Here is a 57671-nt window from a genome sequence, read left to right as displayed (position 1 = left end):
ATTTTTAGAATAAGGTTGAACACTATCACCCTTACCTTCAATAACTTTAATACGATCTGAAGATATACTATATTTATTGACCAATTCATTAGCAACAGCTTTTGCACGCTTTTCAGAGATCTTCTGATTAATTGCCTTTGAACCAGTGCCCGCATCAGCATAACCTGTTATAGTAATCTTTGCTTTAGGATTCTCTTTCAAGTATTGAGCAACAGTATACACATAAACTTCCTGATTAACACCTACGGCAGATTTTCCAATAGTGAAAAGAACTGGCGTATTAAAATATGATACAGTATCTGTTACAAATACTTTTTCTGTTTTAACAATAGTCTTTGGATTAGCTTTTAAAGATTCAATAGTTGCTCTCTGCTGATTAATCTCATCATTCAAAGAATTAACTAATGCTTCATCATAAGGTCTGATTAATTCAAATCCTCTATTTTTAAATTTGTATGTAAAGCCAACCATGAGGTTGAAATAGAAGTCATTTTCAGATCCAAATTTGGAATTATAAGCATCGCTTACAGCATTACCATTTAGCTCCACATTAAAATCCCATGCTTCATTTATGCGGAAACTTGGCTGCAATCCAATCCTGGCAACACAGTTATCAGATGCTAATGCATTAGGAGAGTTCTTAAAACCATGATTATATCCTACTCCCACAATTCCATAAAGGTTAAAACCTCGGTTTTCTTTATAAGAACAGAAAATATTGGTCATATTAAAAAGACCATCCAAATAAACTGCTGCATAATTCCAGCTATAATTCTCATTTTTCCAATCCCATCCTGCTCTACCTTGCCATCCTCCAACTTGCAAACGCATACCAGCGTATGGAGTGAAATACTTCCCTATAGAAAGGGCTGCAGTTGGGGAAATCAATTTATCAAAGTCGGGTTCACCAATTGTATAACCAATTCCTGCCTGACCTTGGATAAACCAATTATCCCAGAAGCCATATTGCTTTAAGGATTTCTCTTGTGATTGTGCAAATCCTGCTATACAAAAGAAGGACATTGCTAGAAGAATAAGTTTCTTTTTCATATTAATCTAAGTTTAAGTACATAAATACAAGAAAGATATATAACAAAGAAATAAAAAAAACAACAAATAACAAAATAAAATTGTTCAAATTTACAGATAGTATATTGTTATAAAACAATATTTTAAGTTCTAGTAATTGCAATAATAGAGTGAAAGATAAAACAAATTATATATAACAATACATCTTAATATCAAAGTAAATCGTTAACAGCTGCATCTTTTTCTATTTTCCATCTAAGAAAAGTGAAAATTTCAATTAACAATATTGAAACCAAAATCCATGCAAGATGAAACTGATCAAAAAAAACAAACATGCCCAAAACAGCATTAAATATCAATAATAAAGGGACAGCTATACCAATTGCATCCAGCAATTTAATGCGTCGAATTATTTTTTTATTAAATATTGGAACAAACAAAAATGAATAAAGCAAATACATTATAGAGGAAAATAATAATATTATCCAATCTCTATAAGGAAAAATCAAACCAAAAAAAGAAAGAAAAAAAACAAACGAAATAGAAAGAATCCTTTTTTTTAATATCAAAAAGTTATTTAACTGATTTACTTTATCTTTAATATCTTTATCATTGCATAGAAGGTCACATCCCAAACTGCGCACAAGCATTCTCATGTATTGAACAGAAATCAGATCCTGGTTATAACTCACCTGTAATAAGCGCTTATCAAAATCAACAACAGCAGAGTTAACTCCTATTTGTGATTTTATAAGATGCTCAATCCAGCGAGATCTGCTTTTCGTTCTTACTTTTAAAAGAAAGAATGTCTTTACTTCCATTGCTTGTACATTATATCATAAAAGATATAAAGAGAGAGAGAAACATTGAATCCCTCTCTCTTATATTCTTAATTAAAAGGTTGACTTTAGTTTATTACTTTGTCTTTGTGCCTACATAGTTGCACGTTTATTAACATGAACATTCAATGTAGCAGAAAGAGTTCCCCACTTATGGGTAATTGTAACAGGTATATAAAGCTCATAATCCATTGTTAATGGAGTTCCATTATTTACATATTTCAAATTAGTAACTCCCATAAAATTGTTTTGAGAGAGCAATACATCAGTAGGAAGTGATCCTGCCATATAACCTGCAGTTGGAGTTAGATTTCCATCTTGTCCTTCAAACAAATTAGTCTTAGCGTTTGCAGTATTGAAAATCACGCCATACAAACCATAGAAGCCCCACAATGGAGAAGTAGGAACTAAAGAATCACCTCTCCAATCTGTAACAAGTACATCAATAGAGCCACTATTATGGAAGTAAGAATAATTAAGTATAGAACCTCCAGTTACTGCATCAGTGAAATGACCATCTGTAACAACACTTAAACTTAACGGTTTAATAAACTGAACATTAAATGTCATTAAGTCAATAATATTTCCATTGAACTCATAATAAGCCTTAACTTTTGCTGACAAAGTACCTGCCTCCAAAGCATTTATTGCAGTAGAATTTGCTGATGAACGGTCAAATGTAATAATATCATCACTAATGCTAATGCCTTGTGCTGTAGTAGGAGTAGTACTAACAAGAGCAAACTTCAACTCACCGCATGCATTTCCATTGTTAAGTTTTACATTGCCATTAGCATCCTTATTAAATGCATTTGTTAAATCTGCACTATAATTGCATCCATTACTATAATTTGCGTTAGGAACAGCAACATTTACTTTAACAGCAGATTGATCAGCTGTCCAATATGTCAATTCTTTACCTACTATTGAAGTGGCAGGCTTAACAACCTTAATATTAAATACAAATTCTACATCAGGATAGTCTGTATCTGCAAATGTAGGTTCAACTGTAAATACTGCTGTAAAATCCTTTCCTCCATCAGGAATAACACCAAATTGACTATCTGGAACATTCCAACGAATTTCTGTTGATAACTGACTTCCTTCACCAACATTTGCTATATAAGGTTTAGCTGTTATAGCACTTGTTGAAGATTTGATTTCATAATTACCCCAGAACTGAGCATGACTCATAGGAAGGGCATTATAAACTTCCTTATTAATTTGCTCAACACCAATAGTAAAGAGATGACTTCCACAACCAAGAACTGCTATAGTTTCAGGGCAAGTTACAATTTTTTTAGGAGCTTTATTCGCAGTTATTTTAATTTTAATGAAAGCACGGTCTAATACACGATTTTGTGCATCAACTAATTCTACTTGTACAATAGGAGTACGTCCTGCAGCTGCAGACAAAGGAGCTTGATCGTATACTTTTGCAGAGATAAATCCATCAGCTGAAACATTTATAAAATCTTGTTGATTAGTAGTTGCACCTGCTACTGTAATGTTGTAAGGATTAGATGCTTTAGCAAAACGATAATGTAAGCCATAAGCTGCATTATTAAAAGGAGAATGTGTTCCATTAATTCCGTAACAAGAAGCTACATAATCTTTTAAGTCTTTCTGATCATTATAAACAAACGATACTTCAGGAGTAGCATCTTGTGCAGCAGCCTGGTTGTCACTGAAATGATTATTTAAAGCGCCTTTTTTTGCAATATTTAAGTTATCACTACTAAGAGCAACTTCTGTAGCTCTAACATAGTCTGAATATACAGAAACTTCTGTTCCAGCTTGTTTTTCAGCAGAAGTAAGAGCTTTATCAGCTAATGTAGCCTTAAGTGAAACAATATCAAATTTAGGTGCTGTAGCAAATGAAGCAGTCTTTGTAACATTAAGAGTTAACAATCCATTTTGATAATTATCGGTAACTACTGATATAGGAGCCGGATTATCAGTTCCTAAACCTTTTGTTTCAATTGTTTCAGCTTTTTCACCTGTATAAACAAAATCTTTGATATCAGAACGCGTAACTCCATTAGGATTCAAACGATATTTTGCCTGAGATTGCATAGTACTACTATACAATGTCTGTGGTGCCAGCTGATCGATATCTTTATAATACAATGTACTGAAAATAATAGTAGGGATTCCTGCTACATAAGTTTCAGGTACAAATGCCATACTTGTCAAACGGTGAGAGAAGATAGCATTCATTGTATTCAAATTAGCATTGATTGCATTAATTTGAGCTGACAAATCTTCAAGTTGATCTTTGATTTCAGTCACTTTTGCTTCATAAGTAGACTTATCAACATAGTTGTCCAACTGTTGAGCAATATATGCTTTCCACATTGTTTCAAGACTTATAGCTTGTGCTGCATCAGCTGCTAAAGCTTGATTAACAGCTTCAGTTATAGCTTGAGTCTTTGCAGTAGCAATTGCAGATGTTAATTGAGCTGTCAATTCTGTAATTTTAGTCTCCAAAGTAGTAATTTTGGTAGTATTTGCATCTACCTTACCATTAATTACATCTATTTGAGTCTGAAGATCAGCAAACTGAGTAGTTACAATAGTCTTGTAATCATTAAATGTAGCTTGTTGCAAATAAAGAGCAGCAAGTTCTGTTTTTAATGATGCAAGAGAAGCTTCAACTTCACTCTTAGTTGCTAAAGTTTCAACTTTTTCAACAAGAGTATTATACTTGCTGTCTACAGCGCTAATCTGAGCACTGATAGTTGTAAGATCAGCTTCAATAGATGATTTAGCATTAGCTATTTCTTTTAAAAGACCAGCATTTAAAGCAGTAAGTTCATCTTTTGTTGCTCCTTTAGAAACTGATTCCTGAAGAGCAGCAAATTTGCCGTCAAGAGTAGAAATTCTGGTTTCCAAAGCTGTTTTTACTGTAGCCAAAGCAGAAGCTGCAGTATTAATAGCATCTAATTTAGCTTGTGCAGCAGCAAGTTGAGCAGCAGCAGCGGCAGCAGCAGCAGCATCAGCACTTGTTTTAGCAGCATTAGCAGCAGTTTGAGCTGTAGCAACAGTAGCCTGCAGAGCAGTCTGAGTACCCTGAAGAGTAGTAATCTGTGTGTTTACAGCAGCAAGTTTCTCAGTTAAGACTGAAGTGTAATCAGCCTTATTGTCATCAATCTGAGTTTGAAGATCAGTGATGTCACCGTCGTAATCTTTACAACCTACAAATGTAGTAGCTGCGCCTAAAGTCAGGAATCCATAGATAGCCAACTTCGCAAGAAAATACTTTTTTCTCATAATTAAAACAATTTTTATATTTATAAAACCATTAATAAAATACATTTTTTTGTATTTTTTCTATATAACCAGTATTCAATAACTCAAATATAGTCGGCATCCTAACCTGATGCGCACAACTAAAAACGTCATAATGCTCTTTCATAATAATTTATAAATTAGTTAATACAATATCAAATTTCATTATCTAACTCTTTATTTGTTTCATTTCTGTAGATTATCAACATTCTATATTGTACAGGAGAGATGCCGGTTATTTTTTTAAATGATGCATAAAACGCACTGACAGATGAAAATCCACATTTCTTTGCAATCTCTTTAATAGGAACAGACATTGGATTATTACCAAGGAGCTTCTTGCAATACTCTATTCTATATCTGTTTATTAGTGTTTTGAAATTGCATCCAAAATATTTATTAATCGAATTAGATAAGTAGGTAGTATTAGTCCCTACAACAGAACTAAGCTTTATTAGCGATAAAGAAGGATCTAAATAGATTTGTTTGGAATCCAAATTATAAAGCACTTCTTTATAAATATGCACTTCTTGATTTAAATTAATTATCGAAGGATCTAGACCATCAATAATATCGGTTTCCAAAGTTCCCTTTTCTTTTAACAAACCGAGTTGGGTTACAAACTGCTTAAATAGACTCTGCATATGTTTTTCTGTTTAATATGTTTAAAGTATAAAAGATCTAAATCCGTGGCTAATATATTAATCATTATAATATGATGTTACTCTAAAATAAATGAATATAAGTTTCAGGAATACAAATTTATGATTTAGGAATAATTCATTATAAAAAAGCATGCTTTTTACATTTTATTGATAATAAATCAAACTATTAAGTCAACAATCATATATATAATTAAGTTCTAAGAAAATTGATTTTTTTTAGTACTACGTTTTATAAACATCAAAAAATGTCAGTTAATGAATTATTAAAATAGCTTTTATAAGATTAAATACAATAGTCGTTAAATAAACATCTTAATTTTTGAAACAGGAAGAATGAAATTAAATATGAAAATTCCATTTTCATCAAATAACAAGCTATTTCAAATAACAATTTTATTGATTCATAAAATAAAAGAGCTATAAATACAAATTCAAAACGCATATATATATCTTATTATTAGATATTTAAATAACTCACAATGCATTTCAAAACAAACTAAAGACATGACCTTTACAAATAAAGAATTAAAGATTATGATTTTAATCAATACTTATTTCCACTAAATAAGTTCTATGATATTTTTATAAGTGTAAAGATACAATCCTTAATTAAATAAAAAAAAACAAAATAATTAGCTAAACATACTATACGGTAAAATAGACGTTTATACGGTATATTTTTATGTTTATTTAGCAAATCTTTCTTTGATAAAATGAATATTAATCTTGTTTTTTCATTTCATCTATAATATAATTGAAGATTTATTTTTCACGACATACAAAACACCGATATTAAAAAAAATAAAGATTAAAACAGATAATTATAAAGAAGGAATAGCGACCATATAGATAAAGGTTTTGCATGATCATAATGCATCATAGGATGTAATTATTGATTAAAAAACACACCTTATTAAATTTATTTAATAAGGTGAATTAAAAAATTAAACATATATAAAGTTAGCATACTAATGAAAATTTATCATCACTATCATTTTGTCTATTAATTAATATACAATCAAGGTTTGCACCTAGAAATATCAATATAGAACAATTACATATTATACTATCATAAATTTCCTGATTTCAAATCCGATAAAAAGCAATAATTACAGCAATAACTGAAAACATATTCTTATTTTTGCAAAATTCTATTAAAACAGACTTTTATGGTATTGAATTACATTTGGATTGCTTTCTTTGTCATTGCCTTTGTTGTTGCTTTGATAAGGTTAATATTTTGGGGAGATACTCAGGTGTTTAGTGAAATAATGAACTCCACTTTTAGTTCATCTAAAACCGCTTTCGAGATATCTTTAGGTTTAACCGGGATACTCTCACTCTGGTTAGGCATAATGAAGATTGGCGAAAATGGAGGATTAATCTCAGCATTTTCACGTTGGCTTAGCCCGGTACTCAGCAAGCTGTTTCCAGAGATTCCCAAAGGGCATCCGGTTATGGGGGCTATTTTTATGAATATTTCGGCCAATATGCTGGGACTTGACAATGCAGCAACCCCTCTAGGACTAAAAGCAATGAAAGAGCTGCAAGAATTAAACAAAGACAAGAAAGTTGCAAGCAATCCAATGATAATGTTCCTTGTTATCAATACCTCAGGACTAACATTGATCCCCATTAGCATAATGGTCTACAGAGCCCAATTAGGAGCTGCACAGCCAACAGATATTTTTGTCCCCATAATGATTTCTACATTTTGTGCCGCTATTGCAGGCATCATTGCGACCAGTCTTTTTCAAAAGATTAATTTATTCAATAAAGCAATATTCTTTTTCGTTGGAATAATCAGTGTACTCATTGGAGGGGTAATATGCCTGTTCAGCATGCTATCAAAAGAAGAAATTGGAACCTATTCTACTTTATTTGCTAATGTATTTCTATTCTCTATAATCTTGTGTTTTATAGCGTCAGGAATAAGAAAAAAAATAAATGTCTACGAAACATTTGTCGAAGGGGCAAAGGAAGGATTTTCCACAGCAGTAAGGATCATCCCGTATTTAGTAGCAATATTAGTTGGTGTAGCAGTATTCAGGGCATCAGGAACAATGGATTTAATCACAAAAGGGATTGAGTATATCGTTAAACTTAGCGGGTTAGATTCTAGCTTTGTTGGAGGGCTACCCACAGCTTTAATGAAGCCTTTAAGCGGAAGTGGTGCCAGAGGGTTAATGGTGGATGCGATGAAAACTTACGGTGCTGATTCATTCGTTGGTCGACTATCATGTATATTCCAGGGTTCAACAGATACTACATTCTACGTCCTGGCAGTCTATTTCGGCAGCGTGGGAATCAGAAAAACCCGCCATGCAGTTGCATGTGGCCTAATTGCCGATTTGGCAGGTGTAATTACAGCAATTTCAGTTTGTTATTTATTCTTTTATTAATATTATGGCTATAAGTTATCAGACAGACGGGATAAAAATGCCCGCTATAAAAAAGAGAGAAACTACTGCATGGATTAAAGCAGTGGCAAGTTCATACGAAAAAAAGGTTGGGGAAATAGCTTATATTTTTTGTTCTGACGAGAAAATCCTTGAAGTAAACAAAGAGTATCTGCAACACGATTATTATACTGATATAATCACATTCGACTATTGTGAAGACAATGTTATTTCTGGAGATATCTTTATCAGCCTTGATACAGTTAAAAGCAATTCAGAACAATTTAATACGTCTTATAATGATGAATTGCACCGAACTATAATACATGGCATTCTCCACCTATGCGGAATAAACGATAAGGGTGAAGGAGAACGTGAAATAATGGAGGCTGAAGAGAATAAAGCTTTAGCACTATTAAAATAGTTGTCAATGCTATTTTAATGAGTTTTTGTTCATTTCTTCCTCTCAGAAAAAATAAAATTACTAATAGATCTAGCAATCTTGCAGTAAGCACATAACTATCTTGTAATAAACATTAAAGAGCCGCTAGATCTCTAAAAAATGATCTAGCGGCGATCTAGCAATCTAGCACCTTGCCTCGTCCTGATTTTGGTAGACTGTGTTTATTAATCATCTGTGTATTGGTTGCCTATAATTATTTATACCAATCCTAATCCTGCCTTGCCTCGTCTTTATTTTAGTGGCTATTCATCACTTTTGCTGAAAGATATTATAACCTCTTATTCATGATGCTTTTTAGACTTGTTATCAGATTCAATAAATGGATTATCAAAAAGCAAGTAGAATCTTGATTGGGGAAGAATTTAAGGCGGTTTACTTTCACAAAAAAGCGACGAAGAACCATTTTGGTTGACTACGTTTATTAATAATCTTGGTATTGGTTGTCTGTAGTTATGCACATCAGCCCTTATTCTTTCTATCTCATCCTGATTTTTACTGTGTTCATTAATACACCTGGCATAGGTTATCTATCAATCCTAATCCTATTAAAGGACGAAACATGTATATTTTAGCAGTACAATTACAGATAATGTTACTCTAGATCCAGAATACAGTTATTTATTAATCTAAACCAACTTTTTATAAACCTGAGTTCACAGTAACATATAAGTGAGAACTATCTATTAATATCTATAATACTTAGTTCTAGATTAGCTACAAGAGAAATAGATCTTATTAATATTAGAAGTAGTAGATAAAACCGGTAACTATAAACTAACTACTATAGGAAGAAATGGCAAAAGAAAAGATGAAAATATAAGTTGTAGAAACAATGTACAGATATACAACGAAATCACAAATACAATACAAACAATAACCTCTTAAAGATTGATTCCAATTCTTTTCCATTCATTCACTAAACTTACTAACTATTTTTCGTAAATTTGCGGCGTAAAATAGAATAAATCAATGGATTTTAAGTACGATGTAATTGTTATCGGAGCAGGACATGCCGGTTGCGAAGCTGCAGCTGCGGCCGCAAATCTGGGATCAAAAACATGTCTTATTACGATGGACATGAATAAAATTGGCCAGATGAGCTGCAATCCTGCCGTTGGGGGTATTGCTAAAGGACAGATTGTTCGGGAAATCGATGCATTGGGTGGTTATATGGGATTAGTTACCGACAAGACTGCTATCCAGTTCCGCATGCTTAACCGATCAAAAGGGCCTGCAATGTGGAGCCCGCGTGCACAATGTGATAGAAACAAGTTTATATGGACATGGAGAGAGATTCTAGAAAATATACCGAATCTCAATATATGGCAGGATACTGTAAAGGAAATTATCGTTGAAAACGGAGAAATTGTAGGTTTAAGAACATATCTTGATGTTGAATTCCGTGCTAAATGCGTCGTTCTCACCGCAGGGACTTTCCTCAACGGATTAATGCATATTGGAAAAACAAAACTTCCGGGAGGAAGAATGGCTGAACCGGCATCTTATCTTTTGACCGAATCCATCGCAAGACATGGAGTTAAGTTCGGCAGAATGAAAACAGGTACTCCTGTACGTATTGACGGCCGGAGCGTAAACTATGATTTGATGGGAACTCAGGATGGAGAAAATGACTTCCACAAGTTTTCATATATGGATACTCCGACAAAACATCTCAAGCAACTACAATGCTGGACATGTTATACAAACGAGGAAGTACACCAGATACTTAGAAATGGATTAACAGATTCTCCCCTATTCAACGGACAAATTCAAAGTATTGGTCCACGATATTGCCCTAGCATAGAGACGAAGATTGTTACATTCCCAGATAAGGAACAACATCAACTATTTCTTGAACCGGAAGGAGAAACTACGAAGGAATTATATCTAAATGGGTTCTCTTCATCGCTTCCTTTGGATATTCAGATCAATGCCCTTAAAAAGATTCCTGCTTTCAAGGATTTGGTTATCTATCGCCCGGGATATGCAATTGAATACGATTACTTCGATCCAACTCAACTAAAGCATACGTTGGAATCGAAGATTATCGGAAATCTATTCTTTGCCGGACAAGTAAACGGAACCACTGGTTATGAAGAAGCTGGCGGACAAGGTATCATTGCCGGAATAAATGCCCATCAGAATTGCCATAATGGAGAAGAATTCATTTTGGGAAGAGATGAAGCATATATTGGCGTATTAATCGACGATTTGGTAACCAAAGGAGTTGATGAGCCTTATAGAATGTTTACTTCGCGCGCTGAATACAGAATATTACTTCGCCAGGATGATGCTGATATGCGATTGACTGAGAAATCTTATAATCTAGGATTGGCAAAAAGCGATCGAGACACTCTTTTAACCAAAAAAAGAGAAGAAGTGAAACGTATTACAGAGTTTGCACGCAATTATTCTGTAAAACCAGCTTATATAAATGATGCTCTCGAGAATCTTGGTACAACACCATTGAGACAAGGATGCAAACTGATAGATTTGATCAATCGCCCTCAAATTACTCTTGAGAATATTTCAGAATCTATTCCTGCATTTAAAGAGGAGCTTGATAAAGTTGAAGAGAGAACAGAAGAAATAAAAGAAGCTGCTGAGATTTTGATCAAGTATGAGGGATACATTAATCGTGAAAGATTAATTGCCGACAAGATCGAGCGATTGGAGACAATCAAGATAAAAGGAAAGTTTGATTATGATTCCATAAATTCTCTTTCCACCGAAGCTAGACAAAAGCTTATCAAAATAGACCCCGAAACGATTGCTCAGGCAAGCAGAATTCCAGGAATTTCCCCGAGCGATATCAACGTGCTGCTGGTGCTTTTAAGGAAGTAATAGAGGCCCGTTTCACGTGAAACAATTAAATTAACAAGAAACAACTAAAATACTGGCTATGAACAGAGAAAAGCTTATTAAGAGCATTAGAAATGTACCCGATTTCCCAATACCTGGGATTCAGTTTAAAGACGAAACGACTTTGTTTAAAGACCCTGATTGTTTGAAAGAACTTTCAGACGAATTGTACGAGATGTACAAAGACAAAGGAATCACAAAAGTTGCCGGCATAGAATCAAGAGGTTTTATTATGGGACCTATTTTAGCGGCCAGACTTGGAGCTGGATTTGTACCAATCCGCAAACCTGGAAAATTACCAGCTGCTACTGTAGAAGAGAGTTACAATAAAGAATACGGAACTGATACTATCCAAGTGCACAAAGATGCAATTTGCGAAGATGATGTAGTTTTATTGCACGACGACCTTTTGGCTACAGGAGGAACGATGAAAGCTGCCATAAAATTAATGAAGAGATTTAATCCAAAGGACGTATACGTTAATTTCATTATTGAATTAAAGGACCTCAATGGAAGAGCTATTTTCTCAGAAGAAGATAAAATAGAAGCTGTACTTGAACTCTGATAAAACCAAAGTATAACATAATGGAGCCTCAGGAATTAAATACATCAGATTATTTAAAAGGAATTGTATCCAATCTCCCTGAAAAGCCTGGAATTTACCAATATTTAAATTCTGAAGGCACCATTATTTATGTTGGAAAGGCCAAAAACCTAAAAAGAAGGGTTTATTCTTACTTTAGTAAAGAGCATGAACCTGGAAAAACCCGAATACTTGTCAGCAAAATAGTTGATATCCGCTACATCGTAGTAAATACAGAAGAAGATGCATTGCTGCTGGAGAATAATCTTATCAAGAAATACAAGCCCAGATACAATGTTCTTCTGAAAGACGATAAAACATATCCGTCTATTTGCGTAAGCAATGAATATTTCCCCAGAGTATACAAAACAAGAAGAGTCGTCCGTGATGGTTCTACTTATTATGGTCCTTACAGCCATTTACCTTCAATGTATGCGCTTTTAGACCTCGTAAAGCACTTATATCCCATCAGAACTTGCCATTTAAACCTCACGCCTGAAAACATTCGTGCAGGTAAATTCAAAGTTTGCCTGGAATATCACATTAAAAACTGTGCAGGACCTTGCGTTGGTTTAATGGCTCACGACGAATATCTGAAGAATATTGCAGAGGTTAAAGAGATTCTAAAAGGAAATACTCAGGAGATAAGCAAGGCTTTATTCAATAAAATGCAGGAATTAGCTTCTGAACTTAAGTTTGAAGAGGCGCATAAAATAAAAGAGAAGTATGAATTAATAGAGAATTACCGCGCTAAATCGGAAGTTGTTAGTTCTATTCTTCATAATATCGACGTATTCTCTATTGCAGACGACGATAAATCGGCCTTTATTAATTACCTGCACATTACAAACGGAAGCATTAATCAGGCATTTACTTTCGAGTATAAAAAGCGCTTGAATGAAACAACTGAAGAACTTTTATCTCTTGGCATTATTGAAATGCGTGAAAGATACAAAAGTCTCTCGAAAGAAATTATCGTTCCTTTTGAAATGGATATAGAACTTAACGGTGTAACATTTACCGTTCCACAACGAGGAGACAAGAAGAAGCTGCTGGAGCTGTCACAGATGAACGTTAAGCAATACAAAGTAGACCGATTAAAACAGGCTGAAAAACTTAATCCGGAGCAGCGAAGCATCAGGATTATGAAAAAAATGCAGAGCGATTTCCACATGAAAGAGCTTCCAATGCACATAGAATGCTTCGATAACTCTAATATTCAGGGCGCATATCCGGTTGCATCGTGCGTTGTTTTCAAAAAAGCCAAGCCTTCAAAGAAAGATTATCGCCATTTCAACATAAAAACCGTAGAAGGACCTAACGACTTCGCTTCAATGGAGGAGATTGTTTACAGGCGATATAAGCGATTATTGGACGAAGAGCAGCCATTGCCTCAGTTAGTCATCGTAGACGGTGGTAAAGGGCAGCTAAGCTCGGCACAGAAGATATTCACCGAACTTAATCTAACCGGACGTGTTACGCTGATTGGTATAGCCAAGAAACTGGAAGAAATATTCTTTCCGGGCGATCCCTACCCTCTTTATCTCGATAAGAACTCAGAAAGCCTGAAAGTAATTCAGCATTTACGTGATGAAGCTCACCGTTTTGGTATTACTTTCCACCGAAATAAACGCAGTAAAGGGCAAACTAAATCGGCTTTGGACGAATTAAAAGGCATTGGAGAAAAGACCAAAACTGCACTTCTAAAGGAATTCAAGAGCGTAAAACGCATCCAGGAGGCATCACTTGAAGAAGTTTCTGCCATCGTTGGCGAAGCTAAAGCCAAAATTATACACGATAACCTACGCAAATAAAGTTAGAATTACTAACTTTGTCTTTTGCGACAAACAAGAAATTTTATAAAATGAGAGCTGTAATACAACGCGTAAGTCATGCGTCTGTTACAATCAACGGCAACTGCAAATCTGCCATAAAGGAAGGATTGCTTGTATTGGTTGGTATTGAGGAAGCAGACGGGCGGGAAGACATAGAATGGCTATGTAAAAAGATAGTAAATCTGAGGATTTTTGACGATGAAAATGGAGTGATGAACAAGTCTGTGCTAGATGCTGATGGAGAAATTCTTGTAATAAGCCAATTTACGCTTCATGCATCGACTAAAAAAGGGAATCGCCCTTCATACATTAAGGCGGCAAAACACGAGGTTTCTGTGCCTCTTTACGAGACTTTCTGCAATGAATTAAGCATCTCTCTGGGAAAGCAGGTAGGAACCGGCGAGTTTGGCGCAGATATGAAAGTTGAATTGCTTAACAACGGTCCGGTAACCATTTGCATGGACACTAAAAACAAGGAATAATGACACTCGAAGAAGCACAAAAAGAGGTTGATAACTGGATCAAAACATACGGAGTGCGTTACTTCAGCGAGCTCACAAATATGGCCGTTCTTACCGAAGAAGTGGGCGAATTGGCTAGAGTAATGGCTCGAAAATACGGAGATCAGTCATTCAAAGAGGGCGAAGAATGCAATCTTGCCGATGAAATGACGGACGTACTTTGGGTACTTATCTGTCTGGCAAACCAGACCGGAGTAGACCTTACTGAGGCATTTAAAAGAAACCTCGAAAAGAAGACAAAAAGAGATAACGAAAGACATATAAACAATCCTAAACTGACAAGTAATGGAATATAAAGAAGAAGAAAAAAGTAAGTATGAAGTTGTGCTAAACAAGTATAACACTGATCTTAGCGATAAGGATATCCAGGCTAAAGTAGCAGCAATTATAGAAAAAAAAGTGCCCGAAAACGACACTGTTGAAGTTAAAAAACTCCTTTTCCATTGCCTGGATTTGACAACACTCAGCACTAATGATAGTGAAGAAAGCGTGATGAAATTCACAGAAAAAGTGAATCAGTTTGATGAAGAATTCGGAGAAATGGACAATGTTGCCGCCATCTGTGTTTACCCCAATATGGCAGAAGTTGTACACGATACATTAGAAACAGACAAGGTTCAGATTGCTGCCGTAAGCGGAGGATTCCCATCATCTCAAACCTTTATCGAGGTTAAGATTGCAGAGACTGCAATGGCCATTATGGGTGGTGCTAACGAGATTGATATTGTAATATCAGTTGGCAAATTCCTAAGTGGTGATTATGAAACCATGTGCGATGAAATACAGGAAATTAAAGATACTTGCAAGGATAATAAGCTCAAAGTAATCCTCGAAACCGGGGCTCTTGAAAGCGCTTCGAACATCAAAAAAGCCTCTATCCTATCCATGTATTCAGGTGCCGATTTTATTAAGACATCAACCGGCAAACAACAACCGGCAGCAACACCAGAAGCAGCTTATGTAATGTGTGAAGCTATAAAGGAATACTACGAAGAAACAGGAAATAAAGTCGGTTTTAAGCCCGCTGGAGGTCTTAACACCGTAAAAGACGCACTTATTTATTACTCGATAGTAAAAGAAGTTCTAGGCCATGAATGGCTAAATAACAAGCTATTCCGTTTAGGTACCAGTCGTCTTGCAAATCTGTTATTATCTGATATCAAAGGAAAAGAAATCAAATTCTTCTAGATTTTTATAGAAGCTATTATATAGCCGAAGATTAATAAACAGCAAAAAAGAAATCCCCTGTATCTCCTCAAATAAAGGAGGAATGCAGGGGATTTTATATATATGATTAAATAAATTCTTCTAGGATATTAAGGCAATTATTGGTTATATTTCAGAGAAAAGATCTACACCTTTTAGCAAAAGTATCTACACTATTAGAAAATAAACTCTACACTATTTTCGAAATTAATAAGAAAACAAAGTGTTATCAGAAAGAGAGTTTAGCACTATTTTGTTCGATCAACCACATAATCCAAATAAGAAGTAAGCGAAGACTTGACCTCACTTTCAGGAAAAGATTCAATCAACCGAAGAGCCTTAGCATGATAATCCATCATAACTTTAGTAGCATATTCAATTCCACCGTTATTCTTTACATAATCAATCATTTCTTTTATGTCAGAATCAGAAGCTGATCCTGATTTAATCTTAACAGCCAATGCCTTTATCTCAGCATGGTTACTATTATTAATCGCATAAATAGCAGGAAGAGTTAATTTGCCTTCTCGCATATCGTTACCGGTTGGCTTTCCTACCTCCCTGTCATCGTAATAATCGAATATATCATCCTTTATTTGAAAGCAAATGCCGATGTATTCGCCAAATAACCTTGCATTTTCTACCTCTTTGGCATCTATACTCGAAGATAAAGCAGCTGTTTTGGTGCAGGCAGAAAACAAAGCAGCGGTTTTTTTACGGATAATATCAAAGTAAACTGTTTCGGAAATTTCAATATTGCTGACATTTGAAAGCTGAAGAAGCTCGCCCTCAGACAGATCCTGACCGAGTTGAGAAACGACTTTAATTATCTCAATATTAGAAGAAAAAGCAGCCTGATAAAGACAAGTTGCCAACAAATAATCGCCAACTAAAATAGATATCTTGTTATTATATACCGCATTTACAGAAGCCTGCCCCCTACGCTCAGAACTTTCATCAACAACATCATCATGCACCAAACTGGCTGTGTGAAGTAATTCCAAAGATACTGCAGCATGAAGTGTAGACAAAGTTACTTTTCCCAATAACCGGGCAATAAGAAGAACCAAAATAGGACGCATCATCTTTCCTCCCCTTTGTTTAATATGAGAAAGAACCTCTTGCAACAAAGGGTTTGAGTTATCCAATGAACTATTAAAGAGCTCTTTAAACTGCTCCAGATCTGATATAATAGGAGACTTAATCTGAGATAATCTGTCCATAAAACATACGATTTAGCTACAAAAGTAATAATAAAACAATTAATATGGTATTTTTTAGTACTTTTACCAAAGAAAAATTCGAAAAGATTATGAATCAAACAGATAAATTGTTCCTTTTAGATGCTTATGCACTCATTTACAGAGCATACTATGCATTTATTAAGAGCCCAAGAATTAACTCAAAAGGATTTAACACATCAGCAATTCTAGGTTTTGTAAATACACTACAGGAACTTATAAATAAAGAAAATCCTACACATATTGGGGTTGCATTCGACCCTTCCGGACCAACTTTCAGACATGAAGCTTTTGAACAATATAAAGCTCATCGTGAAGAAACACCCGAGGCTATCCGTTTGGCAGTTCCAATAATCAAAGACATTATAAGAGCATATAGAATTCCAATTCTTGAAGTTTCAGGTTTTGAAGCCGACGATGTAATCGGGACTCTTGCTACCGAAGCCGGGAAAAAAGGAATCACAACTTACATGATGACTCCCGACAAAGATTATGGTCAGTTGGTAAGTGAGAATGTTTTTATGTATCGCCCCAAATATGGAGATAAAGAATTTGAAGTTCTTGGAGTGGAAGAGGTAAAATCAAAATATGAAATCTCCTCTCCTACTCAAGTCATAGACTTACTTGGTTTGATGGGTGACTCTTCGGACAACATTCCGGGATGTCCGGGAGTTGGAGAAAAAACTGCTCAAAAGTTAATCGCCCAATTTGGGAGCATCGAAAATATGCTTGAAAATACTGATCAGTTAAAAGGCGCATTGAAAACAAAAGTTGAGACCAACAAAGAGATGATCACCTTCTCTAAATTTTTGGCAACTATCAAAATCGATGTTCCTATTGAATTGAAAATGGACGAACTTGTTCGTGAAGAACCAAACGAAGATGAACTGAGAAAAATTTTCGAGGAACTGGAATTCCGAACACTGATTGACAGAATTTTCAAAAAAGAGAAAAAACAAGTAAATGAGGCTCCTCAGCAAGGCGATCTCTTTGGATTTTTCACGCCCGTTGGGCAAGTTGAAGAAAAATATTCAAATCTCACGAGCTTAGAAGAGTTGAATTACGACTATCAACTTATTGATAATGAAGAGAAAAGAGCTAATTTTATACAAAACATACTTACATTTGATATCGTTAGTCTAGATACAGAAACAACCGGAACCGATCCAATCTCGGCAGAATTGGTGGGAATGAGCTTTAGCGTTGCCGAAAATCAGGCTTACTATATACCAGTGCCTCCAAAAAGAGAAGAAGCGCAAAAAATTGTTAATGAGCTTCGCCCGGTCTTCGAAAATGAAAATTCTGTCAAAGTTGGTCAGAACATGAAGTACGATATGCTTGTTCTCCAAAATTATGGAGTTGAAGTAAAAGGGAAACTTTTCGATACAATGGTAGCACATTACGTTCTTCAACCAGAACTTAGACATGGAATGGATTACCTTGCCGAAATTTATCTCAATTACAAAACAATTCACATTGATGAGCTAATCGGACCAAAAGGGAAAAATCAAAAAAACATGAGAGACCTCCCTCCCGAACAAGTTTACAAGTATGCTTGCGAAGATGCAGATGTGACTTTGAAATTAAAAAATAAACTTGAGAAAGAATTAAAGGAAAACGACATTGAAGATTTGTTCTATAATATCGAAATGCCGCTCGTTCCGGTTTTGGCATACATTGAAAGAAATGGAATGAAGTTAGATTTGGATGCTCTCAAGCAAACATCCGAAGATTTTACTACCAGGATGGGCAATATAGAAAATGAAATATACTCATTAGCCGGCATGGAGTTTAATATTAGTTCGCCCAAACAAGTTGGAGAAGTACTTTTCGAAAAACTGAAAGTTGTAGAAAAAGCTAAGAAAACTAAAACGGGACAATATTCTACCTCGGAAGATGTACTTGAAAGCCTACGAAGCAAACACCCGGTTGTTGAAAAAATTCTAGACTATCGCGGATTAAAAAAACTATTAAGTACCTATGTTGATTCGCTTCCTCAGTTGATTGATCCTACAACAGGAAAAATACATACATCTTTCAACCAGACTGTAACTGCAACAGGCCGATTAAGTTCCAGTAACCCAAACCTTCAAAACATCCCGGTTCGTGATGAAGATGGTAAAGAGATTCGAAGAGCATTTATTCCGGATGATAATTGCCTCTTCTTTTCTGCCGACTATTCTCAGATTGAATTGAGAATTATGGCACATCTCAGTGAGGACAAAAACATGATAGATGCTTTCCTTTCCGGTTATGATATTCATGCTGCAACAGCTGCAAAGATCTATAAAATAGACATTTCTGAGGTTTCAAAGGATATGCGCCGTAAGGCAAAAACAGCAAACTTCGGTATTATTTACGGAATCTCAGTCTTCGGATTAGCAGAAAGAATGGGGGTTGACAGAAAGGAAGCCAAAGAACTTATCGATGGATATTTCGAGACTTATCCAAGCGTGAAGGAATATATGGATAAGAGTATTAAGGTTGCAAAGAAGAACGGTTATGTTGAAACTATATTCAATCGCAAGCGATACCTTCCGGACATAAATTCACACAATGCAGTTGTTCGTGGATATGCCGAAAGAAATGCAATCAATGCTCCAATTCAGGGAAGTGCTGCAGATATAATCAAGGTTGCAATGATCAATATTTATAACCGTTTCAAGAAAGAAAATGTACAGGCCAAGATGATTCTTCAGGTACATGATGAATTGAACTTCAGTGTTCCTGCAAACGAGAAAGAACTTGTGGAACAAATCGTTATTGAAGAGATGGAAAGAGCCTACAAGATGCACGTTCCTTTGAAAGCCGACTGCGGTTGGGGCAATAACTGGCTCGAAGCGCACTGATAAATCTGTTATAAATTCAGATAAAAGTTAAAACATAAAAATCTGATATAAAAGGTCTATAGTTTTGTTATTCCCAAATGCTGCAAAGCAAATTGGGAATAACATATAAACTGCTAAAAGAAGATTGTTTTAAAAGCAAAGATATAATGGCTTTTAAAAGCTTAACAGTTTTCATCTGGTAAAAGAACATTGTCTTAAAACAAAAGGATGGAATAATAATTAATGAACTAAGTTCAGTAATTAATAAAAATAAAAACAACAAAAAAGATAGAGAAAAAGTAATTTACTAATGGTTAAATAGCTAGTTATCTTTAATTTAGAATATTATTTTTTTAAAATAAATATCTTTTTTCATAATAATCATGTTTAATTTATTGATCTCTTTTCTATGTATAAGTAGAGACTTTAATAGATTAAACAAGACTGTTGGATTACTGATCTATTTTAAAATTCAGAACGATAAGATAGTTTGTTTCACCTTAAAACCTATTAAATTATGGAACTAGCAGAAAAACTGAAAGAAGTACTTGGAATTATAGAATCTTTAGAGACTGTTTACCTGTCTACAATTGATCAGAATGGATATCCATCGACTCGCGCCATGCTGAATTTGAGGAACAAAAAGCAGTACCCTCACCTTGTTCCGATGTATGCAAAAGAATCAAATGAATTTACTATCTATCTCACCACCAATACTTCTTCAGCAAAGATTAAGGAGATTGAGAATAACAGCAAGGCTGCCCTTTACTTCTGTAAACCGGAGTCCTTTACAGGAATCATGTTTCAAGGAAATATTCAGGTTGTTACAAGCAAGGATTTCAAGCATAATGCATGGATGAAGGGATGGGAACTCTATTATCCCGGAGGTGTCGAATCAGAAGATTTTGCCATGCTCAGGTTTGTACCTTTCAACTTTAAAACTTATTCAGACTTTCAGGTTCAGACTGAAAAGATAGACTAAAATAGTACTAAATTTAATATGAAAAATTTACTTATTACACTTTGCTTATTCTCGCTTTTCAGTTTGCCGATATCAGCACAACAGGCTCAATCACAAGAGTATCTGCCTTATGGAGTAGAAAAGAATATGCCTGTTTCTTATCAAAAGATGAAAGAGACACTAACCTACCCTATGGCTTGGGGAAACTCTCCTATAAAAGATTTTAATAAGTGGAAAAAGGCTGCCCGTAATGTACTTTTTTCTTGCTTGAATCCTGCCCCTCCAACTGCGCCTTTCGATATGAAAGTGCTTGAGAAAGAGCAAAGAAATGGATACGAAGCACGAAAGATTGTACTGAATATATCGAAGTTCGACCGCATTCCTGCCTATTTACTGGTTCCCAATAAAGGAAAAGGTCCCTTCCCTGCCGTTGTGATGTTGCACGATCACGGTGCGAAATTCTCCATTGGTAAGGAAAAGATGGTAAGACCATTCGGCGTTTCGCCCGAAGTTCTGGCCGATGCTGATAAATGGGCGGTTCAATGTTACGATAGTGTCTATGTAGGCGACTATTTTGCGGCTCATGGCTACGTAGTTCTATCCATTGATGCACTGTTTTGGGGCGAAAGAGGACGAAAAGAAGGTGTGAATTATGAAACCCAACAAGCACTTGCCTGCAACTTGATGCAGATGGGATATAACTGGTGTGGCGTTATTACGTTCGACGATATCAGAAGCGTTGATTTTCTTGCCTCATTGCCCGAGGTAGATGCCAATAGAATTGGCACACTTGGTTTCTCAATGGGCGCTCACCGTGCCTGGATGCTTTCCGCGGCAACAGATAAAGTGAAAGCAGGAGCCGCCATTTGCTGGATGAACACCACCGATTCCTTGATGTCATTAACTAATAACCAGAATAAAGGCGGAAGTGCCTGGTCGATGCTTGTGCCGGGAATTCGAAACTATATGGACTACCCCGATGTAGCAGCTCTGGCTTGTCCTAAGCCTATGCTCTTCTTTAATGGGCTCCGCGACAAGTTATTTCCTGTAAATGGTGTAAAAGATGCTTATAAAAGCCTGCATTCCACGTGGAACAGCCAGAAGGCAGATAATAAACTTGTAACTAAATTATGGGATGGTCCTCACTTCTTTAGCAAAGATATGCAAAAAGAAACGCTGGACTTCTTCGATAAATTTCTGAAAAAATAGAAATTTAAAAATATTTATAGATAAAGCTTTCAAAGAAAACTAATTAAATTAAAAAACTTCAGGTGCATAAACCGGTAAAATTCAGTATTACTAACCTAAAGATTATAGAAGAAAAACGCAATCTACTTAAGTCAAAACGGATATAATACAGAATTACTATCTGAAAGATAAACACGGATGAATGATTCTTTATTCATTGAATAAATCATTCATCCGTGTTTATCTAGTTATGTAATAACTTTTAGTGGAAATTAAATCTCAAAATATAGAAAATAGCCCGATACATTATTCCATTTTACATACAATCAACTGTATACTAATTTATTACTTTCACATATACTCATCCAGCTTACTGATAATAAAAGCAATTTATCTAAAAGAACTACCTTAAAAAAGATACAGTTTCAAAGGTAAGAGCTATTATTTATAACGCACATCTCGAAAAAGAACTTTCCAGACCTTTAAAATAAGAGTAGAGAAAAGAGCACACTAACACCTTCTTTACAAAGAAACCAGCAGATGGATAGGAAAGTTCTCCTGAGCCAGACTTCTTCCCGAAGTGGCCGGACGAATACTCTTCAAGTCGGGCAATGACATTTCATTGCGCACAATCGGAGGAGTTATAGTTTGTGCCTCCATCTGACGGGCACTTACCGCCTCCCTCCTCTCCTTTCGCTGAAAGGCTTTCCGCTCAACCTGCACTTGCTGATAGATAGTGTCCGTATGCTTTTCGGTTATATACACCGTATCATTAAGTGCCAGTTTTTCATTCTTCGGAGCATCTTCAAAAGGAAAATTCCAACCAATCAATACTCCAATAAGACAAGCAGCAACAAGCCACCAGGGAGAAATAGCAACCTTTCGCGGAGTGCCTTCACGACGGTTTATTTCTTTCATCAAAGAATCGAATGAGCGTGGAGTATTTGCCGATTTATCTTTGTCATAGAGCACTTTAGATGTATCAACAATCCGCTTTACCTCGTCGGAATGTTCCAGTCTGTTCAAATCATCTTCTTTCATATTTTATGGTTTTATTGGATTATACATTGATAGAGATTGAGAAAGACTACGCAATGCATAGTGCAATCTCGACTTAACCGTTCCCTCCGGACAATCGAGTATCCGCGCAATCTCGGAAACCGACAGCTCTTCATTATACCGAAGAGTAAAGGCAGCCAACTGATCGGCAGGCAATTTTGTGAGAGAAATACTCAGCTGGTTTTCGAAAACAGCCCGATCGTACATTTTTTCAAAAGCAGGTTCCTCTGTAGAATCCGAATCATAATTCAATTCCAACTCATGGGTTTCAACTACCTCCCGGTGTCTGTATTCATTCTTACACAGATTATATGCCATTGAGAAAGCCCACGAAGAGAAAGTTCTTCCTTCTTCGTAGGCGCTTCTGCTTTCGTAAACTTTAAGAAACAATTCCTGTGTAAAGTCCTCTGCTTTAGCAATATCATATCCAAGCATACGGATAAAGAATCCTTGCATACGTTTAGCGTATCGAGTGTAGATTTCCTCGAAAGCAGTGGTATCGTTTCGGGAAACCCTCCGCATCAATTCTTCGTCCGTATCTTGTCTGTATGAGCGAAATATCCTCATTTTTCAGTTGGTTCAAGGCATTTCAGGTACTCATTTTTACTATCGCTATTATCAAAAGAATAATTATCAATAATGGCATGAAGCTGAGTTTTTAGTTTAGTATAGTTGTTTAAATCTCCTGTCACACGATAAAATTCCAGTAGTGAACGGAATCCTGTTACATAATTCAGGTTAATATGCCCCACCATGTCTTTGTAACTGTCGGGAGTAAAACCTTCTTTCAGGTAATCCAGCAAGAACACTTGTTCATAATTACGTTTAGTTACAGCCAGATTATCGTATGGTTTAGCAGAATATCTCATCAGTAATCCTTCAGAATAAAGGCTGTCTTTGAATGAATCAAGCTCCCCCCGTCCCATAGCTGAGAAATAAACCGGGCGATGCGTGTATTTAATTATATGTTTTGCAATCTCTAATGACAATTGATTATTAGCCGGATACTTTGCGTTCAGTTCTTTATCTGTTCCTGGAAAAGGAGGAACTCCCAATTCTTCGAGAACACGCTCCCGATAATTCTGCTCATACAAAAAAGGGAGACAGATTAACTTTTTATCCTTAAACAGATTCTTGCCACATTGAAGCAGCAATTTAGGATAGATTGAATTATCTCCATAAGCAAATATAATGCCATCTTTCTCCATTCCAGCCATCTCGTTATAATCATAATTCAACAATCCTGCTGAATATTCCCCGCTTTCGTACCATTTCTTGCAGGTGCTTGTAAGAAGTGTATCGTTCCTGGACAATATTGCAAAGGATACATAGTCAGGGAAAAAGCCCACTTCGTCAGGACGCATTGCAATAGCTTTAGTTATGTAAGCACTTTTCCTCAAATCGTTCCCGTTATGATAATACATCAGCACGTTATAGGTATATGAATTTGGTATTGCTTTTTTCATATCCTGCATTATCTTTTCCAGACGAGCATTGGCTGAATTATAATCTTTCATATTGGTATCGTTAAATACTTCATACCGCGTGGCCCGATAATAGTTTTCCCAGGCAACTTCATTATGTTTGTCTTTATCAAGAACCTTCTTCCACGCTTCTACCTGCTGCTTATACCACTCTACATCATGCGATTCCTTGACAAAAGAAACTACTTTCTGAGGTGTTTGAGCAAAGGAAGATTGGAATGCCATACAGGCAACAATCACAGAAATATATTTCAATTTTCTAATATTCATTTTTTCATTTCATTTTAAGTGTATACTAATCATTAGGAACGGTTCCGGAATAGTATACACGCATGCCGGGAAAACGTTCAAAGTTATTAAGAATATTTTTTCTTTGACCTATATCAAACAATAATTATGATGTACATCAAAGCACCCTTTTGATGTATATCTAAGTATACGTTTGATGTACATCAAACAAAAAAGATATAACCGGAAAATGGTAAATCTTTCTTTATATATATTATTAATATTCAAGGTAAGTGACTAATCCTTTGTATTCCACCGAATAATTTGTACTTTTGCAAGCTGAAAAAAGTTTGAATAAGAAAACAAATTAACGATATAAAGAATGGCTTTACAATGTGGTATCGTCGGCCTTCCTAACGTAGGAAAATCGACTCTTTTCAATTGCTTGTCTAACGCAAAGGCACAGTCTGCTAATTTCCCTTTTTGTACGATTGAACCTAACGTAGGTGTAATCACTGTTCCCGATGAACGTTTAAATAAACTTGCCGAGTTGGTTCATCCTAACCGCGTAGTACCTACCACAGTAGAAATTGTGGATATTGCCGGATTGGTAAAAGGTGCCAGTAAAGGTGAAGGATTAGGAAATAAGTTCCTTGCAAACATCCGCGAAACTGATGCTATTATTCACGTTCTTCGCTGTTTCGACGACGATAACGTGGTGCATGTTGACGGAAATGTAAACCCTATTCGTGACAAGGAAATCATTGATTACGAACTTCAGCTGAAAGACCTTGATACTATTGACAGCCGCATTCAAAAAGTACAGAAGCAGGCTCAGACTGGTGGCGATAAAGTTGCAAAGATGACTTATGAAGTGCTTCATAAGTACAAAGAGGCTTTGGAACAAGGCAAGTCGGCCCGTACAGTTACATTCGAAACAAAAGACGAACAGAAGATAGCAAAAGAACTATTTCTGCTTACAAGTAAGCCGGTTCTTTACGTTTGTAACGTAGACGAAGGCAGTGCTGTAAACGGAAATAAGTACGTGGAAATGGTTCGTGAGGCAATTAAAGACGAAGATGCTCAGTTACTTGTTGTAGCTGCCAAGATTGAATCGGAAATTGCTGAGTTCGAAACTTTCGAAGAACGCGAAATGTTCCTTGGCGAGATTGGATTAACAGAATCGGGTGTTGCCAGATTGATTAAATCTGCCTATAAACTATTGAATCTGGAAACTTATTTCACAGTAGGTGTACAGGAAGTTCGCGCATGGACTTACCTGAAAGGCAGCAAGGCTCCTCAATGTGCCGGAGTAATTCATACCGACTTCGAAAAAGGATTTATCCGTGCAGAGGTAATTAAATACCATGACTTCATTGAATATGGCTCGGAAGCAGCCATCAAAGAAGCCGGTAAACTAGGTGTTGAAGGAAAAGAATATGTAGTGGAAGACGGTGACATTATGCACTTCCGCTTTAACGTATAAAAAGCACAGTAAACTAAGAGGTAAATCTGTTACAGACAAAATAGATATTCCTCAAAAAATAGACTAAAACAAAAGTATTGGGGATTAAAATTGCATAAGCAGCATTTTCATCCCCTTCTTTTATTCATAAAAAATAAAATGGCGACAAAGTATCTGATTATTGGAACGGGCGGCGTAGGAGGAAGTATTGCCGGATTCCTTGCCCTTGCAGGCCACAATGTGACTTGTATTGCCCGCGGAGCTCACTTAAAAGCTATGCAGGAGAATGGCCTGAAGTTGAAATCCGGACTGAAAGGTGATCATACCGTTCATGTTAACGCATGCCTTTCTGAGGAGTATAACGACAAAGCTGACGTGATTTTTGTTTGTGTAAAGGGATATTCAATTGATTCCATCACCGAGCTGATTGAACGTGCTTCACACAAAGACACCATCGTAATACCGATTCTCAATGTATACGGCACAGGACCAAAGATTAAACGCAAGGTCGAAAACGTGACGGTTCTCGACGGATGCATCTACATTGTAGGATTCGTTTCCGCTCCCGGCGAGATTACTCAGATGGGAACCATCTTCCGCCTGGTATTTGGTGCCCGCAAGGAAGACAATGTAGCTTATGAAAGATTGTTGGCAGTGCAGAAAGATCTTCAGGAAAGCGGCATAAAAGCTCCTATTTCAGAGGATATAAACCGCGATACTTTCGTGAAATGGTCGTTCATTTCCGCCATGGCTTGCACCGGTGCATACTATGATGTTCCAATGGGAGAGCTGCAAAAAGAGGGAACCAAAAGAGATACCTTCGTTGGTCTGTCACGTGAAAGCGCAGCCATAGGTAAAGCACTTGGCATAACATTCGTGGAAGATCCAGTAACCTACAATCTCAAAGTTCTTGATAAGCTTGATCCCGCCAGTACAGCATCCATGCAAAAAGACATAAGCAAAGGTCACGAATCGGAAGTAGACGGTCTGCTTTTCAGCTTCATAGCTAAAGGAGAAGAACTTGGAATTGATATGCCTACTTACAGACTGGTTGCTGAAAAGTTTAGATAGTCATAAAAACTCAATAACATTCTAATTTATTTAATGTCCGAAAAAGAAATTCAATCTTTTTCGGGCATTTTTCTGTTTAGTCTCCCCTACTTATCCGCTTTCCAAAAGTCAATACAACATTTCCGTAAACCAAAATCATTTACTATTCAAGCTTTATGATGCTAAAAAGGTGAGGGATAAACCCAAAATAGTGAGGGATAAAAAGCATCCCTCACCCGTCAAAACTCTTTATTATAGGGCTTTTCAGATGATTTTAGTGAGGGATGAGGGATGATTTAAAAAAACATTCTATATGTGTTGATTAATATCATGTAATGCCCATGCGGCATATATAAAAATTATTCACTTATCACTTCCCTCTGCAACAAAACAAAATAAATATACTAAAAATGGTATTATTTCAGAAAAATACATACTTTTGTTATAAGTAAGGCTATGACTTACTAAAACATAAATGTATTAAAAAAAAATATCATGAGAAAAATCATCTATTTGGTTCTGTTACTTATTTGCTCGCAGACAGAAATTTACGCGCAAAATAAAGTAACTGTGGTTGAACCCGAATCATCTGTAAAACAAATTGGTAAGTCACTAAAAAGGAAAGTAGCTATTTCTCGTTTCTCTAACGAAACACAGTATGCCAAAGGACTCTTTTACGACAAAGACAATGATCCGATGGGTAAACAAGCGTTAGACATTTTATCAGCAAAGTTGGCTGCTTCAGACAAATTCATTTTACTTGAGCGCAATGATCTTAACCAACTACTGAGTGAATCATCAAAATCCGGAAACTCTTATCAAAATGTTGGAGCAGATTATCTTATTATTGGTTCCATTACTGAGTTTGGCCGCAAAAATGTGGGTGATGTAAAAGTGTTTTCAACATCAAAAACTCAGATTGTGGAAGCTGCAGTAAGCGTACGTCTGGTAGATGTTTCCACAGGATTGATTATCTATTCTGAAGAAGCCAAAGGAACTGCCGAACAAAAAACCAAACAAACCATGGGAGTGGGAGGTAGAGCCGATTATGATGCTACTTTAAGTGATAAAGCTATTTCAATGGCAATCTCTAAACTGGTTGAAAATATCATTAATAACTGCATGGACAGACCATGGAAGTCTTATTTCCTTGCTTACGATAACGATGCAATTCTTATCTCGGGCGGAAAAAGCCAGGGATTAGCTGTTGGAGACAAGTTTATAGTAAAGGAAAAAGGAAAAACAGTTAAGAATCCACAGACAGGATTGAACGTAGAACTTCCCGGAAAGAAGGTAGGTGAAATTTCTATTGCCATGGTTGGTGGAGATACTCCCCAATCAGAATACTCTATAGTAAACTTTACCGAAGGGGAAATTGATAAAACAAATCTAGCAAACTATTACATTGAGGAGATAAAATAATGAAAACAAAACATATTGCTCTGCTATTAGTGTGCATTTGTGCACTTTTTACAAGCTGTAAAGTAGGAAACTACAGTCAGGAAAGAGGATTACCCGACCAGGCTTATCTTTATTTCGTTGCAAATGAGAATTATGATGGCGAAGTTCAGGTATCTGTTGATAATAATACCTCGTTTAACGCAAAAGTTATTAAAGAGAAAAAAGGAACAATCAAGAGAGATATATATGCCATTGCTAAGGGAAAAAGAAACCTTAAGGTGTATTACAATGGAAATGTAATTTATGAAAAAGTAATATTCGTATCTGCTCAGGAAACTAAAAAAATACAATTACCATGAAAATAAAACTGATTTGTGTGGCTTGCTTTGCCCTGTTTTTAAGTTCTTGTACAACTCAGCAAAGCGCGCTTTACTCGTGGAAAAACTACGAAAAAACATCATATAACTACTACAAAAAACAAACACCGGAAAGCACAGAAGCTTTATTAAATACCTATGCAATATTAATTGCAAAACAAGATCAGGGAACCCGTAAGGTAGTGCCTCCGGGAACTTATGCCGAATATGGTTTTCTCCTTGCTCAAACAGGGAAAAAAGAAGAAGGTATTTCCATGATGAAAAAGGAAATCGAGGTATATCCTGAATCTAAAGTATTTATTGAAAGAATCATTAAAATGTTGGAAAAATGAGAAAAATAATATATCTAAGTCTGGTTGTTCTGCTACTTACCTCGTGCGGAGAAACAAAAAACTTTACCCGTGGAGAGAATTATCCTAAAATGTATGAAGCAAAACCTACAAGTATTCTTATTATGCCTCCAATAAACAAGACTGTTAATGTGGAAGCCAAAGAGTACTTTTACACATCATTGGCTATTCCTTTGTGTGAAAAAGGGTATTATGTAATCTCTCCTTTCCTTTCAATGGAAACATTAAAAAGCGAAAGTGCCTATGATTCGGAAATGTTTATAAATGGCGATTTAAAAAAGTTTCATGAAGTTTTCGGAGCAGACGCAGCTCTCTTTACAACCATTAACCGATGGCAGAAATCTACCTTAGGAAACACAATCACGGTAGAGATTGAATATCTGCTTAAATCGACAACAAGCAATGATATACTCTTTAACAGAAAAGGTACATTAACGGTAGATTTAAGTATTAATTCCGGCAGCGGTGGTCTTTTGGGCGCTTTGGTAGACATGGCAGCATCAGCCATAGCAACAGCATCAACCGATAAAGTTGTAGCGGCAAGGAGTTGTAATACGTTCTCTCTATTCGACTTACCTGATGGTAAGTATAGAAGTACCTTCGATACAGATCAGGCTACTCCTGCAGGCGGTTTAGAATTTAGAGCAACAGTTAAGAAATAACATATAAAGGGGTTTTCAAACGCATTTGAAAACCCCTTTATCATTGTATCTATATATACCGAATCACTACTTATTTAAGAAATCTGGCAGGATTATAAAGAAGGTTTAAGTATTTCTCTTGTTTCACCGTCAGATTTTTCATTTCACCTTTAAATCCGGTTGTTTTATCACCAATAAATTGCAAAGGAAAGAATGATGTAAACTGGTAATACATTTTACTAGAGCCACCATTTAACTTAGCACATTCACGTTCCTTAGGCATAAGTTCCTCAACTTGTTTTCCATTGATATAGAGCTTCATTCCATTTACAGTACCATCAATACGCAAATTAACCCATTCGTTGGCTGGAATTACTGTATCGAAGTTGAAAGTATATCCCTCACGTGAAAAAGCTATCTTGCCTGTTCCATTCCAATTAGCATATACTTTGACATAATCATTCCCGAAAAGAACAACATCCTTATTATTGTTTGAAGAAAGATTTAAATCGAACTGAACAGAATATGGGTAACCTACTTCGTAAACCTGTGTTTCTATAACATTATCCTTGCGTTTCTTTACATTAAATTCGTTTCCGGAAAGATCTTTTGCCTTCGGCTTTACTAAATCATACTTTAAAACAACGTCCGTTTTACCATTTACTCGTCCGGAAAGATTCAGTCCCGGCGCTTCAATCATACCTTTACACAGCTTATTAAAAGCAGCATAATCGGCAGGTTTGCCGGCATCATTCCACATTTTCTGAGCAAGTGTCTGCAAAGCTGGCATGGTGCGCAAATGAACATCTTTCTGAGAAATTCCGTTTCCACAGTGATCATTCCAAACGGCAAACATAGCTCCGCTTAGTCCTGGTTCATCTTTTGTCAAAGTTATATCACTGCTAAGCTTAGTTACGCTCCAGTTATTATAAATCCATTCCGTATTCAGAAAATCCTGATAGTATCCGGCACCGGGAACAATATATAGAAAACCATCGCAAGTATTAATCAATTCATAGCCATCCTTCAGCGACTGAACAGGGTCTACCCAATCTGCCGACCATGCATTTACAATAACGCCTTTGGATTTAACGGGAGTTTTACCAGCAAGCCACTTTAAACCGCCCCACATACGAGGATTCTTATGATATGACTCAACAAATTTGAGATATCTGTCAGTGAAATAACGATATTTTTCAGCCTCTTTTTTATTATATTCATCTGTACCGATATGCACATCTTTGCCAATAAAAACAGGATTATCGCCTCCAATATATTCGTCAAGCAAGGCATCTACAAATTTATAGGTTTCGGGATTATAAAGATCCAGATGATCCATTCCATACTCCTTACTTCCTATCTCTGGCTTGAACTGAGAAAACGCCAGAGAATGAGCAGGAATATCTATTTCGGGGATAATATTAACTCCAAAATACTGGGCTTCTTGCTGCAAATCTCTGAATTCATTCTTGGTATAAGACCCATCTTTCGCTGTCAGACCAGGAAACTTGGTACTTTCAAGACGAAAAGCTGAATAGGTTTTGCTCCAGTCGTTATCGAAAAACTCCACAAAACCATTGTCATTCAGGTGAATCTGAAATTCGTTCATCTTGTAGAAAGAAAGAATACGCACGTAATCTTTCAAGTATTGATGAGGGAAAAACTTACGTCCACAATCAAGCATAAATCCTCTTCTCGCATAATCAGGATAGTCTCGTATCTCACCTTTCGGAAAATCGGTTCCACCAGACACAATCATCTGAAGAAGAGTTCGGGTTGCCCAGAATGCTCCTGTTTTTGTAGGAGCTTCCACACGGACATAATCGCCAATATTAATCTGATATCCCTCCTCTCCCAGCGATTTTTGGCTGAAATTCAGTGTGAAATAAATATCACCTTTGGATGGTTTACCATACTTAACCTCGTACTTCATGCCGGACATTTCCAGCAAATCACTTTTAAACTGTTCTACTCCGGCAACAAGTTTTGATCTGTATTCCGGAGGAATCACTAACTTTCCTTTCTTTTTCAAAGACAGTTTGCCGTTTCCACCCTTCCACTCCTTCAAAGAAGGAATAACCTGCGGACAAGGTTCCTGGGCACTGGCTGAAAAAAAGAAAATAATAAGTAATAACAATGACAATAAAATGCCTTTTCTCATAGTATATGTTTGGTTGATTAAATTATTTACCCTTCAGGATTTTCTTTATATCGTTCAGTTTATTTAAGGCTTCGAGAGGTGTAAGATTGTTAACATCAAGATTCAGGATTTCGTCTCTAATCTGGCAAAGGATAGGATCGTCCAATTGGAAGAAGCTGAGCTGCATTCCTTCCCTGTTCTCCCCTACTTCCGACAAATGTTTGTTTGAAATTCCTTTTTTACGGTGGTCGGATTCAAGCTTATGCAGAATGTCATTGGAACGATTAACGATGCTTTTTGGCATACCCGCCATCTTTGCTACATGAATACCAAAAGAGTGTTCACTCCCACCCCGTTCGAGCTTACGAAGAAAGATTACTTTATTGTCGACTTCCTTCACAGAAACATTGTAATTCTTAATTCGCTTGAAGGACTTTTCCATTTCATTCAACTCATGATAATGGGTAGCAAACAATGTTCTTGCTCTTGCTTTGGGATGTTCGTGTATATATTCCACAATTGCCCAGGCAATAGAAATACCATCATAGGTAGAAGTTCCACGTCCAAGCTCGTCGAATAATACAAGACTGCGGGGAGAAACATTATTCAATATATCGGCAGCCTCATTCATTTCTACCATGAAAGTAGACTCTCCTACCGAAATGTTATCGCTTGCTCCCACACGGGTAAAGATTTTATCTACAATACCGATGTGTGCACTCTCGGCAGGTACAAAACTACCAATCTGAGCCATTAAAGTAATCAAGGCTGTTTGGCGTAGCAATGCCGATTTACCGGCCATATTCGGACCAGTAATTATAATAATTTGCTGATGTTCCGTATCTATTGTCACATCATTGGCTATGTATTGCTCACCAAGCGGAAGTTGCTTCTCGATAACCGGATGCCTTCCCTGCTTAATTTCCAGTACATCATCATCAGAAATTACGGGACGAATGTATTTATTCTGTGCAGCACCGTTGGCAAATGAAAGAAGACAGTCTATACGTGCTATCTGATTGGCGTTAATCTGTATAGCCGGAATATATTCTGTCAGAGCAAGAACCAGTTCATTATATATTTTTGTTTCAAGAATAAGAATCTTATCTTCGGCTCCCAGAATTTTCTCTTCATATTCTTTAAGCTCCTGAGTAATGTAACGCTCGGCATTGACCAGTGTTTGCTTGCGAATCCATTCCTGTGGTACTTTATCCTTGTGAGTATTTCTCACTTCAATAAAATAACCAAAAACGTTATTATAAGCAATCTTCAGACTAGGAATACCCGTAATTTCGCTCTCGCGTTGCTGAATCTGCAATAAGTAGTCTTTTCCAGAATAAGCAATCTTACGCAATTCATCCAAATCGGAATCTACGCCATTCTTAATAACACCGCCTTTATTTATTAACAGCGGAGGATCGTTATTTACCTCTTTTTCTATTTTATCTCTGATAGAAAGACAGAGATTCAGCTGGTCTCCTATCCTATTCAGACTTGGATTATCGGCTTTCAGACAAGCTTCTTTTATTGGTTCGATGGCTTGTAAAGCCACTTTAAGCTGAACAACCTCACGGGGAGAAACGCGCCCAACAGCAACTTTAGAGATAATTCGCTCCAAGTCTCCTATCAGATGCAATTGTTCTTCAATAAGTTCTTTGAATTCCGGCTCGCGAAAGAAATATTCAACAACATTGAGTCGGTCGTTGATTGGCTTTTCATCCTTTAACGGGAATACCATCCAACGCTTTAGCATTCGAGCTCCCATCGGACTTATTGTTTTATCGATAACATCCAACAGGCTTTTCCCGCCATCGTTCATGCTTGAAATAATCTCCAGACTACGAACCGTATATTTATCTAATCGGACAAAACGATCTTCTTCAATTCTTGAAAGCGAAGTTATATGCCCTATTTGTGTGTGTTGAGTGATATCAAGATACTGAAGGATTGCCCCGGAAGCAATGATTCCGAATTTTAAATGTTCCACTCCAAAGCCTTTCAAGCTACTTGTTTCAAAGTGTTTCAGTAGTCTTTCGCGGGCACTAGATTCAGTAAATACCCAATCTTCGAGTTCGAAAGTAAAGAACTTATTTCCGAAATTACCTTCAAACATCCCCTTCTTGCTCCGTTCGTAAAGTACTTCCTTAGGAGCAAAATTATTAAGAAGTTTATCTATATAATCAAATGGGCCTTCGGCAGTAAGGAATTCCCCTGTTGATATATCCAGAAAAGCTATACCACACTCATTCTTTCCAAAATGAACAGCTGCCAGGAAGTTATTTTCCTTGTAATTGAGAATATTATCATTGATGGAAACACCAGGAGTAACTAGTTCGGTAATGCCGCGCTTTACCAGTTTCTTGGTAGTTTTAGGATCTTCTAACTGGTCACAAATAGCAACTCTCTTGCCCGCTCTGATTAATTTTGGTAAATAAGTATCAAGTGCATGATGCGGAAAACCTGCCATCTCTATTGTTTTCCCCTGTCCGTTAGCTCTTTTAGTCAAGGTAATTCCCAATATCTCAGCAGCAATTACTGCATCATCTGAATAAGTTTCATAAAAGTCTCCACAACGAAAAAGCATCACAGCATCGGGGTGCTTTGCTTTCAGGTCAAGAAACTGCTTCATCATTGGGGTAAGAACTATATCATTTGCCACGGTTATTTCCTCTTATTTTAGTGAATAATAAGCGCAAATATAGTTCTTTTTGAGAAGAAAAGCAGGTCGAAAAAGTGTAAAGTTATATAATAATTAACGATTAAATATCCATCAACAGCACTCGGAAGTTGCATCTATCCCTTTTTCTTTGAATATTGTAACAATTTCTTTGATTTCTCTTTTAGGAAGCATATCTAAAGGGAACTGATAATATTTATAGTTTTTATCCAGGATCTCAATATAAAGAAAAGCTCCTTTTCCTAAACTGGAACCAAATGCTATTTTCTTTATATCATCATACTTAAATTTTTTACTTTTTCTTTTGAGCAAGTTTTTTATTTTAAACGATTCATCTTTCATTTTAATGTAGTACATCCTCTCCCAGTAAGTATAAATTAAATACAACAAAAGAGGTAATAAACAAAGTAGTAAATGAATTACTTGATTGTCGGGACTAATAATAAACCTATAGGTTATAAAAGCCATTATCAAAATCAATGTCAAAGCAGGCAATATTATAGCAAAAACAGCTTGCATACCTGATTTCTGATATGTAGTTACCTTAATTTTTGTATCCTTAGAGTCGACTGGTTTATAATTGAGAAATGGTATATTGTTATCTTGCAAATAAGTGAGAATAATCTTAATATCGTGAAATCCAAATAAAGAAAATGCTTTACATTCGCCGGACTTAGTATGAAATATCATAACTGTTGGTCCGCTAATTCCTAAATATTTGCCTCTTCCTTTAGGAACAGAATAATAGTAATCTCTCATAAATTCGAACCCTTTAAGCGAATTTAGCTCAATCTCAGCTTTTGGAAAAGCAAAAAGATTGTATATAACAATCTTGTCATCCTTTAAACACACCTTCCCGATACCTTTGGAAAAGGCATAAAATATCAAAGGAAACAACAAGAAAAAATATAGATAAACCATAATTAGAAGTTCTTCTATAATCGCAAAAAGAAGAACAAAAGATAATAGAAGTACGACTACCCAGAATAGCCTGTATTTCTTACCAAGATAAAGGGTTATTGTTTTCATAATATCAAGGCATTAGGATTATCACAAATATACAATTTCTCTTCATATTTATAACAATTTTCGAAACAATTTGATTGGTTAAAAATATCTTGTACAAAAGATTGTTTTCTTTTGTACAGAAGAATTAAATGTTTTGTACAGAAGAATGCATTCTTTTGTACAAGGAAATAATAACTATTCAAATTAGATTTTAAAAACATAATGGATAAACTTGAAATATGCGAGGATAAACAATTAAAATCGTCAAGAAATTGCTGAAAGAAACACCCAAATAAGCTTATCTTTCATTATCTTTGCCGTCTATATTATGACTTACGAATTAATTAATACAACAAGATAAAAATATATCGCTATGGAGTATAATTTCAGGGAGATAGAGAAAAAATGGCAGGAAAGATGGGTTGAAAATAAAACCTATCAGGTAACGGAAGACGAATCCAGGAAAAAATTTTATGTATTAAACATGTTTCCTTACCCATCGGGTGCGGGACTTCACGTAGGTCACCCTCTGGGATATATCGCTTCTGATATTTATGCCCGTTATAAACGTCTGCAAGGCTTTAATGTACTTAACCCAATGGGGTATGACGCTTATGGTTTGCCTGCAGAACAATATGCTATCCAAACCGGTCAGCACCCTGCAATAACTACCGTAAACAACATTAATCGCTACCGCGAACAATTAGATAAAATAGGATTTTCATTCGACTGGAGTAGGGAAGTACGCACCTGCGAACCCGATTATTACAAGTGGACTCAGTGGGCTTTCCAGCAAATGTTCAAGCATTATTATGATAATGATGCCAAGAAAGCTACTCCAATTGCCGATCTTATCAAAAGATTCGAGACTAAAGGAACTGAAGGACTTAACGCTGCATGTGGAGAAGAACTTTCATTTACGGCTGAAGAATGGAAAGCTAAAAGTGATAAAGAACAACAAACAATCTTATTGAACTATCGTATTGCTTACCTTGGCGATACAATGGTTAACTGGTGTCCTGCACTTGGAACCGTATTAGCCAACGATGAAGTGGTTGATGGTGTTTCTGAGCGTGGCGGTCACCCGGTAATACAGAAAGTAATGCGCCAGTGGTGCTTGCGTGTATCTGCGTATGCACAACGTTTACTTGACGGACTGGAAACTTTAAACTGGACAGATTCTTTGAAAGAGACTCAAAAGAACTGGATTGGTAGGAGTGAGGGTGCTGAAATGAAATTCAGCGTGAAGGATTCCGATTTGGAATTTACCATCTTTACCACTCGTGCAGATACTGTTTTCGGTGTTACCTTCATGGTATTGGCTCCTGAAAGCGAACTGGTTGCTCAGTTGACTACTGCCGAACAAAAAGCAGAAGTTCAGGCTTACCTTGACGCTACAAAGAAAAGAACCGAACGCGAACGTATTGCCGACCGCAGAGTAACCGGTGTATTCTCCGGTTCATACGCTATTAATCCGTTAACCAGAGAAGCAATTCCTGTTTGGATTAGCGATTATGTATTGGCGGGATACGGAACAGGTGCCATCATGGCTGTGCCTGCTCACGATAGCCGTGACTATGCATTTGCTAAACACTTCGGACTTGAAATTCGTCCGTTGATTGAAGGTTGTGATGTTTCGGAAGAAAGTTTCGATGCCAAAGAAGGAATCATGATGAATTCACCTCTTCCAGAACATGCTACTGAAGGAGGATTGGTATTGAATGGCCTTACCATCAAAGAAGCAATTGCAAAGACTAAAGTTTATATCAAAGAAAACAATCTTGGAAAAGTAAAAGTTAACTATCGCCTTCGCGATGCAATTTTCTCTCGTCAGCGTTATTGGGGTGAACCATTCCCTGTATATTACAAAAACGGAATGCCTTATATGCTTGAGGAAAGCAAACTTCCGCTGGAACTTCCTGAAGTAGATAAATTCCTTCCAACTGAAACCGGAGAACCACCGCTTGGCCGTGCTAAAAACTGGAAAACAGAAGAAGGATATCAGCTTGAATTAAATACTATGCCTGGTTTTGCTGGTTCAAGTGCTTACTATTTGCGCTATATGGATCCGCATAACACTGAAGCTTTGGTTTCTACAAAAGCAAATGCTTACTGGCAAAATGTGGACCTTTACGTAGGTGGAACAGAACATGCTACAGGTCACTTAATCTATTCTCGCTTCTGGAACAAATTCCTTCACGATATTGGTGTATCAATCAAAGAAGAGCCATTCCAGAAATTGATTAATCAGGGAATGATTCAGGGAAGAAGTAACTTTGTTTACAGAATAAAAGATACCAATACTTTCGTTTCACTGAACCTGAAAGACCAGTATGATGTAACTCCTCTGCACGTGGATGTGAACATTGTATCTAATGATATACTTGACCAGGAAGCTTTCAAGAACTGGCATCCCGAATATAAAACAGCAGAATTTATTCTTGAAGACGGAAAATATATCTGTGGCTGGGCTGTTGAAAAGATGAGTAAATCTATGTTCAACGTGGTTAATCCGGATATGATTGTTGAAAAGTACGGTGCCGATACATTGAGAATGTACGAAATGTTCCTCGGTCCTGTAGAACAATCTAAGCCATGGGATACTAATGGTATTGATGGCGTTCATCGTTTTATCCGTAAATTCTGGGCATTATTCTATAATAAAGCAGGAGAATATATTGTTAAAGATGAAGCTGCTACTAAAGAGGAATTAAAATCTCTTCATAAGTTGATTAAGAAAGTATCGGGCGATATTGAACAATTCTCTTATAACACTTCTGTAAGTGCGTTCATGATTTGTGTAAACGAACTTTCATCATTGAAATGTAACAAGAAAGAGATATTAAGCAACTTAGTTGTTCTTCTGGCTCCATTCGCTCCACACATAAGTGAAGAACTTTGGGAGACTTTAGGAAACGCAACTTCTGTATGCGATGCTCAATGGCCTGAATATAATGAAGATTACCTCAAAGAAGATGTAGTAAACTATACTATTTCTTTCAACGGTAAAGCTCGTTTCAATATGGAGTTTGCTGCCGATGCAGATAATAACACCATTCAGGAAACAGTTTTAGCATCAGAAGGTGCCATTAAATGGATTGAAGGTAAACCTATCAAGAAAGTTATTATTGTTCCTAAGAAGATTGTTAATATTGTAGTTTAATATAGCTTATCTATATGGCAAAAATTAATAAAACTGATATCCTGATTGAATTAAAAGACTATCTTTTAATTTCTATGGGAATTATGTGTTATGCAATGGGTTGGGCAGCATTTTTGCTACCTTATCAAATTACAACCGGTGGAGTAACCGGTATTTCTGCAATTATTTATTATGCAACAGGTGTTCAAATTGAAATTACATATTTCATAATCAATGCCTTTCTATTAACAATTGCACTGAAAATTCTAGGCCCGAAGTTTAGTCTGAAAACAATGTATGGAATCTTTTCGCTGACTTTCTTTTTGTGGCTATTCCAGCATGTAATAGGAAAAATGCAAATTCTGGGTCCCGGACAAGACTTCATGGCATGTGTTATTGGTGCTTCATTGTGTGGATTAGGATTAGGAATGGTATTTGTTAATAATGGTAGTACCGGAGGAACAGATATTATTGCAGCAATAGTCCATAAATACAGAGATGTTACTTTTGGAAGAATGATTCTGTATTGTGATATTGTAATCATAACATCGTGCTACTTTGTTTTTTATGACTGGAAGAGGGTTGTATTTGGTTTTACTACATTGATAATAATCAGCTATGTGCTGGATTTGATTGTAAACAGTGCCCGTCAATCTGTTCAATTCTTTATCTTCTCCAAACATTATGAAGAGATTGCTGAAAGAATTATCCAGGATACGCACAGAGGAGTAACCATTCTTGATGGTACCGGATGGTATAGCAAAAGCCCGGTTAAAGTTGTTGTTGTATTGGCTAAAAAAAGTCAGTCTATCGAAATATTCCGATTAGTAAAAGACATAGATCCAAATGCTTTCGTATCGCAAAGCTCGGTTATTGGAGTATATGGAGAAGGATTTGATCCTCTAAAAGGAAAATAATAATTAATAAACATCAATCATACACTAAATAATATATCAATATGAGTGAATTTGGTGACTGATGAACCTAAAAGTGAGGGATAAGTGATCGATTAATAGCCGATATATTTTATCCCTCACTCTTATATATCCCCCTTTAATAAGGCCTTTCAATAAAATAAGTGATGGATGTGAGGGATGATTTTACTTTTTATTATGAATAGGCAATAATTTCTCTCACTAAAAATTAAAGAAACAAACAAATGAAAAATAAGCTTGTATTTGCTACAAATAATAAACATAAACTGGAAGAAGTTTCGTTTATACTGAAAGATCAGATGGAAATACTTAGTCTGAAAGATATAAACTGCGATGTAGATATACCCGAAACTGCAACTACTTTAGAAGGAAATGCATTACTTAAGGCACAATATATTCATGAAAACTACGGCTTAAACTGTTTTGCTGACGATACCGGTTTAGAAATTGAGGCGCTTAATAATGAACCTGGAGTTTATTCGGCCCGTTATGCAGGAGATGATAAAAGTTCTGAAGCTAATATGCTGAAAGTACTTGAAAAGCTGGAAGGAATAGAAAATAGAAAAGCTCAATTTCGCACAGCTGTATCTTTAATCATTAATGATCAGGAATATCTGTTCGAAGGAATCATAAAAGGAAATATAATCAAAGAAAAACGTGGAAATTCAGGCTTTGGTTATGATCCTATTTTTGTTCCGGAAGGATATGATAAGACTTTTGCTGAATTAGGAAACGAAATAAAAAATAAAATTAGTCATCGTGCGTTAGCTATAAATAAGCTATGCAATTTCTTAAAAGAGTATGACTATGAAAAAAATAATTTTTAGTCTTCTATATTTCCTAATAACATCAGTTACATCAGCTCAAATGGCAATAGGAGAGTGGCAAGCTCACCTGGCCTATAACAATGTAACTCAAACTGCACCTGCAGGCAATTTAATATATGCTGTTAGCGATGGTGCTTTGTTTTCTTATAATACAGAAGATCAAAGCATTAGTTTATTTAATAAAGTGAATTTATTAAGTGATACCGGCATCAGTTATATTAAATACAGTAGTATACACAATACTCTTATCATTGTCTATAAAAACTCCAATATAGACCTACTTATAAACGAAAGTATATATAATATTCCTGACTTCATGAATAAAACCATGAGTCAGGATAAAACACTTAACAGTATAAATATTGTAGGTGACTATGCTTACTTCTCAACTAATTTTGGTATTCTTATTCTAAACCTGAAGAAAAAAGAAATATCCAATACATACGTCTTAAATAAGAAAGTATATTCTTCTGTTGTTAAGGACAATGTAATCTATGCTGCAACAGCAGATGGTTTATACTCCGGTAAACTATCAGATAACTTATTAGATGTTAATAATTGGGTGCTTTCTAATGCAATCGCATTTAATCAACTAGTTATATTTGAAAATAAGATTATAGGAAATCAACCAAACTATGGGATATATTCTTTTGATAGCAACTCACTGGAATTAACTAATATAATTAGTGGAAACTTCTCATATATGGAAGTTTTCGATAATAAACTTATTGCTGGTAATGGTAACTCAATAGCTATATTTGATCATTACAATTCTGTAAAATACATGGAATTAGATGATAATTTCAACCATTTATCTTATACAAAAAGCAATGATTTATATTGGGGTAGTAATGGAGATAAAGGTTTGAATGGTTATAAACTAAACAATAATAAATTAGAAAAAACAGTTTCTTCAATCATACCTGAAAGTCCAAAAAGAAACCTTCCATACTATATGACATTTACCAATAACAGATTATTGATATGCGGGGGAGGAATGGATTATGACCGGCTAAATAATCCTGGAACTATAATGATGATGGAGAATAATAAATGGTATAATTTCCAGGAAGAAGGAATTAAAGAAGTCACCGGATTAGATTATAAAGATATAACTTCCGTTATTCAAGATCCTAATAATCCGGAACATCACTTTGCATCTTCTGGAGGAGAAGGAGTATATGAATTTATGAATAGGAAGTTCGTTAAGCTTTATAGTATAAACAATAGTTCTCTGCAAACTATTTTTCCAAAAGAATCATATAAATTAAATTATGTAAGAACAAACGGATTGCAATATGATAAGAATCACAATCTGTGGGTACTTAATTCTTATATAGATAGTGTTATCAATGTTTTAAAAGACGATGGAAAATGGATTAGCTTTTATCATCCTGAATTGGTAGGAAAACCTACTTTCGAAAGAATTATCTTTGATAAAAGAGGCTGGGCATGGATTACTTCTATGAGATATGAACCCGGTGTATTTTGCTTTAATACAAACGGCACTTTAGAAGATACCAGCGATGATAAAACTAAGTTCATAGGTTCCTTTATTAATCAAGATGGGACTAACTTAGGAAGGCTAAAAATACTATCTATTGTTGAAGATAAAGATGGAGCAATATGGATAGGAACAGAAAAAGGTCCTATCGTTATATATAATCCTACTAATTTTTTCGATGATGATTTTTATTGTACCCAAATAAAAGTACCCAGAAACGATGGAACTAATCTGGCAGATTTTCTTTTATCAAACGAAAGGATTAATGCTATTTGTATAGATGGTGGCAATCGTAAATGGATAGGTACTGAAAGTAATGGTATATTTTTATTGAGTAAAGATGGACTTGAAACCATACATCATTTTACAACTGAAAATAGTCCGTTGTTATCGAATAAGATTCAATCATTAGCATTAAATCCAAAAACAGGAGAGTTATTTATCGGAACAGATCAAGGACTTATTTCTTACATGAGTGATGCCACGGAAGGAGAAAATACCTTCTCTGAAACCGCACATGCATTTCCCAATCCAGTTAAACCTGATTATACCGGCTTAATAACAATTACAGGTCTTATACGTGATAGTAATGTAAAAATAACAGATATCAATGGAAATCTTATTTTTGCTGGAAATTCAGTAGGAGGACAGTTTACCTGGAATGGAAGAAACTCTAAAGGCAAGAAAGTAGCCTCAGGTATATATCTTGTTTTAGCTGCAGATGCTGAAGGAAAAGAAGGTATAGCAACTAAAATTCTTATCATTAAATAAAGTATCTAAAATTGCTTAACCTTATGTCTAGTTTCAGTAGCTATACATTATTAGTTATATGAATAAAGCGGTGTTGATAACATGTTAATATCAACACCGCTTTATATATTTATAAGTTATAGAAAAACTACAAACCTAATTTTTCTGATACTTCAAGCATTCTTTTTATTGGTTTAACCGCTTCTTTAGCTACAGCTTCATCCACTTCAATGGTTGGCCATTCGTATTTCAAGCAATTATAAAGCTTCTCAAGAGTGTTTAAACGCATGAAGTTACATTCGTTACAACCACAGGTACTATCGATTGGAGGAGCAGGGATAAAGTTCTTTTCAGGGCATTGCTTACGCATTTCATGAATAATACCTGATTCTGTAGATACAATAAAGTTCTTCTTATCAGATTTAACAGCATATTTAAGTATTGCAGCTGTAGATCCTACAAAATCTGCAAGAGCAAGAACAGCACCTTTACATTCAGGATGAGCTAAAATCAAAGCATCCGGATATTGTTTCTTCAACTCCACAATCTTTTCAACAGAGAATTGTTCATGAACATGACAAGCACCATCCCATAACAACATATTTCTGTTAGTAACTGAATTAATATAATTACCCAAATTCCTATCAGGACCAAAGATTAATTTTTCGTCTTTTGGGAAACTTTCAACTATTTGTTTTGCATTAGTAGAAGTTACTACAATGTCTGTTACAGCTTTTACAGCAGCTGTGGTATTCACATAAGAAATAACCGTGTGATCAGGATGTTCTTTCACAAACTGTGCAAACTTATCAGCAGGACAGCTATCAGCAAGTGAACAGCCAGCATTTAAGTCTGGTACTAATACTTTCTTATCAGGACAAAGTATCTTTGCTGTTTCGCCCATGAAATGAACTCCACAAAGAACAATTATATCAGCTTCTGTTTTTGCAGCCCATTGAGCAAGAGCCAAACTGTCTCCTACGTAATCGGCTATATCTTGTATATCGCCTGTCTGGTAATAGTGAGCCAAAATTACAGCATTCTTTTCTTTTCGTAAAGAATCAATAGCAGCTTTTAAATCTATCGACTTATCGACTGATTCATCTGCAAATCCTTTTTTCAACCATTCTTCTTTATACATTATATTTATATTTTATTTTCTATTCTTTAATTAAAAAATCTAATGTTAGTAATAATAGCCTGTTAATAGTGTTGGTAAATAAATAGCTTTTTATTTGCTTTTAAAGTTGTTAGTCTAGTGAATAAAGTTATTATGAGTTTATAAACAAGGTAAAATATATTCTTATTGTTGATTATTAGCTATATATAGGAATAATATTATTCTAATTAACTACCTGTTGATAATGTGCAAAGTTAAGAAGTTTAATAGAATTTGTTTCTAAATTCTAGGTAAAAAGATGTTTAAATATGCATATAAACTTTTAGCTAACTTATTTGGATTGTTTATTCTGAATATTACATAAATGATTTTATGAAATATCCTAGTTTTATTTATAAAAATGTTTTCTCTTAGTTTTGACAGGTTTTAAACGGTTATAAACACCGTATTGTTAATTGTGTTATCTTTGCATCTGAATAAATAATTAATAGTATGCGCAAACTAAAGATTACGGAACTTAACCGAATAAATGCAGATGAATTTAAAGAAGCAAAGAAACTCCCTTTAATAGTAGTTCTTGATGAAATACGTAGTTTACATAATATAGGTTCTGTGTTTCGCACTTCTGATGCATTTAGAATAGAATCAATTTATTTGTGTGGAATAACTGCTACTCCTCCACATCCGGAATTACATAAAACGGCTTTGGGAGCAGAATTTACTGTTGATTGGAAATACTTCAAGAATACACTGGATGCTGTTAATAAGTTGAAAAGTGATGGATATATTGTTTATTCTATAGAACAAGCCGAAGGCAGTACAATGTTGAATGATCTGAAATTGGATCAAACCAGAAAATACGCAATTGTTATGGGTAATGAAGTAAAAGGAGTTCAGCAAGAGGTTATTGATAACAGCGATGGTTGTATTGAAATTCCGCAATATGGAACTAAACATTCATTAAATGTATCAGTTACAACAGGTATTGTTATATGGGATTTCTTTAATAAACTTAAATTTGACCGTTAGCCGCCAAAGTGATAACTCTTTCGGTTAACGAGTCATCATTGATTGCATCATATTCTTTTCTCAAACTCGCTCCGAATAAACTGGCAAAAGTCTGATAGAATCCGGCTTTGAAACTACCCATAAAAGCTTTAATAATTTCATAAGAAGACTGGTTGCATTCCCTGTCAATAAGTTTAATGAGCAGTTTACCCTGTGAATAAGATAATTTCTTGAATTGAGCGGTATACTGTTCTTTCAAACCTTTTTCCACTCTTTTCACATGTGCTTTCCTCTCTTTTTCAGTTGGTAAAGTTTGTAAGTATTCGTATGTTTCAATAATAGTATTATGGATCATTATTGAAAGTGGGAGTACTTTTTTTACGTTATAAACCAATCGGTAATAATCACGCCATTCTTTTTGAGATTTGAATTTTAGCGGAGGATACACATATATATTACGAAGTTGAACGAAAGGAATAGTATCTCCTTGATATACGCAGGCTTCCACCCACTGAACAGCAGGTTTAGTTTCTAAATTCTGAGCTTTTGCGTGAGAAAAGTTCAGTAGTGCGAAACATGCAATGATCCCTATTTTACACTTTCTTTTCACAGCTACAAAATTAGTGCATTAAATTTAAAACCAAATCATTTTTAGATAAATATTTTTGTCTCTGTTTGCACGTATATATAATTTAACTTACCTTCGCGCCCTGTTATATATTTTTTATTAAAAATTATAAATCTAATCTATGAAATACATCTCATTAAGCGCTCTTATATTATTTACAATATTTACTCCGTTTAATACTTGCAAAGCTCTGGATTCTGATCGTTTTATAAATACTCGTGCATACTCTATGGGTAATACTTCATCGGTATTACCTGGTTTTACAAATCCTGCTTCACATGGTTTTCTTTCTTCCCGTTCTTTATCCTTAGAATATATAAACAGGTATGGAATTAAAGAATTATCATCTTTTGCCGGTATAGTTAATTACCCCAATCATTATCTCAATACAGGTTTATATATTTCTAAATATGGATTTGACGCTTATAATGAAACTATGGTTGGCCTCAATTTCTATAAACAGTTATCGAAACTGATATGTTTAGGAGTCAGAATGAATTATTCAGGCATTCATTATTCTGACGATGAACCAGATGTTGCTGCTTTTACAGGTGATATAGGAGTTTTAGTTCGTCCTGCAGATATTCTGAACATCTCTTTATTAATAGTAAACCCGTTAAGAACTGAATTAAAAATGGGAGAGGAGATTGCCCAGCTTCCTAACATTCTCACTATGGGAGTAAGTTTTCAACCGGAAGAACTGTTTTTATTAACAGCTGAAATTGAAAAGGATTTCGCTCTTCCTGCTATTTATAAATTTGGAATTGAATATGAGCCCATAAAAGAGTTGAGTGTCAGAGCTGGGATGTGGACAAAACCTTTCACACCCAGTTTTGGAGTAGGATTAAATCTACAACCTTTTACTCTTAATATGGCTTTCAGCAAGCATCCTGTCCTTGGTTTTAATTCTTGTTGCGGATTACAATTTAATTTTTAGAGGATGGGATTAAATAATAGAAGAGTATATCTTATAACTCTGTTAATATCTCTGTTTAGTTTGCCGCTTTGTGCTCAGACCGAAACAACATCGGAATGGGAGGATGTTACTGAACAATTAGCAATGGATAATGATGATGAAGAGAAAGACTGGACAAATAACCTGGAAGATTTGGTTTATTTGAAAGATAATCCTTTAAATCTAAATAAGATAACTAAAGAACAACTGGAATTATTTCCCTTCTTAACCGATCAGCAAATAGAACATTTACTCTATTATCTGTATGTTTCGGGTCCGATGAAGACTATTTATGAACTGCAGATGGTGGAGGATTTCGATAGACAGACTATCCAGTATCTACTTCCTTTTGTTTATGTTGGCGAGGTTGAAGAGAAAAGTTATTTGTTACGTTGGAAAGATATACTGAAATATGGAAAACATGAGTTATTAACTCGTTTAGATATTCCTTTATATCGAAAGGAAGGATATCGCAATCACTCTGATAGTTTATTAACAGAGAATGTTAATAAGCAGTTTATAGGTAATTCTTACTATAATAACCTTCGATATGGATTTCATTATAAAGACCTGTTATTCTTAGGGGTTACAGCTGAGAAAGATGCAGGGGAGCCTTTTCTACAATCGGTTAATAACTTAGGATATGATTATTGTTCATTTTACTTTTTGGCACATAATATTGGTAAGTTCAGGACAGTTGCTTTAGGTAATTATCGGTTGAGTTTTGGACAAGGGTTAGTTATTAACAGTGATTGTTCATTAGGAAAAAGTTCTGCAATTGCCACTATGGGATATAAATCTACAGGAATAAAAAAACACTCTTCAACCGATGAGTATAATTATTTTCGGGGAGTGGCTGCTACCTATCAGGAAAATGATTTTTCATTTACCGGTTTTTATTCATATAGGAATTTGGATGGAATAGTTACCGATGGAATTCTTAACTCTATTAAAATAGATGGGTTGCATCGTATTCCACGTGAGATTGAACGGAAGAATGTAGCCAATATTCAATTGATGGGTGGAAATGTTGGTTATTCCCACAAAAATCTGAAGATGGGTTTCACCGGAGCTTATTACTTCTTTGATAAAAACTATATTCCGGATCCAAGACCTTATAACTACTATTATTTAAAAGGAAAGGAGTTCTTTAATCTGGGTATGGATTATAAATACAGATGGAATAAAGTTTATTTCTATGGTGAAACGGCAATTGGAAAGGGTGGAGGGATAGCTTCTCTTAACACAGTTAGCTTTTCTCCGTTGGCAGGTTACCAGCTTCTTTTAATGCAAAGATATTATGCAAAAGATTACCGTGCCTTGTATGCCCGTTCTGTTTCTGAAGGAAGCACTGTACAAAACGAAAACGGATACTATTTAGGAATAGAAGCTAAACCTGTAAAATATTGGAAATTTTTTGCTTATGCTGATATCTTTCATTTCCCTTGGTTGAAGTATGGAGTTGATAAGCCATCATCTGGTTTTGATGGTTTAATACAGGCAACTTATATGCCTAAAACAAATTTGACAATGCTATTTCGTTATCGTTACAAGGTAAAAGATAAGAATTATACTCCAGATGGATCGGATACAAAAGAGGTGCGTCCGTACATTCAGCAGAAGGCTCGCTATCAGGTGGGCTATTTATTGCAAGATAATTTATCAGTTAAGCTAACGGCCGACTGGGTTTGGGTTAATCCTAAAGGAGTAAAACCAAACCATGGATTTATGCTTCTTCAAAACTTCTCTTACAAGCTTAAAGAGCTTCCTCTTCGGTTTGATGTTTATTACGGTATGTTCGATACAAATGATTATGCTGCACGAATAACTTCCTACGAGCGTGGTATGCTTTATGCTTTTTCCATGCCATCTTTCTATGGAAAAGGAGTTCGTTTCGCAGTTAATGCCAGATATGATTTCAATAGAAATCTAATGATTATGGGCAAGTTTGGACAAACAAGATATACCGATAGGGATGAGATTGGTTCGGGGCTGGAAACAATATACGGCAATACAAAATCGGATATCAATCTTCAGTTGCGTTGGAAGTTTTAAATGTAAATAGATTCGTTTCCCATCTTTAACCCTTATCTTTGCATCAACTTTTTAAAAACATATATCATGCCGACTGTTATTTTTCCTTCACCAATTTTCGGCCCTGTTCATTCTCGTCGCCTTGGTGTTTCTTTAGGAATAAATCTTTTGCCTTCCGATGGAAAGGTTTGCTCTTTCGATTGTATTTATTGTGAATGTGGAGTTAACGCTGAGCGACGCCCTAATCAGCCTCTGCCTACACGGGAAGAGGTACGTACAGAATTAGAAAAGAAACTAAAAGATATGCAAGTAAATGGCCCTTCACCCGATGTGCTTACCTTTGCAGGAAACGGAGAACCTACTGCTCATCCTCATTTTCCGGAAATTATAGATGATACAATCGAATTGCGAAACCGTTATTTCCCTAAAGCTAAAGTGAGCGTGCTTAGTAATTCTACATTTATCAATCGTCCGAAGGTTTTTGAAGCACTGATGAAGGTTGACAATAATATATTGAAGCTTGATACTGTAAGTGTAGATTATATTAAAATGGTTGATCGTCCGAACGGAAATTATGATCTGGATGCAATTATTGACCGCTTAAAGGCATTTAAAGGCCATGTAATCATTCAAACTATGTTTATGAAAGGAACATGTTATGGCGAAGATGTTAATAACACAGGAGACGAATATGTGCTTCCCTGGCTTGAAGTGGTGAAATCAATAGCGCCTTCTCAAGTGATGATCTATACAATTGACAGAGCTACGCCGGATAAATATCTGGTTAAAGCAACTCGTCTGGAACTTAATCGTATTCTTGATTTGCTTAAAAGCAATGGTATTTCTGCTACTGCTTCATATTAAGTAGATTTGCCGTCAATACTAAGCTAATTATTGCCCGGCTTTTTAGATAAAAGTATAGAGTAAAAATGGAAAAGGTGTATAGTAAATAAATACTATACACCTTTTCTAAATTATAATAGCTTTATTAGCTTATTTATGGTGAATTATTTGCTTAATATCTCTTTAGCTCTGTCTAAAGCAATATTAATGTGGCTACAAATATTCTCTTTTCCTAATAAGTCATTGAAGCCCGATTTTTCAAGAACCGCATGTACCTTTTCGTTTACACCCGAAAGAATGATCTGACTTCCTTCTTTCTTTGACATACGACAAAGGCTTGTAAGGTTATGGATACCGGTAGAATCAATAAATGGAACTTTACGCATACGGATAATACGAATCTTAGCCCTGTCGTCCATCTGAACCATCTGCTCCTCGAACTTATTTGCAATACCAAAGAAGTAAGGACCATTAATTTCATACACCTCAACTCCCTCAGGAATGGTTAAAGGTTCTTCGTTTATGGCAATATCCAGTCCGGCATTTGGGTCTATTTCGTCAGTGATAACCGAAATGTTTGTGGTTTCTGCAACACGTCTCATAAACAATAAGCAAGCGATAACAATTCCTACTTCAATAGCTACTGTCAAATCGAAGATAACAGTGAGAAAGAAAGTAATAAGTAATACAGCAACATCCGATTTTGGGTTTTTCAACAGCTGACGGAATGTTCTCCATTCACTCATGTTATAAGCCACTATTACCAATACTCCGGCAAGACAAGCCATAGGTATATGTTTGGTAAGCGGGCCAAGACAAACTAGGATAAGTAAAAGTACCACAGCATGAATCAATCCCGCTACAGGAGACTTACCACCATTGTTAATATTGGTCATTGTACGTGCAATGGCTCCCGTTGCAGGTATACCACCAAATAATGGAGTTATAAGGTTGGCAGCACCCTGAGCTATTAATTCCTGATTGGAATTATGTTTATCTCCCGTAACACCATCGGCAACGGTTGCTGAAAGTAATGATTCAATAGCACCTAAAACAGCAATTGTTATTGCAGTTGGGAAAAGTGCCTTAATTACTTCCCAAGACATATTAGGAACCTGAGCATGAGGTAGCGAAGCATTGATAGTAAAACGGTCGCCAATAGTTTCTATTGAAGTGATACCTGCATAAGTTTTCAGGATATAAGCCAAAACCGTCATTAAAACAATGGCAACAAGCGATCCTGGAATTTTCTTTGAAAACTTAGGAGTATAAATAATAAGAAGAATACTAAGCAATCCTACAACTGTTGGCCATATACTTATTGTGATGAAATTCTGGAAATATGCAATCCATTTAGAAATGAAGTCGGCAGGAACAATGTGCATAGATAATCCAAATAAATCCTTTATCTGTGTTGTGAAAATAGTTAGTGCAATACCACTGGTAAATCCTACTACAATAGGGTAAGGAATAAATTTAATAATTGTACCTAATTTAAATACTCCCAGCAGTATTAATAAAACTCCGGCCATAATAGTTGCAACAAGCAATCCTTTTTCACCATATTGTTGGATAATACCGTAGATAATAACAATAAAAGCTCCTGTAGGTCCACCAATCTGAACTTTACTTCCGCCTAAAAACGAAATAATGAAACCGGCAATAATTGCTGTGATAATACCTTTTTCAGGTGAAACGCCAGAGGCAATACCGAATGCGATAGCCAGAGGAAGAGCAACGATGCCGACAATAATTCCGGCCATTAAATCAGAAAGGAACGCCTCCTTTGAGTAATTTTTCAAAGCATCGAAAAGCTTTGGTCTGAATTCAAATGTTTTCATTGAATATATATGTGTGTATAGTTAATTTCGCTAAATCCTTAACTAATTAAGTAAGAGAGCACAAAAGTATATAAAAAATGTGAATAGGGGGTGTTTTTAAACATATTAATTATTTGTATCAACTTACAATTATTCTTTTATAGATCATTTAAATTACCAGTTTGAATACATTTTATGAATAAAAAAAGTATATTTGTACTTCAACGAAGTATATAATATAATTTACTAATTTAATAAATTCAATTATGGTTAAAAGTATTAAAGGCACACAAACGGAGAAGAACTTAATGCAATCATTTGCTGGTGAATCTCAGGCAAGAATGCGTTACACTTATTTTGCTAGCGCTGCAAAAAAAGAAGGATTTGAGCAAATAGCTGCTATTTTTACTGAAACAGCAGATCAGGAAAAAGAACATGCAAAACGAATGTTTAAGTATCTGGAAGGTGGTATGGTAGAAATCAATGCTAGTTTCCCTGCAGGAGTTATTGGCCGTACAATAGATAATTTACAAGCTGCAGCCGCCGGAGAATATGAAGAATGGTCTTCACTTTATCCGGAATTTGCTGATATTGCTGAAAAAGAAGGCTTTTATGAAATAGCAGCAATGTATCGTAATATATCTGTTGCAGAAAAAGCTCACGAAGAAAGATATCGTGCTTTCGTGAAGAATATCGAAACTGCTTCAGTTTTTGCTAAAGAAGGAGAAGTGTTATGGCAATGCCGTAATTGTGGTTATATACATGTTGGAAAAGAAGCTCCAGAAGTTTGCCCTGCTTGTTTACATCCGCAAGCTCATTTTGAGGTTAAGAAAGAAAATTATTAATTCATACTATATGGATTGCAAGAGCCGGATAAAATTTGTATCCGGCTTTTTTTGTTTTACGATGCCATATACATTAAATTTTGATCATATTTTCTTAGAATTTAATGTTAATCGAGAATTCTTTTTTATCCTTTTTATCCTCTGTTTATTAGGCTATTTAGAACCTTTAATTCTCTAATAACAAATTATCCCCCTCTAAGCAACATTTAAATACCCTGGCTTAACTAATATACCATTCAGCCTTAACAAAAATTCGATAGTTATAACTTAATATAAGCTAGCTTTGTTTCGGTTCATAGAATCAAAAAAATAGAAAATTAACCAATAAACAAAGTACCATGAGAAAAACATTTATTGAGAAATGCATAAATGTTCATTTATGTAGATTTGCAATGGCATTACTATTCCTCTTGCCTGCAATCAGTAACCTCCGGGCTAATCCTCTTCAAGACAACAAAACTGTTTCGGGAGTTGTGATATCTGCTTCAGATAATCAACCCTTAATTGGCGTAAGTGTTTTGGTAAAAGGAGCAACAGTTGGAACCATGACTGATATCGACGGAAAATATTCTTTAAACGTAAAGAATGGAGCTACTCTTATTTTCAGTTATATCGGTTTTGTAAAACAGGAAATCTCCACATCAGGAAAAAATGTGATTAATGTCACAATGAAAGAAGATGCTCAAGCATTGGATGAAGTTGTTGTTATCGGCTATGGTGTTCAGAAGAAAAAACTGAGTACCGGAGCAACTCTTCAGGTTAAAGGCGATGAACTGGCAAAGATGAATACAACCAGTCCACTTCAGGCATTACAAGGTAAAACACCGGGTGTGACAATTTCTTCAACTTCCGGACAACCAGGATCTGATATGAAAGTTGTTGTTCGTGGTTTAGGAACCGTAGGTAATTCCGGACCTCTTTACATTATTGATGGAATAGAAGGTGATATTTCGGTATTAAATGCTTCTGATATCCAATCAATTGATGTTTTGAAAGATGCTGCTTCAGCTGCTATTTATGGAGCACAGGCAGCCAATGGTGTTGTGTTAGTAACAACTAAGCAAGGTGCCAGTGGTAAAGGACAAGTAGCATTTGATGCATATTATGGTGTGCAGAATGTTGCCCGTAAAGCTAAATTGCTGAATGCCGAAGAATATAAAAGCATTATGGATGAGCAAGCTTTAAATTCAGGTTCTTCCGTCTTCGACTGGAGTTCAATGGGAGAATTAGCCGATACAGATTGGGTAGGCCAAATGTTTAAAGATGATGCTAAAACAGAAAACTATTCAATGAATATAAATGGAGGTTCAGATTCATCTGTTTACTCTCTATCATTGAATTATACTTCTCAGGAAGGTGTTGTGGGTGGTAAAGATGTTTCTAATTACGAACGTTATGGTTTCCGCATTAATACGGAAAATAAGCTCTATAAGAATGTATTAAAGGTTGGTCAGCACTTAAATTTTAATTATATAAAGAATACAGGTGTTAGTGTTGGTAACCAATACAACAACACACTTCGTGGAGCATTTGTAACTTCTCCTCTTTCTCCTGTATACAGTGATAATAATATCTATGGCAGTCCATACAACGATACAAGTAATTCTGCCTGGTATAATGGAGATGGTAATCCTTACGGATCAATGATGACTACAGTAAATAATAAGAATGATAACCAGAAATTAATGGCTGACGTTTATGCAGAATTAGAACCAATAAAGAATCTTAAGTTTAAATCTACTTTTGGTATTAATTATTATGCATCTGAATATCGTAGCTTTAAGCCACTTTATCAGTTCTCAGTGTATACTTATAACAAGGAACATACTACTACTACACAGAATATGAGTAAGGGACATACACTTACATGGACAAATACAGCCAGTTATGATTTTACGATTAATAAAGATCATGCTTTTAATGCTATGATTGGTATGGAAGCTGTTCGTTATCAAGGCACATATTTATCTGCTTCTAATTGGAATCTATTATCTCAATTCAATGATTTCTCTCATGCATATCTTGATAATACAACAGGTAAGGCATACATTGAATATAATGACGATGGAACTGTAAAAGGTGTTGTAGATACTAAAACAGTTAATGGTAAACCCGAAAATATATATCGTCGTGTTTCTTACTTTGGACGTCTCGGATATAATTTTAAAGAAAAATACATGATTAATGCTACATTGCGTGCTGATGCTTCTTCTAAATTCGCTTCAGGCCATCGTTGGGGATATTTCCCATCAGTATCTGCCGGCTGGGTTATGACTAATGAAGACTTTATGAAATCTACAAAGAATTGGCTCGATTTCTTAAAAGTTCGTGCTAGCTGGGGACAAGTAGGTAATCAGGATATAGATGATTTTCAATATGCCGCTCCTATTAATACTTCTACAGGTTATTCAAGTAGTAATCCTGCTGCATATTATGTATTTGGAACTGGAGGAACAAATGTTGCCGGTGCATACCCTAGCCGTTTATCAAATGAAAAGGTTAAGTGGGAAACTTCTGAACAGACTAATATTGGTATCGATGCTCGTTTCTTGAGCAGCCGTTTGGGAGTAAATGCAGACTTTTATGTTAAGACAACCAAAGATTGGCTAGTAAAAGCCCCAATTCTTGCAACTGCTGGTGCAGATGCTCCTTATATAAATGGTGGAGATGTAAAGAATACAGGTATTGAACTTGCTTTTAACTGGAATGACCATATTGGTAAACTAAATTATAATTTAGGCATTAATGGTGCATATAATAAAAATAAAGTAGGAAACATACCTACAGTAGACGGTATTATTCATGGTTCAACAAATATGCTTTATGATAACTCTGAAGAATTTTATCGTGCACAGAATGGACATGAAATAGGATATTTCTGGGGATACAAAACTGCTGGTATTTTCCAAAATGAACAGGAAATTTCAGATTGGAAAACTGCAGGGAATGGAATTCTGCAAGCTAATGTTAAACCTGGCGATGTAAAATATGTAGATGTGAACCATGATGGTACTATTAATGCTGATGATAAAGCTGATTTAGGCAGTGGTATGCCCGACTTTACATTTGGTTTCAATTTAGGCTTTGATTACAAAGGATTTGACTTTTCTGTAAATGCCAATGGTGTATTAGGTAACAAAATTGTTCAGTCATATCGAAATCATACAAATAAACAAGCAAACTATACTACAGCAATACTTAATCGTTGGACAGGTGAAGGAACTTCAAATGAAATACCTCGCGTAACAGAAACCAATATTAACTGGCAGTTCTCTGATCTTTATTTGCACGATGGTGATTATCTCCGTATCAGCAATATTACATTAGGTTATGATTTTGCTAAGTTGATTAATTGCAAATTTATTAGTCAATGTAGACTTTATGCTTCTGTTCAGAATGCATTTACCTTTACTAAATATGATGGAATGGATCCTGAAATTGGTTATGGAACAGATAAATGGGTATCAGGAATTGATTTAGGTTACTATCCACGCCCAAGGACTTATCTGTTCGGAGTTAATCTTAAATTCTAACACTTAAAACAAGGAATAATTATGAATAAGTTCAAATTAAATATACTGGCATTAGGGGCTTTGAGTATCAGCTTCTTTTCTTGCTCCGAAAGCTTTATGGATGTAGAACCACAGACGTCTATCCTTGATCAGAACTTCTATAAAACAGAAGCAGATGCTGAGATGGCGCTGGTTGGTTGTTATGATGGTTATCAACGTACTTCTTCCAATGGTAATCAATCTTTTTATGTAACCTCAGAAATCCTTTCCGATAATTGTTTTGGAGGAACAGGTAATACAGATGGTCGTGGTTATCAGGCTTTGGATAGATTTGATATCTCACAATCTCCTTCTGATAATAACATATTTAATGGAACATGGGGCGATTATTACGCAGGAATTTTCCGTTGTAATACTTTATTGTTAAAATTACCAAATATTGCTTCATGGGAATCTACAGATGAAGCTGTAGTGATTAAAACTCGTAACCGTATTGAAGGTGAAACCAGATTCCTTCGTGCAATTATGTATTTTGATTTGGTTCGCCTTTTTGAAAAAGTTCCTTTGTTAACAGAACCAACTACTGATAATGTTACTCAGGCAGATCCAGTTGAAACATACAAACTAATAGTTGCTGATTTAAAATTTGCCACAGAAAATATTCCTGCTGATGCTTATCCAAAGGCTAAGGCAAGTGAAAATGATGGCCGTGTAACCAGTTATGCAGCAAAAGCAATGCTTGCCCGTGTTTATTTATTCTATACCGGATACTATGGAAAGGATGATTTAGGTGTCACTAAAGCCGATGTTCTTGCTGGTTTGGAAAGTATAATTAGCAGTAATGAATTTTCTTTAGTTTCGGACTATAAGTCTCTTTGGCCTGCTGCAAGTTATGTTGCAAATGCTACAAATAACACATTAGATAAATCAGGTTATGCAGGAAAAGGAAATGTAGAAACAGTCTTTGCACAGAAGTTTAATAATACTCAGAATTATAATGGAATGGTTGATGGTAACCGTTGGTTAGTTATGATGGGTATGCGTAATACAAACTGGTCTCCTTATGGAAAAGGTTGGGGGGCATGTACTGTAAATCCAAAATTAGTAAAAGCGTATACTTCTGATGATAAACGTAAAACAGCTTCAATAATTGACATAGCAGGAGAAGGTATTGAAAGTAAATATGATATTAAAGACCAACGTGAGTATACCGGTTATTCAGTTAAGAAATATACTCCGACTGCACTGCCTGATGGGACTTCTGATACAGGTGGCGAAAATGACTTTCAGATTTCTCAAGATCAGGATTTCGTAGTAATTCGTTATGCTGATGTATTGTTGATGGCTGCTGAGTTGGGTTCAACTAATGCACTTAGCTATTACAATATGGTACATACCCGTGCTGGTTTAACTGCAAAGACTGCTGTTACAACTGCTGATATTTTGGAAGAACGCCGCTTTGAGTTTGCTTTCGAAGGACTCCGCTATTGGGATTTGCTTCGTCAGGGACTTAATACAGCAGCTTCTACTATTGCACAGACTCAAAGTGTTTTGAGTGGTAATGCGGATGATTCTGTTGTAATAACTGCTGAAAAGATTACTGCTACAAGAGGATTTATGCAGATTCCGAACACACAGATAACACTTTCTGCTGGTGTATTGAAACAAAATGCTGGTTGGAAATAACTTTAAAACGATACTATTATGAATAAGATATTTAAACTATTTACTTTATTAGCCACTGTGGCAATAATGTTTACCTCTTGTTCACCTGATGAATTTTCTTTGGGAGATAAAGATGTAAAGACCGAGGATCTGGTAGAAGGCATTGCTTATAAAATAGAGCATGATGCGACCAATCCAAACATTATCTATTTAACAAGTTTGATGGGGAGTGAGTATACTCCGTTATGGAATCATCCACAAGGACGTAGTCAGGAAAAGAAAGTTACCCTGA

The 57671-nt window shown here is 35.6% G+C and carries 43 protein-coding genes (2 of these 43 running past the window's edge); 29 read left to right on the top strand and 14 right to left on the bottom strand.

Annotated elements, in window-relative coordinates:
• From BUC21_RS16725 to BUC21_RS06560, 4 genes are all read right to left on the bottom strand, one after another.
• A protein-coding gene (locus tag BUC21_RS16725) for an OmpA family protein (RefSeq protein ID WP_073400445.1) crosses the window boundary here: on the bottom strand, positions 1-1050 show its 5' portion. Its footprint begins 36 nt before the window's first position; only the first 1050 of its 1086 coding nucleotides appear in the window; its start codon is at positions 1048-1050; the stop codon falls past the left edge of the window.
• A gap of 191 nt (positions 1051-1241) precedes the next feature.
• Positions 1242-1850 carry a hypothetical protein gene (locus BUC21_RS06570; protein WP_073400443.1) on the bottom strand — a complete coding sequence of 203 codons (609 nt, stop codon included), beginning with the start codon at positions 1848-1850 and terminating at the stop codon, positions 1242-1244.
• 111 nt (positions 1851-1961) lie between these two features.
• A complete protein-coding gene (locus tag BUC21_RS06565; protein ID WP_175550488.1) occupies positions 1962-5141 on the bottom strand; it encodes a coiled-coil domain-containing protein in 3180 nt (1059 codons plus the stop codon).
• 173 nt (positions 5142-5314) lie between these two features.
• Positions 5315-5803 (bottom strand): helix-turn-helix domain-containing protein, encoded by a 489-nt coding sequence (locus tag BUC21_RS06560; protein ID WP_073400439.1) that lies wholly within the window; start codon positions 5801-5803, stop codon positions 5315-5317.
• A 1190-nt stretch (positions 5804-6993) separates the two neighbouring features.
• On the opposite strand from BUC21_RS06560, the gene BUC21_RS06555 reads away from it, so the two are divergent.
• From BUC21_RS06555 to deoC, 8 genes are all read left to right on the top strand, one after another.
• Entirely contained in the window at positions 6994-8226 is a 1233-nt protein-coding gene (locus BUC21_RS06555; RefSeq protein ID WP_073400437.1) for a nucleoside recognition domain-containing protein, read from the top strand.
• A gap of 4 nt (positions 8227-8230) precedes the next feature.
• Positions 8231-8647 carry an rRNA maturation RNase YbeY gene (gene ybeY, locus BUC21_RS06550; protein ID WP_073400435.1) on the top strand — a complete coding sequence of 139 codons (417 nt, stop codon included), beginning with the start codon at positions 8231-8233 and terminating at the stop codon, positions 8645-8647.
• 1008 nt (positions 8648-9655) lie between these two features.
• A complete protein-coding gene (gene mnmG, locus BUC21_RS06545; RefSeq protein WP_073400433.1) occupies positions 9656-11530 on the top strand; it encodes a tRNA uridine-5-carboxymethylaminomethyl(34) synthesis enzyme MnmG in 1875 nt (624 codons plus the stop codon).
• A gap of 58 nt (positions 11531-11588) precedes the next feature.
• Entirely contained in the window at positions 11589-12113 is a 525-nt protein-coding gene (locus tag BUC21_RS06540) for an adenine phosphoribosyltransferase (protein WP_073400431.1), read from the top strand.
• 20 nt (positions 12114-12133) lie between these two features.
• The gene (gene uvrC / locus BUC21_RS06535) at positions 12134-13945 is read left to right on the top strand and encodes an excinuclease ABC subunit UvrC (protein WP_073400419.1); all 1812 of its coding nucleotides are present in this window, start codon (positions 12134-12136) and stop codon (positions 13943-13945) included.
• Between the two features lie 50 nt (positions 13946-13995).
• Complete coding sequence (dtd, locus tag BUC21_RS06530) at positions 13996-14448, top strand: D-aminoacyl-tRNA deacylase (RefSeq protein WP_073400417.1); 453 nt, start codon at positions 13996-13998, stop codon at positions 14446-14448.
• Complete coding sequence (locus BUC21_RS06525) at positions 14448-14783, top strand: nucleotide pyrophosphohydrolase (RefSeq protein WP_073400415.1); 336 nt, start codon at positions 14448-14450, stop codon at positions 14781-14783. The genes dtd and BUC21_RS06525 overlap by 1 nt, the downstream gene beginning before the upstream one ends.
• Positions 14773-15675, top strand: coding sequence for a deoxyribose-phosphate aldolase (gene deoC, locus BUC21_RS06520; protein ID WP_073400413.1), 903 nt, complete (start codon positions 14773-14775; stop codon positions 15673-15675). Before BUC21_RS06525 ends, deoC begins: the two co-directional genes overlap by 11 nt.
• A 266-nt stretch (positions 15676-15941) precedes the next feature.
• Here the strand turns inward: deoC and BUC21_RS06515 are convergent, their stop codons facing one another.
• The gene (locus tag BUC21_RS06515) at positions 15942-16916 is read right to left on the bottom strand and encodes a polyprenyl synthetase family protein (protein ID WP_073400411.1); all 975 of its coding nucleotides are present in this window, start codon (positions 16914-16916) and stop codon (positions 15942-15944) included.
• Positions 16917-17005: 89 nt separating this feature from the next.
• Here BUC21_RS06515 and polA point away from each other — a divergent pair, with 89 nt between their 5' ends.
• The 3 genes from polA (at position 17006) to BUC21_RS06500 (ending at position 21932) form a co-directional block, all read left to right on the top strand.
• Positions 17006-19783 carry a DNA polymerase I gene (gene polA / locus BUC21_RS06510; RefSeq protein WP_073400535.1) on the top strand — a complete coding sequence of 926 codons (2778 nt, stop codon included), beginning with the start codon at positions 17006-17008 and terminating at the stop codon, positions 19781-19783.
• Positions 19784-20279: 496 nt separating this feature from the next.
• Positions 20280-20744, top strand: coding sequence for a pyridoxamine 5'-phosphate oxidase family protein (locus BUC21_RS06505; RefSeq protein WP_073400409.1), 465 nt, complete (start codon positions 20280-20282; stop codon positions 20742-20744).
• A gap of 18 nt (positions 20745-20762) precedes the next feature.
• On the top strand, positions 20763-21932 hold the full coding sequence (locus BUC21_RS06500; RefSeq protein ID WP_073400407.1) for a dienelactone hydrolase family protein: 1170 nt from the start codon (positions 20763-20765) through the stop codon (positions 21930-21932).
• Between the two features lie 501 nt (positions 21933-22433).
• Here BUC21_RS06500 and BUC21_RS06495 read toward each other — a convergent pair.
• From BUC21_RS06495 to BUC21_RS06485, 3 genes are read right to left on the bottom strand one after another with little or no spacing between them, the layout of a single operon-like run.
• On the bottom strand, positions 22434-22952 hold the full coding sequence (locus BUC21_RS06495) for a hypothetical protein (protein WP_073400405.1): 519 nt from the start codon (positions 22950-22952) through the stop codon (positions 22434-22436).
• 3 nt (positions 22953-22955) lie between these two features.
• Positions 22956-23537, bottom strand: coding sequence for an RNA polymerase sigma factor (locus BUC21_RS06490; protein ID WP_073400403.1), 582 nt, complete (start codon positions 23535-23537; stop codon positions 22956-22958).
• Positions 23534-24724 (bottom strand): hypothetical protein, encoded by a 1191-nt coding sequence (locus BUC21_RS06485; protein WP_073400401.1) that lies wholly within the window; start codon positions 24722-24724, stop codon positions 23534-23536. Before BUC21_RS06485 ends, BUC21_RS06490 begins: the two co-directional genes overlap by 4 nt.
• A gap of 340 nt (positions 24725-25064) precedes the next feature.
• Here BUC21_RS06485 and ychF point away from each other — a divergent pair, with 340 nt between their 5' ends.
• The 6 genes from ychF to BUC21_RS06455 all read left to right on the top strand — a co-directional run bounded on the left by ychF (position 25065) and on the right by BUC21_RS06455 (position 29987).
• Positions 25065-26168, top strand: a complete 1104-nt coding sequence (gene ychF / locus BUC21_RS06480) for a redox-regulated ATPase YchF (RefSeq protein ID WP_073400399.1) — start codon at positions 25065-25067, stop codon at positions 26166-26168.
• A 138-nt stretch (positions 26169-26306) separates the two neighbouring features.
• Positions 26307-27218 (top strand): ketopantoate reductase family protein, encoded by a 912-nt coding sequence (locus BUC21_RS06475; RefSeq protein WP_073400397.1) that lies wholly within the window; start codon positions 26307-26309, stop codon positions 27216-27218.
• A gap of 474 nt (positions 27219-27692) precedes the next feature.
• Positions 27693-28619, top strand: a complete 927-nt coding sequence (locus BUC21_RS06470) for a CsgG/HfaB family protein (protein WP_073400395.1) — start codon at positions 27693-27695, stop codon at positions 28617-28619.
• A complete protein-coding gene (locus tag BUC21_RS06465) occupies positions 28619-28957 on the top strand; it encodes a hypothetical protein (RefSeq protein ID WP_073400393.1) in 339 nt (112 codons plus the stop codon). The genes BUC21_RS06470 and BUC21_RS06465 overlap by 1 nt, the downstream gene beginning before the upstream one ends.
• Positions 28954-29307: a DUF4810 domain-containing protein gene (locus BUC21_RS06460; RefSeq protein WP_073400391.1), complete on the top strand. Its 354-nt coding sequence runs from the start codon at positions 28954-28956 to the stop codon at positions 29305-29307. Before BUC21_RS06465 ends, BUC21_RS06460 begins: the two co-directional genes overlap by 4 nt.
• Entirely contained in the window at positions 29304-29987 is a 684-nt protein-coding gene (locus BUC21_RS06455; RefSeq protein ID WP_073400389.1) for a GNA1162 family protein, read from the top strand. Before BUC21_RS06460 ends, BUC21_RS06455 begins: the two co-directional genes overlap by 4 nt.
• A 70-nt stretch (positions 29988-30057) precedes the next feature.
• Here BUC21_RS06455 and BUC21_RS06450 read toward each other — a convergent pair whose 3' ends face one another.
• From BUC21_RS06450 to BUC21_RS06440, 3 genes are all read right to left on the bottom strand, one after another.
• The gene (locus BUC21_RS06450; RefSeq protein ID WP_073400387.1) at positions 30058-32127 is read right to left on the bottom strand and encodes a family 20 glycosylhydrolase; all 2070 of its coding nucleotides are present in this window, start codon (positions 32125-32127) and stop codon (positions 30058-30060) included.
• A gap of 22 nt (positions 32128-32149) precedes the next feature.
• Entirely contained in the window at positions 32150-34765 is a 2616-nt protein-coding gene (gene mutS / locus BUC21_RS06445) for a DNA mismatch repair protein MutS (RefSeq protein ID WP_217653507.1), read from the bottom strand.
• A 111-nt stretch (positions 34766-34876) separates the two neighbouring features.
• Positions 34877-35812, bottom strand: coding sequence for a hypothetical protein (locus BUC21_RS06440; RefSeq protein WP_073400385.1), 936 nt, complete (start codon positions 35810-35812; stop codon positions 34877-34879).
• Positions 35813-36164: 352 nt separating this feature from the next.
• Here BUC21_RS06440 and leuS point away from each other — a divergent pair, with 352 nt between their 5' ends.
• From leuS to porZ, 4 genes are all read left to right on the top strand, one after another.
• On the top strand, positions 36165-38954 hold the full coding sequence (leuS, locus tag BUC21_RS06430; RefSeq protein WP_073400381.1) for a leucine--tRNA ligase: 2790 nt from the start codon (positions 36165-36167) through the stop codon (positions 38952-38954).
• Between the two features lie 14 nt (positions 38955-38968).
• Positions 38969-39850 (top strand): YitT family protein, encoded by an 882-nt coding sequence (locus tag BUC21_RS06425; protein ID WP_073400379.1) that lies wholly within the window; start codon positions 38969-38971, stop codon positions 39848-39850.
• Positions 39851-40092: 242 nt separating this feature from the next.
• The gene (locus BUC21_RS06420; RefSeq protein WP_073400377.1) at positions 40093-40695 is read left to right on the top strand and encodes a non-canonical purine NTP diphosphatase; all 603 of its coding nucleotides are present in this window, start codon (positions 40093-40095) and stop codon (positions 40693-40695) included.
• A complete protein-coding gene (gene porZ, locus BUC21_RS06415) occupies positions 40676-42970 on the top strand; it encodes a type IX secretion system anionic LPS delivery protein PorZ (protein ID WP_073400531.1) in 2295 nt (764 codons plus the stop codon). Before BUC21_RS06420 ends, porZ begins: the two co-directional genes overlap by 20 nt.
• 127 nt (positions 42971-43097) lie before the next feature.
• Here porZ and nadA read toward each other — a convergent pair whose 3' ends face one another.
• Entirely contained in the window at positions 43098-44090 is a 993-nt protein-coding gene (gene nadA, locus BUC21_RS06410; protein ID WP_073400375.1) for a quinolinate synthase NadA, read from the bottom strand.
• A 471-nt stretch (positions 44091-44561) separates the two neighbouring features.
• Between nadA and BUC21_RS06405 the strand changes: the two genes are divergently transcribed.
• The gene (locus BUC21_RS06405; protein WP_073400373.1) at positions 44562-45098 is read left to right on the top strand and encodes an RNA methyltransferase; all 537 of its coding nucleotides are present in this window, start codon (positions 44562-44564) and stop codon (positions 45096-45098) included.
• Here BUC21_RS06405 and BUC21_RS06400 read toward each other — a convergent pair.
• Complete coding sequence (locus BUC21_RS06400) at positions 45082-45642, bottom strand: DUF4294 domain-containing protein (protein ID WP_394332750.1); 561 nt, start codon at positions 45640-45642, stop codon at positions 45082-45084. The two genes, BUC21_RS06405 and BUC21_RS06400, sit on opposite strands and share 17 nt — an antisense overlap.
• A gap of 184 nt (positions 45643-45826) precedes the next feature.
• Between BUC21_RS06400 and BUC21_RS06395 the strand changes: the two genes are divergently transcribed.
• The 3 genes from BUC21_RS06395 to BUC21_RS06385 all read left to right on the top strand — a co-directional run bounded on the left by BUC21_RS06395 (position 45827) and on the right by BUC21_RS06385 (position 49558).
• Positions 45827-46642: a hypothetical protein gene (locus tag BUC21_RS06395; RefSeq protein ID WP_073400369.1), complete on the top strand. Its 816-nt coding sequence runs from the start codon at positions 45827-45829 to the stop codon at positions 46640-46642.
• 3 nt (positions 46643-46645) lie between these two features.
• On the top strand, positions 46646-48715 hold the full coding sequence (locus BUC21_RS06390) for a helix-hairpin-helix domain-containing protein (RefSeq protein ID WP_073400367.1): 2070 nt from the start codon (positions 46646-46648) through the stop codon (positions 48713-48715).
• 66 nt (positions 48716-48781) lie between these two features.
• Positions 48782-49558 (top strand): radical SAM protein, encoded by a 777-nt coding sequence (locus tag BUC21_RS06385; protein ID WP_073400365.1) that lies wholly within the window; start codon positions 48782-48784, stop codon positions 49556-49558.
• Positions 49559-49701: 143 nt separating this feature from the next.
• Here the strand turns inward: BUC21_RS06385 and BUC21_RS06380 are convergent, their stop codons facing one another.
• Positions 49702-51378 carry a SulP family inorganic anion transporter gene (locus BUC21_RS06380; protein ID WP_073400363.1) on the bottom strand — a complete coding sequence of 559 codons (1677 nt, stop codon included), beginning with the start codon at positions 51376-51378 and terminating at the stop codon, positions 49702-49704.
• Positions 51379-51623: 245 nt separating this feature from the next.
• Between BUC21_RS06380 and rbr the strand changes: the two genes are divergently transcribed.
• The 4 genes from rbr to BUC21_RS06360 all read left to right on the top strand — a co-directional run.
• Positions 51624-52202, top strand: coding sequence for a rubrerythrin (gene rbr, locus BUC21_RS06375; protein WP_073400361.1), 579 nt, complete (start codon positions 51624-51626; stop codon positions 52200-52202).
• A gap of 338 nt (positions 52203-52540) precedes the next feature.
• Positions 52541-55735 (top strand): SusC/RagA family TonB-linked outer membrane protein, encoded by a 3195-nt coding sequence (locus tag BUC21_RS06370; protein ID WP_073400359.1) that lies wholly within the window; start codon positions 52541-52543, stop codon positions 55733-55735.
• A gap of 21 nt (positions 55736-55756) precedes the next feature.
• Positions 55757-57400, top strand: coding sequence for a RagB/SusD family nutrient uptake outer membrane protein (locus BUC21_RS06365; RefSeq protein WP_073400357.1), 1644 nt, complete (start codon positions 55757-55759; stop codon positions 57398-57400).
• An 18-nt stretch (positions 57401-57418) separates the two neighbouring features.
• Positions 57419-57671 carry the start of a hypothetical protein gene (locus tag BUC21_RS06360; RefSeq protein WP_073400354.1) on the top strand. Its footprint extends 1748 nt past the window's final position, so 253 of the gene's 2001 nt are visible here — the first part of the coding sequence; it begins with the start codon at positions 57419-57421; its stop codon lies beyond the right edge, outside the window.

It is taken from the genome of Bacteroides luti, assembly GCF_900128905.1.
GTDB lineage: Bacteria > Bacteroidota > Bacteroidia > Bacteroidales > Bacteroidaceae > Bacteroides > Bacteroides luti.
Note: the sequence above shows the minus strand (reverse complement) of the source record. Positions and strands in the feature narration are given on the sequence as shown.

What these genes read in the sequence shown, in the direction of transcription:
- BUC21_RS06450 (WP_073400387.1), bottom strand. Translation starts at nt 32,127, where the DNA reads ATGAGAAAAGGCATTTTATTGTCATTGTTATTACTTATTATTTTCTTT.
- polA (WP_073400535.1), top strand. Translation starts at nt 17,006, where the DNA reads ATGAATCAAACAGATAAATTGTTCCTTTTAGATGCTTATGCACTCATT.
- BUC21_RS06470 (WP_073400395.1), top strand. Translation starts at nt 27,693, where the DNA reads ATGAGAAAAATCATCTATTTGGTTCTGTTACTTATTTGCTCGCAGACA.
- uvrC (WP_073400419.1), top strand. Translation starts at nt 12,134, where the DNA reads ATGGAGCCTCAGGAATTAAATACATCAGATTATTTAAAAGGAATTGTA.
- BUC21_RS06465 (WP_073400393.1), top strand. Translation starts at nt 28,619, where the DNA reads ATGAAAACAAAACATATTGCTCTGCTATTAGTGTGCATTTGTGCACTT.
- BUC21_RS06385 (WP_073400365.1), top strand. Translation starts at nt 48,782, where the DNA reads ATGCCGACTGTTATTTTTCCTTCACCAATTTTCGGCCCTGTTCATTCT.
- mnmG (WP_073400433.1), top strand. Translation starts at nt 9,656, where the DNA reads ATGGATTTTAAGTACGATGTAATTGTTATCGGAGCAGGACATGCCGGT.
- ychF (WP_073400399.1), top strand. Translation starts at nt 25,065, where the DNA reads ATGGCTTTACAATGTGGTATCGTCGGCCTTCCTAACGTAGGAAAATCG.
- BUC21_RS06440 (WP_073400385.1), bottom strand. Translation starts at nt 35,812, where the DNA reads ATGAAAACAATAACCCTTTATCTTGGTAAGAAATACAGGCTATTCTGG.
- BUC21_RS06365 (WP_073400357.1), top strand. Translation starts at nt 55,757, where the DNA reads ATGAATAAGTTCAAATTAAATATACTGGCATTAGGGGCTTTGAGTATC.
- BUC21_RS06425 (WP_073400379.1), top strand. Translation starts at nt 38,969, where the DNA reads ATGGCAAAAATTAATAAAACTGATATCCTGATTGAATTAAAAGACTAT.
- BUC21_RS06455 (WP_073400389.1), top strand. Translation starts at nt 29,304, where the DNA reads ATGAGAAAAATAATATATCTAAGTCTGGTTGTTCTGCTACTTACCTCG.
- BUC21_RS06540 (WP_073400431.1), top strand. Translation starts at nt 11,589, where the DNA reads ATGAACAGAGAAAAGCTTATTAAGAGCATTAGAAATGTACCCGATTTC.
- BUC21_RS06390 (WP_073400367.1), top strand. Translation starts at nt 46,646, where the DNA reads ATGGGATTAAATAATAGAAGAGTATATCTTATAACTCTGTTAATATCT.
- rbr (WP_073400361.1), top strand. Translation starts at nt 51,624, where the DNA reads ATGGTTAAAAGTATTAAAGGCACACAAACGGAGAAGAACTTAATGCAA.
- BUC21_RS06475 (WP_073400397.1), top strand. Translation starts at nt 26,307, where the DNA reads ATGGCGACAAAGTATCTGATTATTGGAACGGGCGGCGTAGGAGGAAGT.
- dtd (WP_073400417.1), top strand. Translation starts at nt 13,996, where the DNA reads ATGAGAGCTGTAATACAACGCGTAAGTCATGCGTCTGTTACAATCAAC.
- BUC21_RS06460 (WP_073400391.1), top strand. Translation starts at nt 28,954, where the DNA reads ATGAAAATAAAACTGATTTGTGTGGCTTGCTTTGCCCTGTTTTTAAGT.
- BUC21_RS06555 (WP_073400437.1), top strand. Translation starts at nt 6,994, where the DNA reads ATGGTATTGAATTACATTTGGATTGCTTTCTTTGTCATTGCCTTTGTT.
- BUC21_RS06565 (WP_175550488.1), bottom strand. Translation starts at nt 5,141, where the DNA reads ATGAGAAAAAAGTATTTTCTTGCGAAGTTGGCTATCTATGGATTCCTG.
- BUC21_RS06485 (WP_073400401.1), bottom strand. Translation starts at nt 24,724, where the DNA reads ATGAATATTAGAAAATTGAAATATATTTCTGTGATTGTTGCCTGTATG.
- BUC21_RS06505 (WP_073400409.1), top strand. Translation starts at nt 20,280, where the DNA reads ATGGAACTAGCAGAAAAACTGAAAGAAGTACTTGGAATTATAGAATCT.
- porZ (WP_073400531.1), top strand. Translation starts at nt 40,676, where the DNA reads ATGAAAAAAATAATTTTTAGTCTTCTATATTTCCTAATAACATCAGTT.
- ybeY (WP_073400435.1), top strand. Translation starts at nt 8,231, where the DNA reads ATGGCTATAAGTTATCAGACAGACGGGATAAAAATGCCCGCTATAAAA.
- BUC21_RS06560 (WP_073400439.1), bottom strand. Translation starts at nt 5,803, where the DNA reads ATGCAGAGTCTATTTAAGCAGTTTGTAACCCAACTCGGTTTGTTAAAA.
- BUC21_RS06495 (WP_073400405.1), bottom strand. Translation starts at nt 22,952, where the DNA reads ATGAAAGAAGATGATTTGAACAGACTGGAACATTCCGACGAGGTAAAG.
- BUC21_RS06490 (WP_073400403.1), bottom strand. Translation starts at nt 23,537, where the DNA reads ATGAGGATATTTCGCTCATACAGACAAGATACGGACGAAGAATTGATG.
- BUC21_RS06395 (WP_073400369.1), top strand. Translation starts at nt 45,827, where the DNA reads ATGAAATACATCTCATTAAGCGCTCTTATATTATTTACAATATTTACT.
- leuS (WP_073400381.1), top strand. Translation starts at nt 36,165, where the DNA reads ATGGAGTATAATTTCAGGGAGATAGAGAAAAAATGGCAGGAAAGATGG.
- BUC21_RS06380 (WP_073400363.1), bottom strand. Translation starts at nt 51,378, where the DNA reads ATGAAAACATTTGAATTCAGACCAAAGCTTTTCGATGCTTTGAAAAAT.
- BUC21_RS06405 (WP_073400373.1), top strand. Translation starts at nt 44,562, where the DNA reads ATGCGCAAACTAAAGATTACGGAACTTAACCGAATAAATGCAGATGAA.
- BUC21_RS06420 (WP_073400377.1), top strand. Translation starts at nt 40,093, where the DNA reads ATGAAAAATAAGCTTGTATTTGCTACAAATAATAAACATAAACTGGAA.
- BUC21_RS06525 (WP_073400415.1), top strand. Translation starts at nt 14,448, where the DNA reads ATGACACTCGAAGAAGCACAAAAAGAGGTTGATAACTGGATCAAAACA.
- BUC21_RS06500 (WP_073400407.1), top strand. Translation starts at nt 20,763, where the DNA reads ATGAAAAATTTACTTATTACACTTTGCTTATTCTCGCTTTTCAGTTTG.
- BUC21_RS06570 (WP_073400443.1), bottom strand. Translation starts at nt 1,850, where the DNA reads ATGGAAGTAAAGACATTCTTTCTTTTAAAAGTAAGAACGAAAAGCAGA.
- nadA (WP_073400375.1), bottom strand. Translation starts at nt 44,090, where the DNA reads ATGTATAAAGAAGAATGGTTGAAAAAAGGATTTGCAGATGAATCAGTC.
- BUC21_RS06515 (WP_073400411.1), bottom strand. Translation starts at nt 16,916, where the DNA reads ATGGACAGATTATCTCAGATTAAGTCTCCTATTATATCAGATCTGGAG.
- BUC21_RS06370 (WP_073400359.1), top strand. Translation starts at nt 52,541, where the DNA reads ATGAGAAAAACATTTATTGAGAAATGCATAAATGTTCATTTATGTAGA.
- deoC (WP_073400413.1), top strand. Translation starts at nt 14,773, where the DNA reads ATGGAATATAAAGAAGAAGAAAAAAGTAAGTATGAAGTTGTGCTAAAC.